The organism is Tsuneonella sp. HG249, assembly GCF_053819205.1.
Window position 1 is genome coordinate 1,165,869 of the sequence record NZ_JBSOQY010000001.1, and the last position, 55,016, is coordinate 1,220,884.

The following is a 55,016-nucleotide window of genomic DNA, read 5'->3' on the forward strand; positions in this document are numbered from 1 at the left end:
GACTTGAAGACCGGCCAGGTCGTTCGCCTCGCCGAAGGCGATATGGCGCGCGCCACGGTCTACGGCGACGATCCAGCCGCCCAGGCGCTGCTTTTCGCCGAGGCGGGCGCGCAACATCTGCACGTGGTCGATCTCGACGGTTCATTCGCGGGGCAAGCGGAAAACCGCGCCGCGATCGAGGCGATCGTCGAGAGCTTTCCCGGCCACGTCCAACTGGGCGGCGGCATCCGCACGGCGGAGGCGGTCGTCGGCTGGTTCGAGCTTGGCATCGCCCGGATCGTGCTCGGTACCGCAGCCCTCAAGGATCCCGATCTCGTACGAGACATGGCCGCCGCGTTTCCGGGCGGCATTGTCGTCGCTGTAGATGCCAGGGAAGGCATGGTCGCAACCGAGGGCTGGGCGCAAGTGTCCGACATGCCGGCGATCGATCTCGCACGCCGCTTCGAGGATGCCGGCGTCGCCGCGCTGCTATTCACCGACATCGGCCGTGACGGCCTGCTCAAAGGCGTCAACATCGAGGCGACCGTGGACCTCGCGCGGCGCGTTGACATCCCGGTGATCGCCAGCGGCGGCGTCAAGGGTCTCGACGATATCTACGTGCTGTCGATGCATGCGAGCGAGGGGATCGAGGGGGTGATCACAGGGCGCGCACTCTACGACGGGCGGCTGGACCTTTCGGCTGCCATTGCCATGGCGAATCGGACGTGACCGTCCGCATCCGGGTCATCCCCTGCCTCGACGTGCGCGACGGCCGGGTAGTGAAAGGGGTCAACTTCGTCGACCTCCGGGACGCAGGCGACCCGGTCGAGCAGGCAAAGGCCTACGACGATGCGGGAGCCGATGAACTCTGCTTCCTCGACATTTCCGCCAGCCACGAGGGGCGGGGCACGCTGCTTGAAGTGGTCCGGCGCACCGCCGAAGTATGCTTCATGCCGCTAACCGTCGGCGGCGGAGTCCGCTCGGTGGAGGATGCTCGCGCCCTTCTATTGGCTGGCGCGGACAAAGTGGCGGTGAACAGCGCGGCGGTCGAGCGGCCCGAACTTGTAGCCGAGATTGCTGCCCGCTTCGGCAGCCAGTGCGTGGTCGCCAGCGTCGACGCGCGGCGCAGCGGCGCGGGTTGGCAGATCTTCACCCACGGTGGGCGCCGCCCGACGCATATCGATGCGGTCGAGCACGCTTCGAAGCTCGCCGAATTGGGTGCCGGGGAACTGCTGGTCACCTCGATGGACGGCGACGGCACCCAGACGGGCTACGATCTCGCCCTGACGCGCGAGATCGCCGATGCCGTGTCGGTCCCTGTGGTTGCCAGCGGCGGCGTCGGCACGTTGCAGCACCTCGTCGAGGGCGTGACGATAGGGCATGCCAGTGCGGTCCTGGCCGCCTCGATCTTTCATTTCGGAACCCACACGGTTGCCGAAGCGCACGAGGCGCTACGCGCCGCCGGGCTACCGGCGCGATCCTGACCGTCCCGCTCAGGGACGGGCAATTATCCCCTATTGGCAAATACTTGCATGGGGCCAAAGGCTTGCCGCGTGAACATTCCGGTCGCCCTTATGCTGCTCGCCAGCGCCGATCCCGCTTTGGCTGCGGCAAACACGGTGGCGGAGCCTTCCGGCATGGCGCTGTTCGCGCTGGGGGTGGTCGGCGTGATCGTCGGCCGCCAGGCCTCGCGGCGGAAGCGCGACTGACCGCTTGACCGAACCCGCCCGCGCCCGCCATGCGCGTGCGTAATGGATACGCTCACTCGCCTCGAACAGACGATCGCGGAGCGGCTCGCCGCCGGGGCCCCCCAGTCGAGCTACGTTGCGCAGCTCCGTTCGCGCGGGCTGCCCGTGATCGCGCGCAAGCTCGGGGAGGAGGCGGTCGAGACCATCACCGCCGCGCTCGCCGGCACGCGCGAGGAACTGACGGCAGAAGCGGCCGACGTGCTGTTCCACCTCCTCGTACTGCTCGGTGCAAAGGGTGTTCCGCTTGCCGATGTTCTGGCCGAACTCGACCGGCGTGAAGGCAGGTCGGGCCTCGACGAGAAGGCCGGCCGGACCAATACCGAGGACACCTGATGCCGATCGATCCGACCCTGCCCTACGACGACGCGAACATCTTCGCGAAGATCCTGCGCGGCGAAATCCCTTCGCAGAAGGTCTACGAGGACGAGTGGGCGCTCGCCTTCCACGACATCGCGCCGCAAGCTCCGGTCCACATCCTGGTCATCCCGAAGAGCGCCTACGTGAGCTGGGACGACTTTTCCGCCAAGGCCTCCGACGCCGAAATCGCTGGGTTCAGCCGGGCAGTCGGTCGTGTCGCGCGCGAGGCGGGCCTCGTCGAGCACGGCTACCGTGTGCTGTACAACATCGGGAGGAACGGCGGCCAGGAAATCGCCCATCTCCACGCACATATCTTCGGCGGGCGTCCGCTCGGGCGGATGGTCGGCTGAAGCGAACCGCGCCGGGTTGCCACCGGAGTCGCCGCGCGGCTAAGGCCGCCCCGATGACCGTGCAGTCCCCATTGCAACCTCCCTTGCCCGGCGGCCTGATCGACGGGCCTCGGCACCTGTTCGCGGTGCGCGCTTATTACGAGGATACCGACCTCTCGGGCATCGTCTATCACGCCAACTACCTGCGTTGGTTCGAACGTGCGCGCAGCGACCTGCTGCGGTTGCTCGAGATCGACCAGCGGGCGGCGGTCGAGGCGGGCGAGGGGGCCTATGCCGTGGCCGATCTGCACATCCGCTATGCCCGCCCAGCGCGCCTCGACGACACGGTGGTGATCGAGACACGCTGCGTCGAACTGGGTGCCGCAAGCGTGCGTATCGTCCAGCGCGCCACGCGCGAGGGCGAGCTTGTCGCCGAGCAGAACGTGCGCGTCGGATTTGTCGACCCACAGGGCCGTCCGCGCCGCCAGCCGGCCGAGTGGCGGGCCGCGTTCGGCCAGTTTTCCGAAGGAAGCGAATGACCGACCTATCGATACTCGCCGCAGCCACCGCTGAGTTGCCTGGCAGGCTGAATCCCGTGAAGCTGTTCCTCGATGCCGATATCGTCGTCCAGGCGGTCATGCTCGGGCTGCTGCTCGCCAGCGTGTGGACCTGGATGATCATCGTCGGCTTCTCGATGCGGATGAGCGCGGTCAAGCGCCGCTGCGCGGATTACGAAGGGCAGTTCTGGGAGGCGGACAGCTTCGAAGCGCTGATGAATCAGAAGGGCAAGAAGGACATCGCCAGCGCGCGGGTCGCGGCGGCGGCGATGCGCGAATGGAAGCATTCGGTGAAGGGCGGGCGGGTGCTCGACCGCGACGGCCTGCGCCAGCGGCTTGCGGCTTCGATGGAGAGCCAGGTGGCGACTGAGGCTGACGATCTTTCCGGCCGTCTCAACTTCCTGGCGACAGTCGGCTCGGTTGCCCCGTTCGTCGGTCTTTTCGGGACGGTCTGGGGCATCATGAACAGCTTCTTCCAGATCGGGCAGCAGCAGAATTCGTCGCTCGCAGTAGTCGCGCCCGGCATTTCCGAGGCGCTGTTTGCGACAGCGATCGGACTGTTCGCGGCGATCCCCGCAGTGATCGCCTACAACCGCTTCAGCCACGCAGTGAACGCGCTCGAGGCGCGGCTGCAGCGGTTCGCCGACCGCTTTCACGCCAGCCTCAGCCGCGAGATCGAGACGCTCTGATGGTCATGGGCCTCCAGCCTTCCGGTCGGCGCCGCCGGCACGGCCGTGCGCCGATGGCGGAGATCAACGTCACGCCCCTGGTCGACGTGATGCTGGTCCTGCTGATCATCTTCATGGTCACGGCCCCGCTGCTGACCGCGGGCGTGCCCGTCGAGCTTCCCGACAGCCGCGCCAACCCGCTCGACCAGACGCCCGAGCAGGTGACGATCTCGATCGACCGTGAAGGGGTCATCTTCATCGACAAGGACCCGGTTGCGCAAGGCGGACTGGCCGATGCGCTGGCGGCTATCGCCGGCGGCGGGGAACGACCCCAGGTCACCCTGCGGGCCGACCGCTCGCTCGACTATGGGCGGGTGATGGCGGTGATGGGCGAGTTGAACCGCGGAGGATTCAACTCGATCTCGCTGGTCACAAACGGTTCAGTTAGCGCCCCATAGCCAAGCCCCAAGCATGGTATTCGCCACCCTCCGCCGCGAAGAGCGCATCGGCCTCGGCATCGCCGTGGTGCTGCATCTGGCGCTGGCGGCCGCGTTTCTCGGGCAAAGCTCGAAGCGCGCCGTGGTGCCGCCGGTCGAGAAGATGACGGTCAACCTGGCGAGCGAGGTGGGACTCGAGGCCGAGGCGCCCGAGCCGGTGCCCGAGAGCCGAGCCGCGATTGCGGCGGTGCTGGCGCCCGAGCCCGCGCCGGTCTCCGAGCCACAGCCCGTCGTCGAGCCGCGGCCCGCGCCGCCGCGCCCGCAGCCCGTGCCGCGCGCTACGGCTGCGCCCAAGCCCAAGCCCACCAGCTCATCGACCGCGCCCCGCCGCCGCCCCGATGCCCCGAGCAAGCCCGCCGGGGGCAATCGCGTCGGCAGCGACTTCCTGGCCGGGTCGGGGGAAAGCACGAAGACCAGCGAAACCCGCGTCCCGGCGAGCAAGATCGGCGCGAGCGCGAAGGCCAGCCTGTTTCAGCAGATCGCCAAGGAAGTGCGCCCTCGTTGGCAGCCGCCAAGCGGACCGGAGGTCGAGAAATTGGTCACCAAGCTCCGCTTCCGCCTCAATGCCGACGGCAGCCTGGCGGGTCGACCCGAAGTTGTTCGCCAGACCGGAGAAACCGATACCAACCGCCCGCAGGCCGGTCGTCATGCCGAACAGGCCATCCGCGCGGTACAACTCGCCGCGCCGTTCGATTTGCCCGAAGAATATTACGAGGCATGGAAGGTCGTGACCGTCGATTTCGATTGGAAGCTCGCACAATGACCAAGACACTTGCTGCTCTTTTGATGCTTACGGTCGCAATTCCGCTCGCCGCGCAGGACCTAGGCCAGAAGCCGCCGACCGAAACTCCGGTCGAGACGACGGAAGAGGAAGGTCTGTCGGGCTCGGTGAGTTTCGAGGGTAATCTCGAGGACCTCGGCATCGCGATCCCCACGTTCGCGACCGATCGCAACGTGCCCACCGCCGCGAACAGCGGCGGCACCGGCGCGCTGGGCCGCGAGCTTGCGCAAGTGGTTTTCAACGACCTCAGGAGCAACGGGCTGTTCAAGCCGACGGGACCGGGCTCGCTGCCGCAACCAAGCTATGGCGAGATCACCTCGCCCGCGTGGGGGACGTGGTCGAGCCGCGGTACCGAGATGCTCGTAGGCGGATACGTCCGCGGCGGTGCCGATGGCCGACTGACGGTCGGCTGCTATCTCTACGACGTCGCCCTGCAGAAGGAACTCGCGCGCGCCGGCTGGGTGGTGCCGCCGGTCGACTGGCGCAGGGCCGCGCACAAGTGCGCCGACCTCGTTTATTCCCGCCTCTCGGGCGAGAGCCCGTTCTTCGACAGCAAGATCGCTTACATCGCCGAGACCGGCCCGAAGAACGCTCGCGTCAAGCGACTGGCCATCATGGACTCCGACGGGGCGAACCACCGCTTCATCACCACGGGCCGTGCGACTGCGCTGACCCCGCGCTATTCGCCCGACTACCGCAAGCTGCTTTATCTCAGCTACGTCGACGGCAATCCGCGTATCTACAGTTACGACATCGGCACGGGCCGGCAGACGCTGATCACCCAGAGCAGGAACCCGACCTTCGCCCCGCGCTGGTCGCCCGACGGCCAGTCGGTGCTTTATTCGATGGCGGTCGCCGGCAACACAGACATCTACCGCGTCAGCGCGCAGGGCGGGGCCAGCACGCGCCTGACCGACACCCCCGGCATCGATATCGGCGGGTCCTATTCGCCCGACGGCCGCCAGATCGTGTTCGAAAGCGACCGTTCCGGCAGCCAGCAGTGCTACATCATGGACGCCGACGGTTCGGGCCAGCGGCGGATCAGCTTCGGCGGCGCGCGCTGCGCTACCCCCGAGTGGAGCCCGCGCGGCGACCAGATCGCTTTCACCAACGCGTCGAGCTTCAACATCGCCGTCATGTCGCCTTCGGGCGGGGGCGTGCGGACCTTGACCAGCGGCTGGCAGGACGAGGCGCCGACCTGGGCCCCGAATGGGCGCGTGATCCAGTTCTTCCGCACCGAGCGGAATTCAGGCCGCACCGGCCTCTACCAGGTCGATCTCACGGGCAAGAACGAGCGGCGGCTGGCCACACCGGTCGACGGCTCGGACCCGGCGTGGGGACCTATCCTTCCCTGAGATCATTCGTTTTCTGTAAGCACGGGTCGCACCGTAGCCGAATACCAAGGAGACACCTATGAACCGCCGTATCGTTTTCGCCGCGTTGCTCGCGGGAACCGCCGCGTTGGCCGGGTGCAAGAAGGAACCGCCCGCTTCGCTACCGCCCGAACCGGGCCCGAGCGCCACCAGCACGCCCGGCACGGACGTCGGAACCGGCGCCGCCGCGCTGGGCAGCCAGGCGCACTTCGAGCAGGCGGTGAACGGCCAGAACGTCATCTACTTCGAAACCGACCGGTTCAACATCGACAGCGCCGATGCCGCTGCGTTGCAGACGCAGGCGCAGTATCTCGGCCAATATCCGCAGATCACCATCACGATCGAGGGCCATGCCGACGAGCGCGGCACGCGCGAATATAACCTCGCGCTCGGCGAGCGGCGTGCGAATGCCGCCAAGAACTACCTCGTCAGCCTGGGTGTCCCGGCGAACCGGATCAGCACGCTAAGCTACGGCAAGGAGCGCCCAGTGGCGCTGGGTTCGAACGAAGCGGCCTGGGCGCAGAACCGCCGCGCCGTGTCGGTGGTGGTGAACTAGCGCGGAAGGAGCGCAGCGAAGCCCGCGAACGTCGAGGGCGCCTCGATCCCGGCAGAGGGTGAGATAGTCGCCGTCGCCGACTTCGAGCCGTGGCTGATCGCCGGCGCGTTAAGCGCGAACACTGCCATCGCCAGCGCACAGGCGGCGGCGGAAAGCTTCAACTGGGGGCTGGACTTCAACATGATGGGTTTCATTTAGAGACTTTGATTTTGCATTGCAACAAAAACCTCGCGGGATGGTTGGTCCCGCTTCCCAACGCCCCTGCCACCACCTAGTTACCATCCGATGACTGGGGCACGCCGTTCGACAGACTGGGGATTTCCGCGTTGGCGCGGGTACGGTAGCGCGCGCGAAGCGGTGACCGTCCGCTTGTGCGATCGCCACGGCTGCGACGAGCGTGGCGACTGCCCGGCGCCCAAAAGCCCCAATAGCCCCGAGCGTTGGTATTTCTGCCAGCGCCACGCGGCCGAATACAACGGGAAATGGGACTACTTCGAAGGCCTGTCCAAGGAAGAGGCCGCGGCCCGCGCCGCCGACGAGAAGCGCGACAACGACGGTTTTGCCCAGGCCTCGCATTACGGTTGGGGCGGTAGCGGCGACGGTAGCCGCTCGGTCGACGAGATGCGCGCGCTGGACGTGCTCGAGCTCGAGGCCGACGCCGATTTCGGGGCGGTCAAGAAGGCATTCCGCGAACGGGCCAAGCAGGTCCACCCCGACGTTAAGCCCGGCGACAAGGACGCCGCCGCCGAATTCCAAAAGATCCAACTCGCTTACGAAATCCTCAGCCAGGCCGAGGAACGGCGCGAGTGGAAGGGCTGAGCTAGACCGCGTCGAGCGCCTGCGCGAAGTCGGCGATCAGGTCGTCGGCATCCTCGATCCCGATGCTGATCCGCACCAAATTGTCGCGGATGCCGAGCGCCTGCTTGCGCTCGTCGGGCACCGACAGGTGGGTCATCGAGGCCGGATGGCTCGCCAGCGTCTCGGTGCCCCCCAGGCTCACGGCAAGCTTGGCGATCGTCAGCGAATCGAGGAAACGGAAGCACTCGGCTTCGCCGCCCTTGATGAACACCGAGAAGGTGCTCCCCGCGCCTTTGCAGTGGCGGTTGTAGATGTCTTTCTGGCGCGGGTCGTCGATCATCCCGAGGTAGCCGAGCCCTTCGACTTTCGGGTGCTTGACGAGATATTCGCAGACCTTGGCGGCGTTCTCGCCGGCGCGGCTCATGCGAAGCTCCACCGTCTCGAGGCTGCGCATGAGCATCCATGCGGTGTTCGGATCGGCGATCCCGCCCATCGTGTTGCGCAGCATGCGAAGTGGGACCATCCACTTGCTGGCGCCCGATACGCTGCCGGCAACCAGGTCCGAATGGCCGCCGACATACTTGGTCAGCGAATAGACCACGAGGTCCGCGCCTTGGTCGATCGGGCGGGCCCACAGCGGGCCCAGGAACGTGTTGTCGATCGCGATAGGGCAGTCCGATCCCAGCGCGGCATCGCGCGCGTCGCCAACCGCTTCGACGTCGACCAACGCGTTGGTGGGATTGGCGGGGCTCTCGAGATAGACCATCGCGACTTTGCCGCCGTTCGCCTCGGCCTGCGCCTTGGCACGGGCCATCACCGCGGCGAGCTCCGGCCGGTCCGCGCCGGCGGGAAAGTCGATATAGGTCACGCCGAAGCGGCTCATGTGCTTGGCGACGAAACCCTCGCTCGCCGCGTAGAGCGGGCCGGAGTGCACGATCACGTCGCCGCTTGAGCACAAGGCGAGCATCAGCACGCAGATTGCGGTCATCCCGCTCGAGAAACACAGCGCCTCTTCCGCGCCATCCCAGATAGCGAGCCGTTCCTCGAGGATTTCCTGGTTCGGTCCGTTGAAGCGCGAATAGACCAGCCCGTCAGCCCCGCCCGGCCGTTTGCCGGTGATGCCTTCGAAATGATGCTTGCCCGCCGCGGCGCTTTCGAACGCGAACGTGCTGGTAAGGAACATCGGTGGCTTGAGGCTACCTTCGGAAAGCTGCGGATCGTAGCCGGCGCCCATCATCAGGGTGGCAGGCGACAGTTCGCGGTTGCCGATGCGCCGTAGCGTCGGCTTGGGCTTGCGGGAGGGGGTATCGGTCATGGCTCGCATCCTCGATGCCAAACGCTCCCAGGGAGGCGGGAGCCAATGGTGAGGGGCCGGGGCGCTCGCGTCCTAACCTCCGCAGGACGCATCTCCGCCGGCACGCCGGGCATCGCGCCGTTACTTTGCCGAAGATGTGATTTCAACCGTAACCAATGAGCGCGTGCACCGTCCAGATCACGGTCACGATCGTCACTGCGCCGATCACATCGAGCAGGAAGCCGGCAGTGATCATTCGCCGCAAGGTCAGGTGGCCGGTCGCCCAGGCGATCGCGTTCGGCCCTGTGCCGGCAGGGAGCATGAAGCCCCAGCTCGCCGCGATTGCGGCGGGGAGGGCGATGAGCAACGGATCGGCGTCCATCGACGGGGCCAGCGCGACGACTATCGGCATGACCCCGCTGGCGGTGGCGATGTTGCTAGCGAACTCGGTGACCACGATCACGAACGCGACGACCAGCAATACCATCACGAAAGGCGGCACGCTGGCAAGCGGTAGCAGCGCCTCTCCGAGCCAGGCTGCGAGGCCGCTTTCGGTCATTCCCATTGCCATGGCGAGCCCGCCGCCAAACATCAGCACCACGTCCCACGGGGCGCGGTTGGCTTCGGGCCAGCGAAGCATCGGGCGGCCGGTGCCGTCGGGTAGCAGGAACATCGTGAGGCCGGCGATCGCGGCGATGGTGCCGTCGGTCAGCGCGCCCTTCGGGAACAGCGCCTGCGTCCACGGCTGGCTGATCCATGCCGCGAGCGCGAGGCCGACGACTGCCATGAGACGCTTCTCCGGCACCGACCATTCGCCGCCCTGATGGATGGCGGCCTTCGCGGCCGTGGGATCGAACGTTCCGACACCGATGCGCTGGACCCGCGCGATGAGCAGGGCGGCAAGCGGGATCGCGATGAGCACCAGCGGCAGCGTGTACATGCTCCATTCGACGAAGCTGATCTTCACTCCGATGGTCGTCTGGAGCAGGCCCACGGCGAGCACGTTGGTGGGCGTGCCGATGATGGTGCCGAAGCCGCCGATGGTGGCGGCGAAGGCGATCCCCATCGGCAAGGCGCCGGCGAAGCCGTCGGTCTCCCCCTCGGCGATGCCGCCCGCTGCGAGCATGGCCACCGCCATCGGCATCATGATCAGCGCGGTGGACGTGTTGGAGATTACCATCGAAAGGATGGCGGTCGCCGCCATCACCGCCAGCAGCAGTTGCCACGAAGTGGCTCCGGCAAGGCCCATTATCCACAGCGCGAGACGGCGGTGCAGCCCCGTTCGCTCGATCGCCAGCGCGAGAAAGGCGCCGCCGATGAAGACGAAGATGATGGGTGAATAATAGGCCGAGGCGGTCTGGTTCGCATCCGCGACGCCGGCCAGCGGGAGCACGATGAACGGAAGCAGGGCCGTCGCGTAAAGCGGGATCGCTTCGGTCATCCACCAGGCGGCCATCCATAGGACTAGTCCGGCGGCCGTCCACGCGGCAGCGGACATCCCGGCGGGTGGCGGCAGAACCGCCGTCACCGCAAAGGCAACGAAGCCTCCGATCAATCCGATACGGCGTGCCGACATCCCGTCCCCCCAGGAGCCAGCCGTAGCGCAACGGAGCTAGCAGGCAACCGTCAGCGAACGGGGTGCCCGGTAGATCGCATGCCCGTCGTAGGGGTTACTGGACGGTCTCAATGGGTTTGTCGGCCTGGCCAACGTCTTGGAAGATTACCCGGCCCTGACGCCCGTTCTCCTTCCAGATCTTCTCGAGCTTCTGCGAACGCTCGGACATCAGGCGGGCGATCGTGCCGTCGATTTTGACGCTCGGGTAATCGTCGTTCACCACGAGGTTCGAGTATTGCGGATCGCGCTCGCCCTTCGACAGGTCGGCGATATCGGTCACCGCGATGCTGGCGGCCACGTTCGTCGTGCCCGCAAACGACGCGGCGACCTCCGGCTTGGCGAACTTGGTCAGGTGCTCGCGCAGATCGGTCTCCCAGTTGGCGAAGTAGAACGGCCGGGCTTCCTGGTAGTAGCGGGACACATGCAGCGTGCCGCCACGAGCCTCGGTGCCGCGCAGCGAGTTGACGAACTCGCGGGCCGACAGATCGAGCAGTTCTCCGAGATTGGCGGCGCTATACGCGCTGCGGTTGATCGAGGGGCTGCCGATATCGCCCCGCCAAAAGCCGTAGATGACCTTCGGATCGCGCCAGTGAGGATAAACGATCCGCGTCCTGATATCCTTCGGGCTCATCCGGACCCCGGCGACGGTGATGAACCGTGCTTCGTCGAGAACGGCATTGTCGCTTCCGAGGGTGAGTTTGTCGGGCGACGAGAGCGGATAGTTCAATGCGAGCTGCTCGATCATCGCGACGTTGTGCAAGTTGATCCAGTATGCCAGCTGCTCGTTCCGCGAGAGCTTCGTCAGCGGCACCTGCTGGGGCAGTTGTTCGAGTTCACTGCGATAGTCCGTGAGCCATTGCTTCACGTCGGCGGGCATCAGAGAAAAGGCGACGCGACTACCCTCGAGTCGATACGGGGAATCGTGGCCATGGACCAATCGGCTGCCGCTGGTCGCCTGTGGGCGCGACGAAAACTCGCGGAGCGACTTGCCCATAGTCAAGACGAACCAGTCGAGCGCGGTGTCCCAGGCTCCGTAGTCCAGCTTGTAGTCGGCGGTGCCTGCGAGCGTGGGCGCGAACTGCGCGAACTCGTCGGCGCGCGGTGCCTGGACGGCCCCAAGCCGTGCTTGCGCCTGCGCGGCGATGGGGGTTCCGGCGGCGGTCAGTGCGGCGACCCCGAGAATGATTGTCCGCATTTTCAAATCCCTGCTCTCAGTTCCATGGCGGATTAACTAGCCCAACGCGGGCCGGCGAGCGAGTGCGTCCGTCGAGCGCTCACGCTGTTCGTCGACGCACTGGATAGGGGACCGAACATGAACACCCCGGGTCTGAAGACCGCGGCATATCCGCGTCGTCCGCCGCACTCGTGCCTGTGGAACTGTTCAATAATTGCCGGCTGCGAGCCTGACTGTCATGAGCGGCGGATGAGGGATTGGTGAAATCGACAGGGGGCCGGGCGATCTCACCCCCTGTCGGGTTCAGGCCACTTATTTCGGCGCGAGCACCATGACCATCTGGCGGCCTTCCAAGCGCGGGAACGCCTCGACCTTGGCGATTTCGGTCACGTCGTCCTGGACCCGGCGGAGCAGTTCGATGCCGAGTTCCTGGTGCGCCATCTCGCGGCCCCGGAAACGCAGCGTCATCTTCACCTTGTCGCCTTCGCCGATGAACTTGGTCACGCTACGCATCTTCACGTCATAGTCGTGATCGTCGATGTTCGGACGCATCTTGATCTCTTTGATGTCCTGCGTCTTTTGCGTCTTGCGCGCCTGGTTGGCCTTCTTCTGCGCCTCGTAGCGGTGCTTGCCGACGTCGAGGAACTTGGCGACCGGCGGGTCGGCGTTGGGAGAAATCTCCACCAGGTTCAGGCCGATCTCGTTCGCCTGTTCCATCGCCTCGCGGGTGTACATCACGCCGAGGTTCTCGCCATTCTCGTCGATGACGCGGACTTTTTCCGACTGGATCAGATTATCAAAGCGCGGGCCGCTCTTGACGGGCGGGGCCAGCATGCGCCGGGGGGGACGGGCTATAGTCAAGTCTCCTGAGAGTTGCCGTTTGTTTCGGGGCGGTCCTTAGGGAGAAATCGCCCGATGCGCTAGGGGCCGCGCCTAGGCCGCGGCCCGCCACAGCGGAAATGTGGCCAACTTGCCACCGGCGGGGACCAGCGCATCGATCGACCGCGCCGGCTGCAGGGCTTCGAGGATGGCCGGATCGGCGGCATTCATGCCCCCGGTCAACGCTCCGAAGGCGGGCAGGATCATGCGACCCGAGCCGCGGCCATCGGCGCTGACAACCGCGCAAGGACGTCGGATGCTGCGCTCGCGGACGGTGACGTGGAGGCGCGGGTGATAGTGGCCCGACAGTTCGGGGCGCGTCTCGCCGCGCCGGGCCCGATGGCGAAGCACGAGGCCGGCGATCTCCAGTTCGTCGGCCAGGGTTCCGCCGCACGAAGCCTCCATCGAAGCGTCGTGATTGCCGGTGATCCACACCCAGTCGGTTGCGCGAGTGAGCGCGGCAAGCATGCCCTGCGCGTGCGGCTCAAGACGCTCGGTTCCGCACGAATCGTGGAAGTTGTCGCCCAGCGTGTACACCCGGCGCGCTCCGGTCTCGCGGATCGCCAGCGCCAGCCGCTCGAGCGTCTCTCGGCTGTCGTAGGGTGGCAGCATCTGCCCATGGCGCGCGAAGAAGCTCGCCTTTTCGAGATGGAGATCGGCCACCAGCAGGGCCTGTTCGCGCGGCCAGTAAAGCGCGCGGCCCTGGGTTAGCGCGAATTCCTCGCCTGCGAACGAAAAGGGAACCATGGCGCGCTCTTGCCCTAGCGGATTCGGCTTGGCAAGGGGAGGGCGCCATGACCGACTGGACCCCCCACACCGCCCGCGCGAAGGACTGGTTCGAGAGCTTGCGGGACCAGATCTGCGCCGAATTCGAAGCCATCGAGCGCGAGGCTGGCTCGGACGTGAAGTTCGAATACCTCGCCTGGAACCGCGAGGAGGAGGGTAACGACGCGCCGGGCGGCGGCGTTCGCGGGGTGATGAAGGGCAAGGTGTTCGAAAAGGTCGGGGTCAACGTCTCGACCGTGCACGGCGCGTTCGCACCCGGCTTCGCGGCGACGATCCACGGGGCTGACGACGACAACCCGGGTTTTACCGCGACCGGCATCAGCCTTGTGGCGCATATGGCCAACCCGCACGTGCCGGCGGTGCACATGAACACCCGGTTTCTGACCACCGGCAAGGCGTGGTTCGGGGGCGGGGCCGATCTCAATCCGCCGGTCCCCTACGACCAGGATACCGCCGAATTCCACGCCGCCTTCCGCGCGGCGTGCATGGGGCACAATCCGACGTACTACGACAAATTCAAGAAGTGGGCCGACGATTACTTCTTCATCCCCCACCGCGGGGTGCATCGCGGCGTCGGGGGCGTGTTCTACGACCACCTCGAATGCGCGGACGATGCGGCTTGGGAGCGCAATTTCGCGTTCACACAGGACATCGGGCGCGCGTTCCTGGACGTCTTCCCCAAGCTCGTCCGACGGCGGATGGGCGCGGAATTCTCCGCCGACGACAAGCAACGCCAGCTCGAGTGGCGCGGGCGATACGCCGAGTTCAACCTGGTCTACGACCGCGGCACGTTGTTCGGGCTCAAGACCGGGGGCAACATCGATGCGATCCTGATGAGCCTGCCGCCGGAAGCGGTGTGGACCTGATCACTCGGGCGCGTAGACGCGCACCCAGTCGACCTCCATCGCCAGCTCGCCGCGCTTGATCCGCTCCACGGTTTCGGCCGGCATGCCGAAATAGGGCTGCTTGATACCGTTGACCTTGCCCGGATAGGCGCCGCCGAGCGCGAAGTTGACGATCACGTGCTCGGGCCGATCGAACACCCATTTGCCGTACTTCTCCACCATCGGCCGGGTGACGCGGTAGGTCAGCCGGCCGTTGATGTAGAATTCGACCGAGTCGGGTTTCCACTCGGCCGCGTAGACGTGCCAGCCGGTCGCATCCTCGCCGCCAGCGAAATAGAACCGGTCCACGAACGGGGTCTCGCCGGAATAGCCGGGCCCGTGGACGGCGACGCCCGTCCAGTCCTTCTCGCCCACGTATTCCATGACGTCGATCTCGCCGGTGGTCGGCCAAGGGCCGTTGCCGAGCAGCCAGAACGCCGGCCACACCCCGATCGCATCGGGCATGCGGATGCGCGCCTCGGCGCGGCCGTATGTGAAGTCGAACTTGTCCTTGGTGGTCAGTCGCCCGGCGACGAAATCGGCCTTGCGCTTGGGGTGGGTGTCGGTGCCCGGCTCGAACTTGGGCCGCAGGATCAAGGCGCCGCCGCGCACCTCGAGCAGGTCGGGCCGGTCGATGTAGGCCTGCTGCTCGTCGTTGACCCAGAAGTCGGGTCCGACCGGGGTCCACTTGCTGCGGTCGACCATCGTCCCCTCGAACTCGTCGGCAAACAGGAGTGTCCGCGGTGTGGGCGCGGCTTCCTGCGCGGCGACGGTGGTGCAGCCGGCCACGAGCGCGGCCAGCAAGGGAACAAAAACTTTCACGAGCAGGCTCTCCAGTTATGTTGTGAACGTTCTCATACCGTCCATTCAGGTTGCTGCCAAGCGCCGGGTGGCTATCGGGAGCGTTCGCAAGGCCTCGTTCGTTGGCCTGCTGCCAGTTTCTTTCGAAAGAGTTCCATGCGCCGCACCGTCACCTTGCTCTCCGTTCTCCTCGCCACCGCAGCCTGCACTACCGCCGAGAGGCCCGGCCTCGATCGTCCCGCGATGATCGCTCCTGTCCTGACGACCGCCGACGCGCGCGACAGCGCGACTTACGCCCGCCCCGAGATCGCGCGGGTGACGCACCTCGACCTCGACATCGCGCTCGACTTCGCCGCGAAGGCGGTGGGCGGCACGGCGACGCTCGATGTCATGGCCGCGGCAGGCGCGACCGAGCTCGTGCTCGACAGCAACGGCCTCGGTATTTCCCGTGTCACCGATGCAGGCGGGGGCGAGCTGCCGTTCGCGATCGGCAAGGGCGTGGAAGGCAAGGGCGGGCCGCTGATCGTCAAGATAGGCCCGGGTTCGGAGCGCCGAAGGATCACGATCCAGTACACGGCCGCGCCGGGAGCCGAAGCGCTCCAATGGCTCGCGCCGGAACAGACCGCGGGCAAGACGCATCCGTTCCTGTTCAGCCAAGGCCAACCGATCCTCAACCGCAGCTGGATTCCGACGCAGGACAGCCCCGGCATCCGCCAAACCTGGCGCGCGCGGGTGACCGCGCCCAAGCCGCTGACGGTGGTGATGTCCGGACTCAAGGTGGGCGATACCGAGGACCTCGGCGACCGCCGTGCCTTTACCTACGCGATGGACAAGCCAGTGGCGCCCTACCTGATCGCGATCGCCGCGGGCGACATCGCCTTCCAGTCCCTCGGCCCGCGCTCCGGGGCCTGGGCAGAGCCGGCCACGCTGGCGGCGGCTGCCAATGAAACGGCGGACACCGAGCGGATGATCGACGCCGCCGAGGCGCTCTACGGTCCCTATCGCTGGGGCCGGTACGACATGATCGTGCTGCCGCCCGCGTTCCCCTACGGCGGGATGGAAAACCCCACGCTTACCTTCCTCACCCCGACGTTCATTGCCGGCGACCGCAGCCTCAACGGCCTCGTCGCGCATGAGCTGGCGCATTCGTGGTCGGGCAACCTCGTCACCAATGCCAATTGGGCCGATAGCTGGCTCAACGAAGGCACCACGAGCTACTTCGAGAACCGCATCATCGAGGCGCTATACGGGACCAAGCGGGCGCGGCAGGAAGCGGCGCTGAGCTATGCCGACATGGAAGCCGTGTTCGCCGAAGAGGGGACGGCCGACCTCGAGACGGCGTTGCACTTGCCCGACAGCGTCGCCGGGCCGGATGCGGGCCATTCGGGGATCATCTACGACAAGGGCGCGGTATTCTTCCGCACGGTGGAGACGATCGCCGGGCGCGAGCGCTTCGACGCGTGGCTGCGCCAGTGGTTCGACAATCACGCGTTCGAGCCGGCGACCAGCGCGATGCTCCTCGCGGATCTCAACACCAACCTGGTAAAGGGCGATGCGGCGCTGGCCCAGCGGCTACAGCTCGATCGCTGGATCTATCAGCCGGGCGTGCCGGACAATGCCGTGCGGCCGGACCCGGCGGCGTTTGCCGAGATCGACGCCGCCGCGGCGGCGTATGCCGCCGGCGGGCCGCTGCCATCGAACTGGAGCCGGTGGACTTCGGCCGAGCGGCAGCGCTTCCTTGCCAAAGTGCCCGGCGACCGCAGCTCCGCGCAGCTCGCCGAGCTTGATCAGGCACTCGGCCTATCGACCACCGGCAACAACGAAGTGCTGTTCCTGTGGCTCAAGCTTGCGCTCGCCAACCGCTACGAACCAGCGGTGCCGCTGGCGGAGGAATTCCTCACCCGCGTGGGCCGCAACAAGTTCGTTGCGCCGCTGTTCGAGACTTTGATGGGCGAAGGGGCATGGGGGCAGGCGCTTGCCACACGCATCTACGCCAGCACGCGACCGGGGTACCATTCCATGACCCGCGGCAATGTCGACAAGATCGTGCTCAAGAAGGATTGAGCCACCAGCGGATCGTCAGCGCCACGAGGCCCAGCACGGTGACGCTGGCGAGCCAAATCCCCACCATCCACGCGAGCCGCTTCCAAAGAGGCTGGGCAGTGTCGCTCAATGATACCCCTCGGCCCCTACCTTGCCGCGGAACACCCAATAGGCCCAGCCGGTGTAAGCGAGGATCAGCGGCAGCGTGATCGCCACCCCGACCAGCATGAACGCCTGGCTGCGATGGGGTGCGGCAGCGTCCCAGATGGTGATGTCGGCCGGCACGACGTAGGGCCACATCGTCACCCCGAGACCCGCCATCCCGAGCAGGAACAGCCCGAGCGACAGGAGGAAGGGCGCGAGCTCCCACTTTTTGCGCAACGCATGGAACAGCGCGAACGCGACGATCGCGGTGAGCAGCGGCACCTGGCTGGCGAACAACAGGTTGGGCATCGACAGCCAACGCTCGCGGTACTGGTCGAGCAGCACGAGGTTGTAGGCGCTGACCGCCGCCATGAGCAGCAACGTCGCTGCTCCGGCCCACGCCGCCAGCCGCCGCGCGTGCGCCTGCACTCCGCCCTCGAGCTTCCAGATCATCCAGCAGGCGCCGAGCAGTGCATAGCCGGCCACTGTGCCGAGGCCGGTGAGCAGGGTGTAGGGTGTCAGCCAGTCCCACCAGCTCCCGGCATAGGCGCGGTTCTCGACTTCGATCCCCTGGAGCAGCGCGCCGAGGATCATCCCTTGCGACATCGCCGCGACTACCGAGCCGCCGAAGAACGCCAGGTCCCACAGCGGCTGGTGGCGAGCGTCGCGCCAGCGGAACTCGAATGCCACCCCGCGGAACACGAGGCCCAGCAGCATGGCGATGATCAGCGGATAGGTCGCCGGCAGGATCACCGCATAGGCGAGCGGGAACGCGGCGAGCAGCCCCCCGCCGCCGAGCACCAGCCAGGTTTCGTTGCCGTCCCACACCGGCGCGATCGAGTTCATCGCGCGGTTGCGGCCGTGGCCGACGCGGACGGTGGGAAACAGGATGCCGATACCCAGATCGAATCCGTCCATCACCACGTAGGCGAACACCGCGAAGGCGATGATGAAGGCCCAGACGACGGTGAGGTCCATCAGCTTTCAGCCTCCGCCTTGCCGTCGGGCAGCTCTTCCTCGCCGACCGGATTCTGCGTTGGGCCCGGCGTAATGCCGGCAGTCCGGATCGGCGCTTTCTCGCCGCGGTCCGGCCCATGCTCGCCGGTATGTACACCAGCCGCCATCAGCCGCAGGATGTACCACACGCCGACCCCGAACACCGCGGTATAGACCACCACGAACGCGGTCAGCGAAGCGGCGACCACCGGCGCGTCGAGCGGGCTGGCGCTGTCGGCGGTGCGCATGAGGCCGTATATGGTCCACGGCTGGCGGCCGACTTCGGTGACGATCCAGCCGGCGATCACCGCGACGAATCCAGAGGGCCCCATCACCAGCGCGGCGCGGTGCAGCCAGCGCCAATCGTACAACCTGCCGCGCCAGCGGGCGATGAGGCTCCACAGGCCGATCGCCAGCATCGCGAGGCCGATCCCGACCATCACCCGGAACGCCCAGAACACGGGGCCGACCGGCGGCCGGTCCTCGCGGGCAATGGTGTCGAGCCCCGCCAGCGGCGCGTCGAGGTCATGCTTGAGGATCAAGCTCGAGGCCTTGGGAATTTCGATAGCGTAGCGCAGTTCCTCCGCCTCGCTATCGGGGATGCCGAACAGCGCCAACGGCGCGCCCTCCGGGTGGCTTTGGAAGTGTCCTTCCATCGCCATGACCTTGGCCGGCTGGTGCTCGAGCGTGTTGAGCCCGTGGAGATCGCCGAGCACGATCTGGGCCGGAGCGACCAGCGCGGCCATCCACATGGCCATCGAGAACATCGTCCGCGCGTGGGGCTCGGTACGATTTTTGAGCAGGTGCCAGGCGCCGACCCCGCCCACCACGAACGCCGTCGTCAGGTAGGCGGCAGTGACGGTGTGGGCCAGCCGATAGGGGAAACTCGGATTGAACACGATCGCCCACCAGCTCGGCCCCGGGAGGAACTGGCCGTTGGCCGCGATCTCGTATCCGGTCGGCGTGTGCATCCAGGAATTGACGCTGAGGATCCAGAATGCGCTGACGAATGTGCCGAGCGCGACCATGCAGGTGGCGGCGAAGTGCAGCCGCTTGCCGACCTTCTCCATCCCGAACAGCATGACTCCGAGGAATCCCGCTTCGAGGAAGAACGCGGTCAGCACCTCGTATGCCATCAGCGGGCCGATCACCGGCCCGGCCCGGTCGCTGAATACCGACCAGTTGGTACCGAACTGGTATGACATCACGATTCCGCTGACGACGCCCATGGCGAAAGCGACCGCAAAGATCTTCAGCCAAAACTTGAACAGGTCGAGAAACCGCTGTTCGCCGGTCTTCAGCCACAGGCCCTCGAGCACCATCAGGTAGCTTGCGAGCCCGATCGAGAAAGCCGGAAAAATGAAGTGGAAGCTCACCGTGAAGGCGAACTGGATCCTGGCGAGAAGCAGGGCATCGAGGTCCGGCATCGCCGAGGGTATGCGCTGCGGCCCAAGTCAGTTCAATCGGGCTTTGGGCAACATGAGTTGCGTTTCTCACACCGCACCAAGCTGAAAAAGCTTGCGGGTTCGCGGGCCTTCCCCACTATCGACGTCAAGATGCTGCGCCAGTACGAGCTTGTAGAGCGGGTCAAGGAGTACGACCCGGACGCCGACGAGGCGCTGCTCAACCGCGCCTATGTTTACACCGTGCAGAAGCACGGCACGCAGAAGCGTGCGAGCGGCGACCCTTATTTCAGCCACCCGGTCGAGGTCGCGGGCCTGATGACCGACCTCAAGCTCGACCAGGAAACGATCATCACCGCGCTGCTCCACGACACGGTGGAGGACACCCTCGCCACGATCGAGGAAGTCGAGGAGCTGTTCGGCGAGGATGTCGCCCGGCTCGTCGACGGGGTGACCAAGCTCAGCAAGATCGAGGCGATGCCCGAGAACGAGCGGGCGGCGGAGAACCTGCGCAAATTCCTCCTCGCGATGAGCGAGGACATCCGCGTGCTTCTCGTCAAGCTCGGCGACCGACTGCACAACATGCGCACGCTGCACTTCATCAAGAGCCCGGAGAAGCGCCAGCGCATCGCCCGCGAGACGATGGATATCTACGCCCCGCTCGCCGAGCGGGTGGGTATGTACGAGTACATGCGCGAGATGCAGATGCTCGCGTTCGAGCAAATCGAGCCCGAAGCATACGCCACCATCACCGGCCGTCTCGCGCAGATCCGCAGCGCCGACGGGGGACAGGTCGATGCCATCGCGCTGGCGGTCAAGCAGGCGCTCGCCGAAGCCGGGCTCAAGGTCGAAGTCTCGGGGCGCGAGAAGCACCCGTTCTCGATCTGGCGCAAGATGGCCGAGCGGCACGTCAGCTTCGAGCAGGTGACCGACATTATGGCGTTCCGGGTGATCGCCGAGAGCGACGCCGACTGTTACCGCGCGCTCGGCGTCCTCCACACCACGTGGCAGTCCATCCCGGGCCGGTTCAAGGACTACATCTCGACGCCGAAGACCAACGGCTACCGCAGCTTGCACACTGCGCTGATCTACGAGAACTCGATGCGGGTCGAGGTGCAGATACGCACCCGCAACATGCACCGGACCAACGAGTTCGGGCTCGCCGCGCACTGGGCCTACAAGCAGGGCGATCGGCCCGATGGCCAGGTCGGCTGGCTGCGCGACCTGATCGAGATCGTCGACGCCAGCCACGATGCCGAGGAGTTGCTCGAGCATACGCGAATGGCGATCTACCAGGATCGCATCTTCGCCTTCACCCCGAAGGGTTCGCTGTTCCAGCTACCGAAAGGCGCGACCCCGGTCGATTTCGCCTTCGCGGTGCACACCGATCTCGGCGCGCAGACCGTCGGCGCGAAAATCAACGGGCGGCACATGCCGCTGCGCACCACGCTCAACAACGGCGACGTGGTCGAGATCATCAAGGGCAAGAACGCCGCCCCGCAGATGAGCTGGCTCGGCTTCGTCAACACCGGCAAGGCGCGGGCCTCGATCCGCCGCTCGGTGCGGCTGAAAGAGCGCGAGGAGATCGCCGCGCTCGGCCGCAAGCTGTTCGACGAGATCGCGCTGCGCGTGCCCGCCAAGATCGGCAAGAAGGCTATCCGCGAAGCGGTGAAGCGGCTCGAGCTGGATGACGAGGACGAGCTGATGTACTCGATCGGCGCTAACAAGCTCGGCGACAGCGCGGTGATGGAGGCGCTGGTTCCGGGTAGTACGGCGGAGCTCGACAATGTCGAGGACCCGCCCCGGCAGGACAAGTCGATCTCGATCCGCGGTCTCACCCCTGGCGTGGGGTTCGACCTTGCCGACTGCTGCCACCCGGTTCCCGGCGACCGCATCGTCGGCCTGCGCAAGCCCGATGCGCCGGTCGAGGTGCACACGATCGACTGCCTCGAGCTCGCCAGCGGAATCGATGCCGACTGGATCGACCTCAACTGGGGCAAGCGCAGCCACGGCGCGGTCGGGCTGCTGCGGGTGATCCTCTACGACCGGCCAGGCACGCTGGCCGAGATGGCCGGCATCTTCGCGCAGAACCACGCCAATGTGGTGGGATTGTCGCAGGTGCAGAAGGACCATCCGTTCTCGACCTACGAGGCCGAACTGGAAGTTGCCGACGTGGCGCATCTTACCCGCATTCTGAGCGCCCTTCGTGCCAGCGACGCGGTGGCGCAGGCCGAGCGCCTGTGACTCGGCAATGATCGTCGGGCTGGACCACGTCCAACTGGCGATGCCGACCGGCGGGGAGGGCGCGGCGCGCGCGTTCTACCGCGGCGTGCTGGGGCTCGCCGAGCGGGAGAAGCCAGCCCATCTCGCCGCGCGAGGCGGCTGCTGGTTCTACGGTCCGGGGGTCGAGCTGCACCTCGGCGTCGAGGAGCCGTTCCATCCGGCCGCAAAGGCCCATCCGGCGCTGCTGGTGGGTGACCTCGGCAGGGTGCGGGCGAAGCTGGCGGAGCACGGCGTCTCGTTCGCGGCAGGCAAGCCGCTCGAGGGATACGATCGCGGCGATATCCGCGACCCGTTCGGCAACCGCATCGAGCTGATGCAGCGGCTCTAGCGGACGCATCGCTCCCGCCGGCGGCGAGCCCGGCGTAACGCCTGGAAAAATCAAGGATCGCGCGGCCGGAGCCGTCCCCGCGCGAGGCGCGCGGCGTAGCTCCCGGGGGCAGTGCCGAGCGTTCCGTCGAACGCTCGGCGGGGGTGCCTGGATCGGCGCGGATCGAGCGGCGGGCGCCCCGCGTGTCCGCGGTGAAGCGGGCGCGTGAGGCGTCTTCTCCGATCCTGAACCCAGCTCAAGCTCATGGCGGCGATGGCGGCCGGTGCGACGGGGAGGGTTCGCCTGAAGCGTCGAGCCCCCGCCGCGGTCCGCGCGGGCCTGTCGAACCCCGCGAGCTAACTCAAGTGCCTGCCTGCCGCTTCCGGGCGGGATGGGGGATGTCCTGCGGCCCGAAGGGGTTTCAATGCCCCCGACCTGGACGCCCGCGCCTCTCGCTCCGGCCGCGCCGCCGGGTGGGACCGTGCCCCAACCGGCGAAAGAGGGATGCGCCAGCTGCGCGCCTCCCGATCCTCAGTGGCTGCGCACCGGTGAGGGCCGGAGCGAACGGCGGGGCATATAACCGATATGGTTCGTGAAGTCAAGTGATTTCGCCAAAATGCGGCTCATTTCGCCGAGCCCCTCAACCCGGCGCGCGCCGCACCGGCACGGTGATGTTGCACACGTCCGCGCCACCGGCGGGGACGATGAAGAACGCATCGCGCCGGTTGGCGCGCGCCTCGGCATAGCGGGCAAACGTCTCGCTCTCGGTCGAAAGGTACTGGAACGGGGGCACGTCCTGCACCTCGCTGCCCAGCCTGATCACGGCGATCGGGGTGCGCTCCTCAGGTGTCTTGTAGAACCCCAGTTCCCCGGTCCCGCGGGGGAGGGTGGAGAGATGCTCGATCCCCTCGATCACCCGGCCGACCACCGCGATATTGCGGTCGAGATGCCGCGGCGCGTGGCCGATCACGGTGTAGAGCTCGGCGCCCGAGCCGGCGTCGGGCGAAAGGTTGCGGCCGACTCCAACGGTGCCGTAGCAATGGACGGGCCAGATTTGTTGGATGTATTCGTGAACTGAGGCTATCCCCTGCATGGCCGACGGCGGAGCGGTGGCTGCTACTTTCATTTCTGCGGCAACCGGGAAGCCGCGGACGAAAGCGACTGCTTCCGCGTAAGGGTCGCGCCATTTTTGCGCGTCCAGCATCTTGAGCCGGGTCAGCGCGATCAAGCGCTCCCTATTCGCCTTCGAAAGCTTGGTCAGCGGCTCACCGGAAGCTTGACCCCGTACCGCGTATTCCGCTTCGCCGGTTGGGCGCAGGGTGGCCGGAAGGGCGCGGGCCTTCGCCGCATCCTCACCATCCGGATCCCCCCACTGGACGACGTAGTTGTCCTGCGCACGAACGATCGCCAGCCCGTCCCACCAATGCGCCTCGGCCAGCGTGCGGATGTTGGCGACCCACGGCTCGCTGAAGGGCGCGGGGACGAGTTGGATCACCACCCGGCGCGGCCGCGCCGCCGCGCCGGGGGCGAGGTCCATCACCAGCAGATCGTCGGGCGCGATCGTCACCCACTCGCTCGCGGAAGCGGCGGCGACGATCTCGCCGGGGGAGAGTGCGGCGGCCTCGGCGGCCGGAGTATCGCTTTGGGCGAGGGCGGGCGCCGCCATCAGCGCGGCGGCGAGCAAGAGCTTGATTTTCATGCGCCGGTTTGTGCCACGTGGCGCGGCCAGCGCAAGCCTCAGTCGGCGGCATCCTCCAGCGCGTGCATGTCGGCGTCGCTCAGCCCGAAGTGATGGCCGATCTCGTGGATCACCACGTGCGCGATGAGGTGTTCCAGCTCTTCGCCCTCGGCCACCCACTCGTCGAGCAGCGGCTGGCGGAACAGGCGGACCCGGTTGGGCATTTGCCCGCTCTGCTCGATCGATTGCTCGGTGAGCGCGATCCCTTCGAACAGTCCGCTCAATTCGAACGGGTCCTCGATGCCCATCTCGGCGAGCGTCTCGTCGTCGGCGAACTCCTCGATGCTGAGGACGACGTCCCCGATCCGCCCCGCGAACGCCTCCGGCAGCGTCTCCAGCGCGCGCAGCGCGATGGCTTCGAATTCGGCGGCGGAGGGCGGCGGCCCGAAAGTTCTCGTCATCCGGCGCGATGTAGGAAGCGGCGGGGCGCTTGTCAGCGTGTGGCAGGGCAGCTAGGGCGCGGCCCCTGTCCAGTGCATGCGGAGCGGTGGCCGAGTGGTCGAAGGCGCTCGCCTGGAAAGTGAGTATACGTCACAAGCGTATCGAGGGTTCGAATCCCTCCCGCTCCGCCACCTTTCGATCATCCCCGCTGCGTGACCGGCATCGCGCGTACGGCAGACTATGCCGAGGCCGTCTGCTTTTCGCCGTGAAGGATCCAGTCGAGCGCTTCCTGACGCTGGTTGGGCTCGAACACGCGATAGGAGATGAATGGTAACAGGGCGCTCTCGATCCGGGTGCCGGCTCTGATCCAGGCTTGGTTGGCAACGACGGCGACGCGGCGGAAGGCCTTGAGCTTGCCGAACAACGGGAACGCGCCGGCGGAGTAGGACGGCACCGCCGATAGCTGCAGGCCCGAAATCTGCCGCGTTTCCACGAACACGTCCACGGTGACCGAATGCGCCATCACGCTTTCGAGCCGGTCCAATATCTGGTCGAGATCGCGGTCGCTGATCGTGCCGGAAACCGTCAGTGCGATGGCGTTGTCGGGAGCCTCGATGAACTCGATCATGGTATCATCCTTCCTCTTGCCGGCTTAGAATGACGCTCTGCGCCGGGGGCCGCGCGACAGCGGGAGTGCTGCAGGCGAGGCCTTGCGCAGGTGGCACCAGACGCCTAGCCTCGCTCTACGCAAATGTCCGGAGTGCGCTTCTATCGGTCCAACTCGCGTTCGAGCCCGCGCTCGAGCAGTTTGAGGCGGTCCACGATCAAGAAGAAGAATGCGGTGGACCAGCCAATGAGGATGATCCCGCTGGCGCCCTCGATCGACCCCAGGATGCGGCTGCCTTCGGGAAGGACCACATCACCGTAGCCGATGGTCACATAGGTCGAGGTGGAGAAGTACAGCGATGGCTCGAACTGGGCGAACAGGTCGAGCCAGTAATAGATTCCCGCCCATAGCCAGATCTCGAGCGAGTGGAGCGCGAACAGCCCGAACGCCGCGAACAGGATCGCCGCGCCGTCGAGGACGATCGCCAGGACCTTGGTGGACGCCGGGCGATGCCGGCGAAGGATCGCGAGCAGGATCGCCAGCCCGATGAGGTCCAGCACGACTATTGCCGCCACAATCGAGGCGGCCAGGAGGATCTGGTGCAGGAGGGTCATGGTCGAGAACGTCCGCGATGCCGGGTCGCGTCGGCGCCTCGGCCCACGTTCGATACGCCCGTGACACCCGAGAGCTCGGCGAGCGCATCGTCATGCAATTGCTTGTCCGTCTTCATGACAACCTCCCGGCGAAATGTTCGGAGCAGGCGAACCGTTTGGGGGCGGGTTGGGTCGCGAGTCGCCGGCGCCAATGTGAGTGCGGCGCGATTGGGGCCACCGACATGCGCAAATACCCGTAGAACCTAGTGGAGAAGCCGCTCCACGGTCTGCACCATCACCGTCTGGCTGACGGGTTTGGCGAGCACGACGTCGAAGCCGGCTGCCGCGGCGCGCTTGCGCCAGTAATCGTCGAGGAAACCGCTGACGAGGACCGCTTGTCCGCCCCAGCCGATGCTGCGCAGGTCGCCCAGCAGGGCGATGGTATTGGTCGGCGGTACGATCAGGTCCGCGATCAGCAGATCGCATCGCAGCGCGGCCGGATCCTGAGCAAGTCCCTCGGGAGAAGAATAGGCTCGGACCTCGTGCCCCCTCGCTGTGAGCAGTAGCTGAAGGCTGCGACGCACCGCATCGTCATCCTCGACCACAAGTATCCAGCGCTTCTTCGTCGGCGGCCGAGGGGTGGCCAATATGGATGCCGTCATTCGGGCGCTGCTAAGTCATGCGGCGCGCGATTCCTCTACGCAATTGTCCTAAAGTATCGCCGCGCGTCGGGCCAGGAAAGCCACTCGGAGCGCATCGACCAGCGAGGTCGCGCCAAGCTGCGCGAAAATCCGCGAGCGAGCGATTTCCACGGCGGCATGCGGCAGGCGGGTATGCTCGGCGATCATATGCAGATCATTGCCGCGCACGATCAGATCGAGCACCTCGCGGTCGGCTTCGGCAAGCGCTGCGACCGCCGAGGCGGCCGATTGCAAGTGACTTCGGTACGCGCCGGGATCCTCCAGGCGCAGGAACCCGATCTGCAGCAATTGTTCGAGCGCGGTGCGCGAGAACGGCTTTTCGAGGAAGGCGATCGCTCCCTGCTCCATCGCGGTCAGCACCGCATCGATGTCGCCGTGCCCGCTCATCACGATCAGCGAGTGGGGCGAGGCCGCTCCAGTGAGATGCCGCTGGACCTCGAGCCCGTCCATGTCCGGCATCCGCAGATCGAGCAGCACGCAGCCGGGGGCAAGCGAGCTTGCGCACTCGAGGAATGCCTCCCCGCCGGAGAACAGGTCCGGTGCGAGCTTCATGGTTCTGAGCAGCATGTCCATCGATCGGCGGATCGGCTCCTCGTCATCGACCACATAGACGGGGCGTGGGATCATCGCGCGGCGCCTTCGGCATGCATCAACGTGAAGCGGAACTCGGTGCCGCCATCCGCCCGGTCGACAGCCTTGATACGTCCGCCATGCGCCTCGACGATCGTGCGGCAGATAGACAGGCCGAGGCCCATCCCGTCGTCCTTCGTGGAGTTGAACGCTTCGAACAGCTTCTCGCGGACATGCGGCTCTATTCCGGGGCCCGTATCGGCGACGATGACTTCCACCGTGTTGCGGTCGAGCAGCGTAGTGGAGACGCTCAACTGCTTGCGAGGCGTGTCGTTCATCGCTTCCAGCGCGTTGCGTATCAGGTTGAGCATGACCTGTTGGATCTGAACCCGGTCGATGAGGACGGGCGAGGCATCCGGAGCATAGTTGAAGTAGGTTTCCACGCCCCGTTCGCGCACGCCGACCAGCGCCAGCGCGCTTGCCTCTTCGATGATCTTCGGCAAATCCTCGACCGACTTCGGCAAGTCGCCCTTGGCGACGAACTGGCGCAGGCGGCGGACGATGCCGCCGGCGCGAAGCGACTGGCCGGCGATCTCGCCTACGACCTCGCGCAGCATGTCCTTGTCGGGCGGGTCCTCCCCCTCGAGCATTGCCGAGGCCGCTTCGCCGTAGTTGGCAATGGCGGTGAGCGGCTGGTTGAGCTCATGCGCCAGGGTGGATGCCAGGGTCCCCATGGCGCTCAGGCGAGCCACGTGGATCAGCTCGGACTGGAGCTGTTCCAAGCGGGCCTCGAAATCGCGGCGTTCGGTCAGGTCCTGGATGAATCCGGTGAAGAGACGCTCCTCACTGGACTTGGCCTCCCCCACTGACAACGCCATCGGGAACGTCGTGCCGTCGGCTCTGCGTCCGGTGACGATGCGGCCGATGCCGATGATCCGCGGAACGCCGCTTTCGAGATAGCGGGCAAGGTAATTGTCGTGCATCTCGCGGTCCGGTGAAGGCATGAGCATGCTGACGTTTTGTCCCGTCACCTCGGCCTCGCTGCAGCCGAACAAACGCTCCGCCGCGTTGCTGAACGAAAGAATCGCGCCGCGGTGATCGATCACGACCATCGCGTCGGGGACGGTCGCGAGGATCGACCGCAAGAGCTCTTCACGCCGCTGGAGGGCACGCTGCTCGGCGCGATGCCCGGTCACGTCGTGGATGATCTTCGCGAATCCTCCGCCGCCGCGCGCATGGTCGGGTAATGGCGCCACTGTCACTTCGGCCAGGAATTCCGAGCCGTCGGCACGGACCTGCCAAGTCTCGCCTGAGAACCTACCGGCGGTTCGCGCTTCTTCGAGCCGGGCCATGGCTTCCCGGTGGGTCTCTGGTCCCGAGAGGAACATCGCGCAGTGCTGCCCGATCACCTCATCGCCCGACCATCCGAGGAGGTCTTTGGCGCCGCCGCTCCAGGTGGTGATGTAACCACCGTTGTCGACCGTAAGGACGGCATATCCGATCGCGCTTTCGAGCAGGAGGTCAAGCTGGCTGGTTGCTGTCCCCGCCATCGCGCGCTGCGTTCGCATGGCGGATTCGAGCCAGCCAAGACCGGCGCAAACCAGCAGGAAGATGCTTCCTTGAGCAAAGGTGGGCAGTGCTGGTTCGCCGGCCTTGAAGGCGATATTCAGGGCTGCGATCAGCGAAAGACCGCCTGCGGCTAAGCCGGGCCCGCGCCCGAGCACCAGCACGACGAAGAAAACGGGCAGCACGAAGATGAGAAAGGATCCGCGTCCCCCAAGAACTGGTTCGAGCGCAATTCCAAGCAGATAGAATGCGCCGACCACACCAACCGCGAAGAAATACTTCGCGACAGGAGTGGACCAGGTCGGTTTGGCTAACGGTCGGGCCATCCGGATAGGGCTTTAACGGAGCGTCGCGAAAGCGCGAGCGATAACAAGTGGACCGCATGTCCACCCTAGGGGCAGCCAGGGCGGTTTACGACTGCCACAGGACTACGGCTTGGCCCGCTCGATCGACGGGCCGAGGTCGGCTAGGACCTCGCGAGCCTCGAAGCCGTTTTCCTGTCGGTCCGATGCCTTGGGCCAGAGCCGGCCGGCCGCCCTATTGTGGAAAATCCGTATTCGATCGCCGCGCGCGTGCGTCCATGATCGCATCATGGCCTGGATGAGGATACGACTGGAGCTGGCTCGCACCCCCGACTTTCCGGACGGCTCGGCGGATCATGGGTATCAGCTCCATGCGCCGGTCCGGCGGGACGGCCTGATCGACGAGACTGCGTTCATGGCGGAGCGCGGCCGCGCGACCGCTTTCCGGTTCTGGCCCGACGAGCGCGACCTGCAGGGATACTTGATCCGAACGGCGAACGGTTGGGCAATATCCTACGCGCTGGGCGAGGATGACGATGAAGGGGTGTTTCACCTCGAGACCCACCCGCTGCACGCCGGCGGTTACGTAACCATTACCGCGGCGGACGGAACCAGCCTGCCTTTCCGGGTCGCCTCGGCCGAGCCGCTTACCTAGCCCTCCGCCGCTGCGGCCCCGAGGCGCGCCGCAAAGGCGATTCGCAGCGCTTCCGACAGGCTGGGGACCCCGAGCTTGGTCATGACGTTGGCGCGGTGAACTTCGACGGTTCGCGCGCTGATGCCGAGGTCGTAGGCGATGGTCTTGTTGGGGAAGCCGCGCGCCAGGCCTTCCAGCACCTCGCGCTCCCGGGGAGTGAGGACCTGGAGCTTCGCTTCGGCCGCATCGGTCCGGGCCTGCGCGGTCGCCGCGCGTTCCAGCCGGGCGAAGCCTTCGTCGAGCGCTTCGACCAGCTGCGCCTTTTCGAACGGTTTCTCGATGAAGTCGACGGCGCCGGCTTTCATCGCCTGCACTGCCAGGCCCACCTCGCCATGGCCGGTCATGATGACCACCGGCAAGAGGCTACCGCGACGCTTCAGCTCCGCCTGAACTTCCAGTCCGTCCATGTCGGGCATCCGGATGTCGAGCAGGATGCAACCGACTGCCAGATCCCCGGTCGCCAGCAGGTTCACCCCAGACGAGTATGTGGTCACTGTAAAGCTCGAGGTGCGGAGCATGAAGCTCACGGAGTGCCGGACACCCTCGTCGTCATCCACCAGATGCACCAGCCGCTGCGCGCCGGCCATGTCCTGCTCCCCTGCAGACGGCAATCACAGCAACAGAATGGCGATGGATGACATTAACACAAGTGAGATTATCGCCAACGCGGTGGCTCCGGCTCGTGCGTTGCGCCAGCCGCCAACGGTTACGAGGACGGCCAGCTTGAAAAGCGTGTTGAACAAGGTGGGCGCGGCGAGGGCAAGCGCCGCGATCCTCGGCGTCAGGGTTCCTGGTGGCAGCGCGCCAACTGCGGCGATGGCCGCATCGATGTCGACGGTCCCGCCGGTCGCGATGACGAGCGCGGCGTTCCGGTCGCCATAGCGGTGCCCCACCCAGGCCGTCGCCATCGCCAGCCCGGCGACGCTGAGCGCGAACAGGAAGGCGAGTCCCAAACCCGGCGGACTCGGATGTTCCGCGTCTCGGCCCGCGTTGTCCTTTGCACGGGTTCGCAGCAGGAAGCCCGCGCAGAGGATTGAGACGACGAGGGCAGGCGCGATTGCGCCGCTGACCGCGCCCAGCGCCGTCGGCGCGAGCAGCCCGACGAGAACGAGCGAGCGCGCGAGCATCACCGCCGACGCCAGCGGAACGGCCGCGTGGAGCGCGCGGTCTGTTTCGCCTGCGCGAAGCCGCCGTCCGCAGTCGGCTGTGACCGCGGTGGAAGAGACCAGCGCGCCGGCGCCGGCCACCGCCAGGATGCTTCGCCGGTTGCCCAGCGCCCGGGCCAATGCGTAGCCCAGGAACGAGATCGCCCCCGTAATCACTACCACCATCCAAAGTCGCCGCGGATTGAGCGCGCCCATTGGTCCGAAGTTGGCGTCCGGCAGAAGCGGAAGGACGACCAGCACTACGAGCACCAGTCGGAGCAGGGCCTTCACGTCGTCCTCGCTGGTTCGGCCGATCGTGCCGTGAAGAATGTTGCGCGAGCCAAGGAGCAACATCGTCGCGCCAGCGCCGACCGATGCCAGGGCCATCTGGCCCGAGCCCGCCGCCGCCCCCCAGCCGAGCGTCAACACCGCCGCAATGGCGGATGTGGCGCTGACATTGTTGTCGCGCCGGATGTCGGCCGCGTAGCCCACCACGAGTGCCAGGACTGCCCCGGCGCACAGCAGGGCGAACAATGAGAAAGTGGCAGAGCTGGCCTGCAACCCCGTCGAACCCCCCAATAGGCCGACCAGCGCAAAGGTGCGAATACCGGCGACCCGCCCGCCGGGCTCCTCGTCGCGCATGCGCCATCCGCGCTCGGCACCGATGAGCAGGCCGATTGCCAACGCCAGGGCCAGCCCGGCCAGGCGGTCAAGCGTCATGGATGGCGGTTACCTTCCAAGCAGGCCCGGCGCCCGGATGCGTGTGGGCGCCGGACGCTGCCTCTCACGAAGCGATGAGGAGGGGGAGCGGCGAATGCTCGAGCATGTCGCGGGTAACCCCTCCGAAGACCGCCTCGCGGAGCGGGGAATGTCCGTAAGCGCCCATCACTATGTAGCTTGCCCCGAGGACCGCGGCCCGATCGAGCAACATCTCGCTGGGTGATCCGATGCCGGGGGTCGCGAGGATCTCGGCGGGAATATCGTTACGCGCGCAGTATTCGGCGGCCTCAGTGGGATCGCAGCGCGTGGGTCCTACAGTCGCGATGAATACTTCCTTGGCCATCCGGAGTAGCGGGACCGCTGCTCGGAGCGCGGCGGCCGCGGGGTCCGAACCGTCCCATGCCACGAGCGCCGTCCCGTTGAGGTCGAGCCTCCTGATTTCGTGGGGTACCGCAAGGATGGGTCGCCCGACCTGCCGCACGATCCGTCCGGCAAGGTCGCCCCTCCCGGCGCCTCCCTTGTTCGCGTGCGAGCCGACGACGATGAGGTCATTAAGGCCTGCCTGCTCGACGATACAGTCGGGAATGTAGCCCATGGCGCCGATCCATGTGTAGGGTACCCCTTCGACCTTGAGACGCGGCTCGAGACTGGAGCGGTTGGCCTGCTCGGCATCGACAGCGTCCTCGATGAGGACTGTCTGCGCGTAGGCATCGACGAAGTCGCTCACGATGACGGGCGGCACCACGACATCGAGGCAAGTGAGGTGGCCGTCGACGCCCCGCGCCACGTCGAGCGCGCATTGCAGCCGGGCTTCTTGTCCCTCGTCAGCGTGGACCAGCACAAGGATGTTCTTCATCGTGGCTCCTCCGATGTACTCTGCAGGCGACATTGAGCCGGCGCGGCAATCGGGGGCATCCGCAAATGTACGGATAGGGCGTGGGTGTGCCTTTGACACGCCAGAACAGGCGCGCCCCGTGATGGAACGCGCCTGTAAAATCGGGCTTCAGTTAAACGGCTAGGCGGCCGTGGCGACGAGTTCCGGTTGGGCCGCGGCTTCGGCTTCCTGCCAGCGCCGGAATGTCGCGAGCGCCTGGCCGACGATCTGGTCCATGTTGTAGTAACGGTAGGTGGCGAGCCGGCCGACGAACGTCACGTCGTTCTGCGCGCGTGCCAATGCCTCGTAGCGCTTGAACAGCGCCTGGTTCTCGGGCCGCGGGACCGGGTAGTAGGGGTCGCCTTCGGCACTGGGGTATTCACGCGTGATGCTGGTGCGCGGGTGGCTCTGCCCGGTGAGGTGCTTGTACTCGCTGATGCGAGTGTAGGGGACGGCCTCGTCGGGGTAGTTGACGGTCGCCACCTGCTGGAACCATTCCTGGTCGAGCGTTTCGTGCTCGAAGCGCAGCGAACGGTAGGGCAGCTTGCCGAAGCGGTAATCGAAGAACTCGTCGACCGGCCCGGTGAACACCAGATGGTCGTGCGAATAAGTATCGCGAATGTCGCGGTAATCGCTGCCCAGCAAGACGTCGATGTTGGGATGATCGAGCATGCGCTCGAACATGGCGGTGTACCCGTCGGCCGGCATCATCTGGAAACGGTCGCCGAAATAGCGGTCGTCGTCGGAGGTGCGGGTCGGCACCCGCGCGGTGACGCTCTTGTCGAGCTCGGAGGGATCGAGCCCCCACTGCTTGCGGGTATAGCCGCGGAAAAATGTTTCGTAGAGTTCGCGACCCACCGCGGCGACCACGACGTCTTCGGAGGTCGCGATGGTCTCCACTGGCTCGGCGCGGCTGGCTAGAAACTCGGCCACTTCCGCCTCCGAACGCAAGTCGAGGCCGTAGAGCAAGTTGACCGTGGTGCGGTTAATCGGAATCGGGACGAGTTGGCCGCGCACGTCGGCAAGTACCCGATGCTCGTAGGGCCGCCATTCGGTGAAGCGCGAAAGATAGTCGACGATCTCGGCGCTGTTAGTGTGGAAGATATGCGGGCCGTACTGATGCATCAGGATGCCCGCGTCATCGAGCCGGTCGTAGGCATTGCCGCCGACATGCGGGCGGCGATCGACCACCAGCACGCGCTTGCCCGCCTGCGAGGCGAGGCGCTCCGCCATGACGGAGCCCGCGAATCCGGCGCCGACCACCATAACATCGTAGTCGCTGCCGGCGCGCTTGGCGCCATCGGGGGAAACCGCGGATACGGCGGGACGGCCGCGCTCGATGCGCTCCCGGACGAGCGACCACATCGATGAGAAAGTGGTGTCCCAGTTCATCGTCGCGAGCACGCGGTCGGCCTCGGCGAGCCAGTCGCCGTCGGTGGCATCCAGAACTAGGGCCCGTTCGCATCCCTCGATGAAGCTGGCCGCATCGTCGGCGATCGCAACGCCCTTGAGCTCTCCGTAGTGACGAACCACGTCGGTGATCGGGGTCGACACCACCGGCTTGCCGGCGGCGAGATATTCGGGGGTCTTGGTCGGACTGATGAATCGGGTGGCTTCGTTCACCGCGAAGGGCATGAGTGCGACGTCCCATCCGTGCAGATAGGCAGGAAGCTCGCGGTAGTCCTTGTTGCCGAGGTAGTGGATGTTGGGCCGACGTGGCAGGTCGGCCTCCTCCACTTTCACCACGGGACCGACCATGATCAGCGACCATTCCGGATGCGCATCGGCGGCAGCGGCCAATAGGTCGAAGTCCATGCGCTCGTCGATCACGCCATAGAACCCTAGGCGAGGCCGGGGCAGATCGGCCTGGTCGGCAGGAGCGGGGAGAGTTTCGCGCGCCGCCGCGAAATGATCGCGCTCGACGCTCGAGGGGAAGGGAAACACCCGGGGGTGACGATCGCGTTTCGCCTCGTAGAGGCTGTAACCACCGGTGAACACGAGGTCCGCGCGCTGAAGCAGGGCAGCCTCGAGCGGCAGAAGCTCCGGCGGCGCGAAGCGGAAGTTCGCGAGCTCGTCCATGCAGTCGTAGACCACGCAGTTCGCGGCAAGGTGACGGGAGAACGGCAGCATCATCGGCGTGTAGTACCAAGCCACCAGCGACCCGCTACGATCTGCGATAAGGGCGTCCAGTAATGCCTTTAATGCCTTCTCCCGCTCTTCGCCCGACAGTGCGTCGGGCAGGGCGGGCTTGGCCACGATCACCCCGTTTTCCGGATCGACCGTAGTGTCCAGGCGGGGCTGGTCACTACCGCTGGAGACGGGTTCCTCCCAGTAGATGACCTTGTTGCTGCGCGCGAGCCGGCTCATCAGGTGCTGCGGGCGCTGGAAGACGAAGTCCCAACGCAGATGGCTGAAACAGACGACGGTACAGGCTTCCGTGCGCTCGGTAGTCGAACTGCTTTCCATTGGCCGAACGCCGGTGATCGTTGTCATTGGGGTTCCCTTGCTGTGGCTTTCTGGGAACTTGACGCCAGATGAATTGTTCCCGCCGAGTGAGCAATCGCTAGCCAATTTATGGTAGAATATCAGATATTTAATCTATGTTAGCGGCCCGGCCTCTCTCATTGCTGGGGGAGCAGTCCGTGCAGACGTTCCCTATTCAGGCATGGGGAGGCGCCGAGTGCACCGTTTGCCGCATCGGCGACGGATTCCGCGACCAGCTGATCGAAACCGGGCACGACGGCCGCGCCAGTGACTTCGACCTCATCGCCTCGCTAGGCCTGCAGGCGGTGCGCTTTCCCATCCTCTGGGAAAGAGTGTCGCCCGACCGCGCAAGCCTACCGGACTGGCGCTGGAGCGACCATGGCCTGTCGGCGCTGCACCGGCATGGAGTGGGCGTCATCGCCGGCCTCGTCCACCATGGCAGCGGGCCGCATTACACCTCGCTGATCGATCCCGACTTTGCATCGGGACTTGCTGAGCACGCCAAGCGGGTAGTTGGTCGCTACCCATGGATCCGCGATTGGACCCCGGTCAACGAACCGCTGACGACGGCGCGCTTTTCGGCGCTTTACGGCCACTGGTACCCTCACTTGCGCAACGAGGGCATGTTCTGGACCGCTCTGCTGAACCAGATCGATGCTACCCGCCTGTCGATGAAAGCGGTCCGGCGAATCCAGCCGTCGGCGCGGCTGATCCAGACCGATGACCTCGGCCGGACGTACGCAACCGGACCGCTGGCGTCCCAGGCTGAGTTCGAGAACACGCGCCGCTGGATGACTTGGGACCTGCTTTGCGGCGAAGTCCAACCCGGGCATGCCTTGTGGAGCCGGCTCCGCCGCCATGGCCTCGAGGAGAGACTGCGCGCGATCGCCGACGATCCTTGTCCGCCCGACATCATTGGCATCAACCACTACCTCACCAGCGACCGCTTCCTCGACCATCGCGTCGAACTTTACGACCCGGCGCATCACGGAGGGAACGGCGAGGTCTGCTATAGCGACGTGGAGGCGGTGCGCGTGCTCGAACCCCCGCCCAACGGACTGCGCCGCGCGATCGACGACGCCTGGGCCCGATACCGGCGTCCCATTGCCCTGACCGAAGTGCATAACGGCTGCACCCGTGAGGAGCAGGTCCGCTGGCTCGACCAGGCTTGGTCGGCCGCGCGGGAAGCGGTTTCGCGCGGCGTCGATATGCGGGCGGTCACCGCCTGGTCGCTGTTCGGCAGCCAGGGTTGGGATACTCTGCTGACGCGAACCGGCACATACGAGCCTGGTGCGTTCGATGTGTCATCGGGTGTCGCGCGGGAAACCGCGCTGGCACAAGCGGTGCGCGCCAAATCGGCCATCTCCGTTCCGGGGGCCGGTTGGTGGCAAAGGCCCTTGCGGCTGACGTATCCCGCGGTCTGCCGACCCGCCGCGCGCAGCGAAATCGGCGGAGCGCCTGTGGGGCAACCGGGCCCGGTCCTGATCATCGGCTCGACAGGCACGCTGGGCCAGGCACTCGCGCGCGAATGCCTCCAGCGCGATCTCGACCACCTGCTTGTCGGCCGCGACCGGCTGAACCTGCTCGATACCGGCTCGATCGCACGTTCGATCGACGATCTTGCGCCGCGCGCGGTCGTCAACGCCGCTGGTTGGGTGCGGGTGGACGATGCAGAAGCAGAGCCGGCCGCGTGCTTCGCGGTTAACACCGACGGTGCCGTCCGGCTCGCCCGCCTTTGCTCCGAACGAGGCATCCCAACGGTGAATTTTTCCAGCGACCTCGTCTTCTGTGGGTCCGCTTCGAGACCCTATGTCGAAGACGATACGCCGAAGCCGCTCGGCGCATACGGTGCCAGCAAGGCAGCGATGGAAGAAGGCATCGCTGCCTTGCCGGGTGCCAACCTCGTGATCCGCACCGCGGCCTTTTTCCAGCCGCACGATCAATACAATTTTGCGGTGGCCTGCGCGAACGCGCTTCTGGCGGGTCGGCCGTTCGAAGCGGTGGAGGACGCCATCGTCTCGCCCACATACGTACCCGACTTGTGCCGGGCGGTGCTCGACCTGTTGATCGACGGCGAGACGGGGCTGTGGCACCTCGCCAACGGCGGAGAGGTGAGCTGGTGCGAGTTCGCCCGGTCGCTTGCCGAGGCGACCGGGCTGCCGGCGGACCTTGTTCGCCCGGTCTCCGTCACATCTTGCGGATGGGCTGCCCCGCGCCCCCGGTTTTCGGCCCTCGCCAGCAATCGTGGACGGCTGCTGCCGCCGATCGAATCCGCGATCGATCGTTTCGCGACCGGCATGGCGGCCATCCAGCCCGCTGACCACGAACAGGAGATATTGACCGTATGCTAGTCGTGCCGACGTACGTAGGACCCAGTGCGATCGAGGGTGTCGGGATCTTCGCCGCCGAACCGATACCTGCGGGCACGCTCATCTGGGTGCTCGAGGAATCGCTTGATCGCCTGATTACCGACGAGGAGTTGGAGGCGCTCGATCCGCTCCAGCGGACGTTCGCCGACCGCTATGGCTACCCGCACATGACGCGCCCGGGCATTACGGTCATCGAATTCGACAACGGGCGTTTCATGAACCACAGCCCCGAGCCGAACACGGACTTTACCGACACCGAAAAGGGCTGGGCGATCCACGACATCGCCCCCGGCGAGGAAATCACCTGCGACTATGCGGAATTTGATCCCGGTTTCTCGCTCCAGACAATGCGCCACTTCGCGGGCGCACCGACAGCGCATGCCGGCCAGGCTGCCGCGGTGTAGACCGGAGGCGTCCGATCCCCGAACGCGGTCCGCTGAATCAATAGGTTCCTCGAAGCGTAATGCCGTAAGTCCGCGGTTCGCCCGGGAAGCCGACGAACAGCTGGTTAGCCGTGGCCGGGAAGCCCAGCGCGGCGGGTGAAGCCACCGCGCGGAAAGTGCCGCTCCCCTGCAGCGGCATGTCCGCGCCGATCTGGTAGTATTTCTTGTTGAAGAGGTTCTGGCCCCACAGCTCCACGCCCCATGCCCGATCCGCGCCGTAAAGGCCAAGGCGGCCGTTGAAGACCGCGAAGCCATCCTGCTGCTTTTCGATGTCGAGGTCGGATCCCGTGTCGGTGTCGCTTTGCATGCGGCCGTCAAAGTAGACCAGCGCGCTCATGCCGTTGTCGCCAATCGGCGGGGTCCAGCTCAAACCGGCGGTGGCGACAATCGCGGAACTGTTTGAAACGTTACGCCCCGGGAGCTGGAACAGCACTGGAGACAGCGGGCGCCCGTTCGTTCCGACGAGGTTCTCGTCATATTTTGTATCCGTCAGCGACAGAGCCATGTTGACGCTGAGGAAGCGACCCGGGCGCATGAACGTTTCGAGCTCGACGCCCTTCGATACCACCCCTGGCTTGAGCTGGTCGGCCGCGCATCCGCCGGTTGCCGCGTTGTTGTCGATCGGTCCGGTCCCGAGGTCGTCCTTGCACGCCTGAATGTTGGTGACCTCGAAGTTCACTCCGTTGAAGGTGTTGAGCTGGTAGTTGGAATAGCGTTGGTAGAACGCGGCGACGTTGACGTCGATCGCGCGCCCGTCCCACTTCATGCCGACTTCGAACGCGTCAACCTTTTCGCTGGCGAACTGCAGGTCGCTCGCTTCGCCGCGACCGTTGCCGGGCGTGTTCGCGGGCAGGGCGAGGCGCGCGGCGCAGGCGGCATCGAATGCGGTAAAGCAGGGCTTATCGAGTGCTGAGAAGTCTAGATTGAACCCGCCCGCTTTGTAGCCCTTCGAGGCGGATGCGTAGAGCAACAGATCCTCGACCGGTTTGAAGCTCAGCACTGCGGTACCGGTCCATTCGCCGTCCGAGAAACGCGTTCCCGGCGCGCCGCCCACAAAGTCGGGCGCGGTCGAGTTGATCACGCAAGGTAGTGCCGACAGCGACTGGAGCGGTGACGCGATCAGCGCCGAACACAACGTGTTGGTGAAGCTCGCGTTCGCGGCGAGATCCTTACGCTCCTTGGTGTAGCGGGCGCCGAGCGTCACGCTCAGCCGGTCTTTGATAACGTCGAAGGTGTTGTGGGTGAACAGCGCATAATTGGTGCTGTCCTGGCGGAAGGTCGAGCCGTTGTTGCCGGTGCCGTTGAGGCCCAGTGCCGGCTGACCCACTGCGGCGGCGAGCGAGCGGACGCCTGGCTGCGCCGGGTTCGCGATGAAAGCACCTAGGACGGGGATCAGCGCGCGACGCGGGTCTGCGGCGGGCAGCGCCGAAAGGGTTGTGATCGTGCTCTGGACGACCGGGACGTTGATGCAAGTGCCGGTCGGCGCCGGGATGAGCGCGGCGGGGACCAGACTGGCGGCGAGCAGGCAGTTGGCGAACCGCTCGTAGTCGGCGCCGTAAACGATGTCGTCGTCGATATCGAGGCGCTCATTGGCGTAGTAGCCGCCTACCAGCCAGTCGAGCCGTCCGCCGAACCCCTCGCCCTGAAGGCGCAGTTCCTGGGTGAAGGTGCGGAACCGCCGGTCGAGGTCGAACCGTTGCAGGATCGCGAGGCGGCTAAAGTCGCCATCCTGCCCCTGCGCGTTCTTGTAGTCCCGATAGGCGGTGATCGAGGTCAAAGTGGCGCCGGCGAAATCGTAGTTGACCTCTCCCGACAGGCCCCAGTCCTTGGTGTCCGAACGATATGGAACGCCAGGGGTAGTTGATTGGGTGCGGACGAAGCTCTCCCCGGCAGGCGGGACTTGGTGCCCCGCGCCCAGCGCCTGCAGGATTGGTAGCAACGTGTTGGGGCCGATGACTGGAAAGCCATCAGCGCCGCGGGAAAGGTTGCGCACCGGATTGAGCAGGACCCCGCCGCAGCAATTCTCGTCGCGCGTGGAGTAGTCGCCGATGATGCGAACTGTCAGCGCCTCGTTCGGCTCGAACGCCAGTTGACCGCGCGCTAGCCAGCGATCTCGATCGTTGATCAGGGGCTCGCTGGGGGTCGCATTCGCGATGAAGCCGTCCCGTTTCTGCCAGACCCCGTCGAAGCGAGCCGCCACGGTGTCGCCGAGCGGGACGTTTACCGCCCCATCGATGCGACCGTAATCGTAGTTGCCGTAGCTGACCGAGGCCTTTGCGTGGATGCGGTCGAACTCAGGGCCCTTGGTGATGATGTTGATCAGGCCGGCCGTGGAGTTGCGGCCGAACAGGGTGCCCTGCGGGCCGCGCAGGACCTCCACCCGCTCGATGTCGCCGAGCTCCGAAAGACCGACGCCCGTCCGGCTGCGATAGACGCCATCGATGAAAAGACCGACGGAGCTTTCGAGGCCCGGGTTCTCGCCGACGGTGCCGATACCGCGGATGCGCGCGGTAAAGTTCACTTCGCTCGTCGCGCCGGACACGAGTAGGGAGGGGGCGACCTGGCCCAACTGGCGGATGTCGGTGGCGCCACTTTTCTCCAAGGTCTCGCCGGTGACTGCTGAAACGGCGATGGGAACGTCGGACAGGGCCTCGCTACGGCGCGTGGCGGTGACGAGAATCTCGCCTTGATCCACCATCGTTTCCACCGGAGCGGTCTCCTGCGCCCACGCAGGACTCGTGGCGAGCGCCGAGACGACGGACAAGAGAGCGACCGACGACTTGTTTCTCATTTTTCCTCCGCGGTCACGCGCCGAGCGGACGCATGCTGTGCCAATATTTGCCGGTGTTAGCGTCGAAGTGGCGATAGTATACCGTCTTGGTGTAGATTATCGACACGTCGGTGGTTTCCCCTCTGATGCGCTGACGAGCAACGCCGGTTTCCGGGGGCCAACCGCAACTGTCTTGCTCGGCCGGGTAAGCTGGGGAAAGAGCGCGGCGATGACCGGGACCCTGACTCACTTGCAGCGCCTCGAAGCCGAGGCGATCCACATCATGCGCGAGGTGATCGCCGAGGCGGAGCGGCCAGTGATGCTGTACTCGGTCGGCAAGGACAGCGCGGTGATGCTGCACCTCGCGCGCAAGGCGTTCTACCCCGCGCCGCCGCCGTTCCCGCTGCTCCACGTCGATACGACGTGGAAGTTCAAGGCGATGTACGAACTGCGCGACCAGATGGCGCGCGACAGCGGGATGGAGCTGCTGGTCTACCAGAACCCGGAAGCCAAGGAGCGCAGCATCAACCCTTTCGATCACGGGGCGTTGCACACCGACATGTGGAAGACCGAGGGTCTCAAGCAGGCGCTCGACAAGTGGGGCTTCGACGCGGCGTTCGGCGGCGCGCGGCGCGACGAGGAAAAGAGCCGGGCGAAGGAGCGGGTGTTCAGTTTCCGTACTGCCAACCACGGGTGGGACCCCAAGAACCAGCGGCCCGAATTATGGAACCTTTACAACGCCAAGAAGCGCGCCGGCGAGAGCATCCGGGTGTTCCCGATCTCGAACTGGACTGAGCTCGACGTGTGGCAGTACATCGCGCTCGAAGACATTCCGATCGTTCCGCTGTACTTCGCCGCGCCGCGCCCGACGGTCGAGCGCGACGGACTGCTGCTGATGGTCGATGACGAACGGTTTCCCCTGCGCGACGGGGAAGTGCCGATGAAGCGCTCGATTCGCTTTAGAACACTCGGTTGTTACCCGCTAACGGGTGCTGTTGAGAGTGAAGCAGCGACATTGAGCGAGGTGATCCAGGAGACCCTTCTTACTACCACCTCCGAACGACAGGGGCGCGCGATCGACAAGGACTCCGGCGGCGCGGGCATGGAAGTGAAGAAGCAGCAAGGATACTTCTGACGTGGATGCCCCCCGCTACGAGACCGAGGCGCTGATCGCCGAGGACATCGAGGCCTACCTCGACAGCCACCAGCACAAGACGATGCTGCGCTTCATCACTTGCGGCAGCGTCGACGACGGCAAGTCCACGCTGATCGGGCGGCTGCTTTACGACAGCAAGATGATCTTCGAGGACCAGCTTGCCGCGCTGGAGAGCGACAGCAAGCGGGTGGGGACGCAAGGGCAGGAGATCGACTTCGCGCTGCTGGTCGATGGCCTCGCGGCCGAGCGCGAGCAAGGTATTACCATCGACGTCGCTTACCGCTTCTTCTCGACCGAGAAACGCAAGTTCATCGTCGCCGACTGTCCGGGGCACGAGCAGTACACGCGCAACATGGTCACCGGTGCGAGCACCGCCGATCTCGCGGTGATACTGGTAGATGCGAGGAAGGGCGTGCTCGTGCAGACCCGGCGGCACAGCTACCTTTGCCACCTGCTCGGCATCCGCAACGTGGTGCTGGCGGTGAACAAGATGGACCTCGTCGGCTATGACCGGGCGACGTTCGATGCGATCGTCGACGACTACCGCGCCTTCGCGACCAGCATTGGCATCGAGGTGTTCACCGCGATACCCATCTCGGGGTTCAAGGGCGACAACATCACCGCCGCGCCGAGTGAAAACACCCCGTGGTACGAGGGGCCGAGCCTGATCGATCATCTCGAAACCGTCGAGGTGCTCAGCGCGGGCGAGGCGGCGCAACCGTTCCGGCTGCCGGTGCAGTGGGTCAACCGCCCGAACCTCGACTTCCGCGGCTTTGCTGGGCTGATCGCGGCGGGCACGGTGAAGCCGGGCGATCCGGTGCGGGTGCTGCCATCGGGAAAGACCAGCACCGTCGAGCGGATCGTGGCCTTCGGGGGTGATCTCGAGGAAGCGCAGGCCGGCCAGTCAGTCACCCTGACGCTGACCGACGAGATCGACTGCAGCCGCGGCAACGTGATCGCCGCCGCCGACGCGCCGCCCGAGGCGGCCGACCAGTTCGAGGCGACGCTCGTCTGGCTCGACGAGGACGCGCTGCTGCCGGGCCGCGGCTACTGGCTGAAGCTCGCGACCCAGACCGTCACCGCGACCGTCGCGGAACCGAAGTACGAGATCAACGTCAACACGCTGGAGCACCTCGCCGCCAAGACGCTCGAGCTGAACGCCATCGGCGTGGCCGAGGTGACCACCGATCGGCCGATCGTTTTCGAGCCGTTCGCGCAAAATCGCACGCTCGGCGGCTTCATCCTGATCGATAAGCTGACTAACCGCACTGTCGGCGCGGGTATGCTGCACTTCAGCCTCCGCCGCGCGCAGAACGTCCACTGGCAGCCGATGGACGTCACGCGCGAGGCGCACGCCGCGCTCAAGAACCAAACGCCCAAGGTGCTGTGGTTCACCGGCCTGTCGGGCTCGGGCAAGTCGACCATCGCCAATGCGGTGGAGAAGCGGCTCGCGCTGATGAACCGCCACACTTTCCTGCTCGACGGCGATAACGTGCGCCATGGGCTCAACAAGGACCTCGGCTTCACCGAGGCCGACCGGATCGAGAACATCCGCCGGGTCGGCGAGGTCGCCAAGCTGATGGCCGACGCGGGCCTGATCGTGCTCACCGCCTTCATCAGCCCCTTCCGTGCCGAACGCCAGATGGTGCGGGCGATGCTGCCCGAGGGCGAGTTCGTGGAGATCTTCGTCGACACCCCACTGGAGGTCGCCGAGGCGCGCGATGTGAAGGGGCTCTACAAGAAGGCGCGGGCAGGAGAGCTCAAGAATTTCACCGGGATCGACAGCCCGTACGAGGCCCCCGAGAAGCCGGACGTGACGGTAAACACCGTAGCGATGACGGTGGACGAGGCCGCCGAATACATCATCCGCACGCTGCTGCCGCTCAAATGAACGACGCCGAGCTCGCCGCGCACCTTGCCGAACACGCCGGGCGTATCCTGCTCGAAGTGCGGGATAGCGGGCGGCACCACGGCAAGGACCTTGGCCGCGCTGGCGACGCTGAGGCCAACGCGGTGCTCGTTGCGGCGCTACGCGAGCTGCGGCCCGACGACGGGCTGCTGTCGGAGGAGGAGAAGGACAACGCGCTGCGGCTGACGAGAGAGCGGGTGTGGATCGTCGATCCGGTCGACGGCACGCGCGAGTACGGCGAGCGGCGGAATGACTGGGCAGTGCATGTCGCGCTGGCGATAAACGGCGTGGCGAGGGTGGGTGCGGTGGCTTTGCCGGGGCTGGAATTGGTCCTGCGCAGCGACATGCCGCAACCGCTCCTTCCGGCGGTCGAGCGACCGCGCATGGTTGTGAGCCGGACACGCCCCGCTCCCGAAGCACTGACCGTTAGTGAGGCGATCGGCGCCGAGCTTATCCCGATGGGCAGCGCCGGGGCCAAAGCGATGGCCGTGGTGCGCGGCGAGGCCGAGATTTATCTCCATACCGGCGGCCAGTACGAATGGGACAGCGCCGCGCCAGTCGCCGTCGCGGCGGCGCATGGCCTCCACTGTTCGCGCGCCGACGGCAGTCCGCTCGTGTATAACCAAGCCGACACCTTGATGCCGGACCTGCTGATCTGTCGCCCGGAATGGGCCGAGCGGGTGCTGAGGCTTGTCGCAAAGTAATCCTTGCGTGCGCCACTTGCTCCATGCAGGTTGACGCAAACGTAAAGGGAGAACGGGTGATGGCCTTCAAGACGCGGATCACCGAGATGTTCGGGGTCGAGACCCCCATCATCATGGGCGGCATGACCGGGGTGGGCTACGGCGAACTCGTCGCCGCGGTCGCCGAGGCGGGTGCGCTCGGCTTCATCACGGCGCACATGTTTCCCTCTGGCGCGGCGCTGAAGGAGGAGATCGACAAGGTCCGCGGCCTCACCAGCAAGCCGTTCGGAGTCAACCTCACGCTGTTGCCCTCGATCAACCCGATCCCGTACGATGAGTACCGCGAGGCGATCATCGAAAGCGGCCTGAAGATCGTCGAGACCGCCGGCCGCGCCCCGACCGATCACCTGCCGCGGTTCAAGGAAGCCGGGGTCAAGGTGATCCACAAGTGTACCAGTGTGCGGCACTCGGTGAGCGCGGTGCGCAAGGGGGTCGACATCATCTCGATCGACGGTTTCGAGTGTGCCGGTCATCCGGGCGAGGATGACGTCGGCCTGGTCGTGTTGCTGCCCGCCACGGTCGACGCGCTGCCCGATGTACCAATCGTCGCTAGCGGCGGGATGGCGGACGGACGCAGCCTTGTCGCGGCGCTTGCGCTCGGTGCCGACGCGGTCAACATGGGTACCCGCTTCTGCGCCACGCAAGAGGCGAGGCTGCACCCCAACGTGAAAGCCAAGATCGTCGAGAACACGGAACTCGATACGGTGCTGGTGGGCCGCAACCTGCGCAACACCGCGCGGGTGGCTCGCAACGCGGTGTCGGAGAAAGTCGCCGAGATCCAGCGCGACCCCTCCACCACATTCGACGACGTGCGAGATCTCATGTCCGGAGCCCGCGCACGAGTGGCGGTCGATCAGCAGGGCGACGTCGATGGCGGCATCTGGTCGAGCGGCCAGAGCCAGGCGCTGGTCCACGACATTCCTACCTGCAAGCAACTCGTCGCCAACATCATGGCGCAGGCCGAGGCGGTCAGGGCCCGGATCGACCGAATGGCGAGCTAGCAGGTCTTTCCAACCGCTTCCGGGCCGCTATAGGGGCGCGGCGCTGCTGGGGCGTCGCCAAGTGGTAAGGCACCGGTTTTTGGTACCGGCATTCGCAGGTTCGAATCCTGCCGCCCCAGCCAGTTTGCCCACAAGGGCTTTTCCTCGCGCCGTCAAAGCCCTAGCCTCGCAACATGAAGTTCGCGATTACATTGAGCGCCGCGGCGCTCCTGGCGGGATGCCAGGCGGCCCCGGCAATCGATCCGGTCAGTGGGCTGGAGAAGAATTCGCAGGCGTGGCGCGGGCAGAAGTTTGCGCAGAACCGCTGCGCCGACTGCCATTCGATCGACTTTGCCGAGACCTCGCCGGTCCCCGAGGCCCCCAGCTTTGCGGCGATCGCGAACACTCCGGACCTCGATTCGGCCAAGCTCGCCCAGTGGCTGCGGGACCACCGCAATTACCCGAACGAGATGTACTTCGAGATTCCGGCCGAGCACATCGATGACCTCGGCGCCTATATCCTGACGCTTCGCCGTGCGGAGAAGCCGGGCAGGAGCTAGCCGCCGGGGAAGGGTTCTCAACCGGCGGCGTCGCTCTTCCACTTCACTTCGCTCAGCAGGCTCTGATCTTCGACCGCGTCGAAGTCAGCCGCCTCGTGGCGCTCGCGCATTTTCGACGTGTTGACGATCTTGCCCCGCCGCACGGCCGGGCGCTGCTCGAGCGCGCGAATCCAGCGGGCGACATTGGCGTATTCGTCGAGTGAGAGGAACACGGCCGCATCGTCATAGGCGTCGCCGCGGATCAGCGCTCCCATCCAGCCGTAGCTCGCCACGTCGGCGATCGAAAAGTTGTCGCCGGCCAGGTACTCCGTCTCTCCCAGGCGCCGATCGGCGACGGAAAATATGCGCTTGGTTTCCATCGCGTAGCGGTTGATCGGGTATTCGAGTTTTTCCGGCGCATAGGCGTAGAAGTGACCGAACCCGCCGCCGATGAATGGCGCGGTGCCCATTTGCCACATCAGCCAGCTGAGAACCTCCGCCCGGGCCGGATTTTTCCGCGGCAGCAGGAAGTCGAACTTCTCGGCGAGGTGAAGCAGGATCGCGCCGCTCTCGAAGACGCGAAACGGCTCCGCGCCGCTGCGGTCTTCGAGCGCGGGGATTTTCCCGTTGGGGTTGAGCGCGGTGAACCCGCTGGAGAACTGGTCGCCGTCGCCGATGTTGACCATCCACGCATCGTATTCGGCCGCATGGCCGGCCTCGAGCAGTTCTTCGAACATGATCGTGACCTTCTGCCCGTTCGGTGTGCCGAGCGAGTAGAGCTGGAAAGGATGCGCGCCGACCGGCAACTGCTTATCGTGGCGCGGGCCGGCGGTGGGCCGGTTGATGCCCGCGAACTTCCCGCCGTTCTCCTTGTCGTGGGTCCAGACTTTGGGCGGGGCGTAGCTGATATCGGGCATCGCGCGTCTTTCTCCGTGAGCCAAAGCAGATGCGCACTCGCGGCAGGAACCGCAAGACGCGCATGCTCGTTGGCGGCTTCGATGGCGTCTGCTCTGCAATATGTCGACGACGCCGGACCGGGCATTACCCGCAAGAAGCTCGCCCATGGCTGGGCCTATTACGCGCCGAGCGGGGAGCGGATCACCGACCGGGACGAGATCGACCGCCTCAACCGGATTGCGTTGCCGCCGGCCTATACCAACGCATGGTACTGCCCGAACGACTTTGGCCATCTGCTCGCCACCGGCATCGATGCCCGCGGGCGAAAGCAGTATCGATACAATCCCGAGTTTCGCACCCGGCAGGAGGCGGAGAAATTCGACGGGACCTGCCAGTTCGGCAAGCTGCTGCCGAAGGTCCGCAAGCGGGTCGCCAAGGACCTTGCGAGCAGCAAGCTCAGCCGGGAGCGCGCGATCGCCAGCGTCGTGCGGCTGCTCGATCTCGGCGCGATCAGGGTCGGCAACGCGAGTTATGCCAAGGAGAACAAGAGCTTCGGGGCGACCACGTTGCTGCGCCGGCACGCGAAGCTGTCGGGCGCAAAGCTGAAGCTGCGGTTCAAGGCCAAGAGCGGCGTGCTGCGCGAGACCACGGTGACCGACCGCAGCCTCGCCCGCTTCGTGCGGGCGATGCAGGATCTGCCGGGCCAGCACCTCTTCCAGTGGATCGACGAGGCGGGAGAACCGCACGGCGTGGGCTCAGCCGACGTCAACGCCTACCTCTGCGAGGCGATGGGCGAGCACTTCACGGCCAAGAACTTCCGCACCTGGCACGCCAGCGCGCTTGCGTTTCGCCTGCTCGCGCAGGCCGACCGACCGCTGACGATCAAGGAACTGACAGGCGCGGTCGCGGACCATCTCGGCAACACACCGGCGATTGCGCGCAAGAGCTACATTCATCCGGCAGTGATCGGGTTGATCGAGCGCCAACTGAAGTGGCGGGCAAAGCTTCGGCTACCGCGTGCCACGAAATGGCTGACCGGTGAGGAGCGCGGCCTGATCATGCTGCTCGAGAACGGGCCCAAGGCGGCCAAATTGCTGGCCGCTTGATGGAACGCGCGGCCCCGTTTGCAGTAGAGGGCGCATGACCCAACGCGCCCACGCCGCCGAAACGCTCGAGCCCGCGCTGCCGAACGAGCTCGACCAATACGCCTGCCGCGTCCTCGACAAGGCCCATGACCGCGAGCTGTGCATCGCCACGGCGGAAAGCTGCACCGGCGGGCTGCTCGCCGCGTTGCTGACTGACGTGCGCGGGCGCGGTCATGTGTTCGACCGGGGCTTCGTGACATACACCGACGAGGCGAAGTCCGACCTGCTCGGAATCCCGCTCGACCTGATAAAGGAGCACAACGCGGTCAGCAGGGTGGTGGCGCTGGCGATGGCCAAGGGCGCGCTGGAGCGCTCCAACGCCGATGTCGCGGTGTCAATCACCGGGTTCGCCGGGCCGGGCGGGGAGCGCGACGAGGAAGGCCTCGTCCACTTTGGCTGCGCCCGCCGCAACGGCACCACTTGCCACCGCGAGGAGCATTTCGGCGCGATCGGGCGCGCGGGCGTCCGCATCGCCGCGCTTGAAGTGGCGCTGGCGATGGTCGATGAAGCGCTCGATAATGACGAATAGCACTGTTCATCCGTTCCATTCGCTGCACAATCACGGCCTCGTGCGTGTAGCAGCGAGCACGCCTCGCGTGCGGACCGCCGATGTCGCCTACAACTGCGCGGCGATCATCGAGGAAGCCAAACGGGCGCACGAAGCCGGCGTCGACCTGCTGATCTACCCCGAACTGTGCCTTTCGTCCTACGCGCTCGACGACCTGCATATGCAACTCGCCCTGCTCGAGGCGTGCGAGGTGCGGGTGGCGGAGATCGTCGCGGCGAGCGCCGACCTCGTGCCCCTCCTGGTGATCGGGGCGCCGCTGCGGCACAACGGCAAGATCTACAACTGCGCGCTAGCGATCCATCGCGGCGAGCTGCTGGGTGTGGTCCCCAAGAGCTACCTACCCAACTACCGCGAATTCTACGAGAAGCGCTGGTTCGCGAACGGGCGCCAGATCGAGGACATGTGGATCGACGTCGCGGGCGAGGAAGTGCCTTTCGGCGTCGACCTGATATTCGCCGCCGACAACCTGCCGGGCTTCCGCGTCGGCATCGAAATCTGCGAAGACTATTGGGCGCCGATCCCGCCCTCAACCTACCAGGCGCTCGCTGGCGCGACGATCCTCGCCAACCTGTCAGCGTCCAACATCGTCATCGGCAAGTCCGACGAGCGCCACATGCTGTGCCGTTCGCAGAGCGCGCGGGCCGCAGCCGCCTACGTCTATTCGGCCGCCGGGCACGGCGAGAGCACGACCGACGTCGCGTGGGACGGGCAAGGGATGATCTACGAGCTCGGCGACCTGATGGCCGAGAGCGAGCGCTTCGCGCTGCATCCCGAGCTGTGCATCGCGGACATCGACTGCGAGCGGATCCTGTCCGACCGCATGCGGATGGGCACCTTCAACGACGCCGCCGAAGAAGTCGGGCGTCCGGAGGACGATTTCCGCGTCGTCACCTTCGAGCACCAGCCGAAGCAAAGCGACATCGGCCTTGTCCGGCCGGTCCGCCGTTTCCCGTTCGTGCCCAACCGACCCGAGCATCTCGACGCCGACTGCTACGAGGCGTTCAACATCCAGGTCGAAGGCCTGATGCGGCGGTTCGAGGCAACGCGCGGAGACTCGATGATCATCGGCGTTTCCGGCGGGCTCGATTCGACGCACGCACTGATTGTCGCCGCCAAGGCCTGCGACCGGCTCGACCTGCCGCGCACCGCGATCCGCGGCTACACCATGCCGGGTTTCGGCACCTCGGAGGGTACCAAGTCCAACGCCTGGAAGCTGATGAACGCGCTCGGCATTACGGCCGAGGAGATCGACATTCGCCCGACCGCGAAGACGATGCTGGAGAACATCGGCCACCCGTTCGGGCGCGGAGAAGCGGTCTACGACGTGACGTTCGAAAACGTGCAGGCAGGGCTGAGGACAGACTACCTGTTCCGCCTCGCCGGCCAGCACCGGGGCTTCGTCATCGGCACCGGCGACTTGAGCGAACTGGCGCTCGGCTGGTGCACGTACGGCGTCGGCGATCAGATGAGCCACTATGGGGTCAACAGCGGAATCCCCAAGACGCTGATGCAGTACCTTATCCGGTGGGCTACCCAGACCAACCAGTTCGATCCTGCTACCGATGCCGTGCTCGAGGCGATCCTCGACCAGGAAATCAGCCCGGAGCTGGTTCCGGCGGGCGAGGATGGCGCGGTCCAAAGCACCGAGTCCGCGGTAGGGCCCTACGAGCTCAACGACTTCTTCATCCACCACACCATCCGCTGGGGCCAGAAGCCGTCAAAGATCGCCTTCCTCGCCTGGCACGCCTGGCGCGATGCCGGCACTGGCCGCTGGCCTGAGGGTTTCCCCCATGCGAAGCGCAATTCCTACGACCTGCCGACGATCGTCCGCTGGCTCGAGGCATTCTACCGGCGCTTCTTCGCCGCCCAGTTCAAGCGCAGCGCGCTCCCGAACGGGCCAAAGGTGACGCCGGGCGGCGCGGTAAGCCCGCGCGGCGACTTGCGCATGCCGAGCGACGCCGTGCCAGACGTGTGGCTGGAGGAATTGCGCGAGAACGTGCCGAATAGCTGACGCGGGGAGCGAAGGCGGCTATGGTGCGTTTCGAGATGAAACTGTAATCGGACCGCCCGCCCATATGCCGCGTATTGCTGCGATCGCCACCGCGGTCCCGCCTCTCGATTTCGAAAAGGACTATCGGCGTTGGGCGCTCGGCCGTTTGGGCGACGAGCGCGAGGCGAAGTTGTACGAGCGCATGGCAGCCCGTTCCGGGATCGAGCATCGCTGGTCGGTCCTCGCCGAGGATGACGCGCGGCTCGACGAAGGCGTCGGCTTCTACGGCGGCGCGCCGCCGAGCACCGCGGCGCGCATGGAAATCTACGCACGCGAGGCGCCCGAGCTGGCGCTGCAGGCGATCGCCGGGCTTCCCGAACTTGGCAACCCCACCCACCTCGTCGTCGCCAGCTGCACCGGTTTTGTCGCGCCGGGAATCGACCAGGTGATAGCGCGCCGGCTTGGCCTCGGCGGCGACGTCGAACGGATTCTCGTCGGTTTCATGGGCTGCTATGCCGCGGTCACTGCGCTGCGCACCGCACGGCACATCGTCCGCTCGCAACCCGATGCCCGGGTACTGGTCGTCACCGTCGAGCTGTCGAGCCTACACCACCAGGAAGAGATGGACCTCGAACCCTTGCTGATGGGCGCCCAATTCGGCGACGGGGCCGCAGCCGCAATCGTCACCGCGAATGATCCCGGCCTTGAGATGACCGACGGCATCTCTGCCGCGCTCGAAGACAGCGAGGATCTCATCACCTGGCGCATCGGCGATACCGGCTTTCACATGCGTCTCTCGGGCGAGGTCCCCGGCCGTATCGCTGGGGCCTTGGCCGATCCGGCCGTGCGGCAGCGGATCACCGGCGGCATCCCGCCCGAGGAGATCGATGCCTGGGCAGTGCACGCCGGCGGGCGCTCGATCCTCGACGCGGTAGAGAAGGGCCTCCACCTCGCGCCAACGGCGCTCGACGACTCGCGCGAGGTGCTGCGCATGTGCGGCAACATGAGTTCCTCGACCCTCATGTTCGCGCTCAAGCGCCTGATGCGCAAGGAACCCGCTAGCGGGGTGGCGCTCGCGTTCGGTCCGGGACTGGCGATGGAGGGCTTCCGGTTCGGCTGGCGACATGCTCGCTGAGCGCGCCGTCGCCGAAGAGCTGATGGACGATCCGGCGCTCGATGCCGGCACCTACACCCAAGTCCTCCACGATCTCGCCCGTGCCAATACGCTGACTTTGGCCCGGCGCCCGACGATAGGCTTCCTGCGCCGCGCGATCGGGGGACGGCGGTCCTTCCGCCTGCTCGACGTCGGCTTCGGCGACGGGGACATGCTGCGCGTGATCGCTCGATGGGCGCGCGCGAAGGGACTGTCCGCCGAGCTCGTCGGCATTGATCTCAACGATCGCAGCGTCGCGGCCGCCCGCGAGGCGACCCCTGCCGACTTTGAGATCGATTTCCGTGCGGGCGACTATGCCGATCTTATGGGCCAGGGCTGGGATTGCGTCGTCTCCAGCCTGGTCGCGCACCACATGACGCGGGCGCAGTTGGTCGCGTTTCTGCGCTTCATGGAAGCCGAGGCCCGGCTGGGCTGGTTCGTCAACGACCTGCACCGGCACGGCTTCGCCTACACCGGCTGGCCGCTTTTGAGCGGTTTGATGCGCTGGCACCCGATCGTTCGCCACGACGGCCACCTTTCGATCGCACGATCCTACCGTCCAGCGGAATGGCCGCCCCTTCTCTCCGAAGCCGGAGTAGATGGGGCTCGCGTGTTCCGCCAATTTCCGTTTCGGTTGTGCGTCGAGAAAATCCGCTAATCCTCGGCGCCGGGCCCGCCGGCAGCATGGCCGCCATCAAGCTGGCGAAGGCCGGTGCGGTGCCCGTGCTGCTCGACCGCGACCAGACGGTGGGCGATGCGCTGTGTGGCGGTTTCCTGAGCTGGCGTACGGCCGCGCGCCTGCGCGCTGTCGGAATCGGCCCCGTCGAGCTGGGAGCGCATCCCATCGAAGAGCTGGCGCTCGTGACGGGAACGAGCGAGGCGACCGCGCCGCTGCCGGCCGCCGGCTTCGGCCTCTCGCGCCGGACGCTCGACGGCGCCCTTCGCCGGCGCGCCGTCGCGGAAGGGGCGCGGCTGGTGATCGACCGGGCGCGGGCCGTCCGGCCTGGCGTGGTGGAAGGCGAAGCGGGAGAATATGCGGCGCAGTCGATCTTTCTCGCTAGTGGCAAGCACGATGTGCGGGGCCTCTCCCGTCCGCGCGTGTCGGACGATCCTGCGCTGGGGCTTCGAGTGCGCTTGCCGGCGAGCGACAGGCTGAGGGCCATGCTCAAGGGACGCATCGAATTGCATCTCTTCCGCGGCGGCTATGCCGGGATCGTTTTGCAGGAAGACGGCACCGCCAACGTCTGCATGGCGCTTCGCAAGTCGATGCTCGCCCAAGCGGGCGGGGACCCGCGCCTGCTGTTCGACCGGCTGGCGGCGGATCATCCGCGCTTTGGGGAACGGATGTCGTTCGCTGAGGTCGACGTGCCGGTCGATACGGTGGGATCGGTGCCCTACGGGTGGATCGCCCGCGAATCCGCGCCGGGCCTATATCGCATCGGCGATCAGGCGGCGGTGATCCCGTCGCTTGCGGGCGAAGGCATGGCGATCGCCATGGCAAGCGGCGAGGCGGCGGCCAAGGCGTGGCTCGCCGGCGAGGATTCCGCGACCTTCCAGACGGCGTTCGCCGCGCGCGCGGAGCGGCCCGTGCGGATCGCCGGCCTGATCTGGCGGATCGCCGAGAAGGATCCCGGAGCGCGCCTGCTGGCGAGCGTTACGCGGGGCGCGCCCTGGCTCGCTCGCGCTGCCATGGCGCTTACGCGCTTCTAGAGCTTGAGCACCCAGCCGTGCGGATCGGGCGCGGTGCCGCGCTGGATGGCGACCAGTTTCTCGCGCAGCTTGCCGGTCAACTGCCCTGGGCCGCCCGAGCCGATGGTGAACTCGAAGTCCGGGCTGGCCACGTGGCCCACGGGGGTGACGACGGCGGCGGTGCCGCAGGCCATTGTCTCGATCAGGCGGCCGCTCTCCGCGTCGGCCCGCCATTGGTCAATCGCATAAGGCTCCTCCCGGATCGTCAGGCCTTCGTCCTTGAGCAGGCGAATGAGGCTGTCGCGCGTGACGCCGGGGAGGATGGTCCCGCCGAGCGGAGGGGTAATCACGCTCCCGTCCTCGAACACGAAGAACAGGTTCATGCCCCCCAGTTCCTCGACCCAGCGGCGCTCCACCGCGTCGAGGAAGACAACCTGGTCGTGACCCTTGGCGATCGCCTCGGCCTGGGGGACCAGACTGGCAGCGTAGTTGCCTCCGGTCTTGGCGGCGCCGGTGCCGCCGGGGGCGGCGCGGACATAGTCCTGGCTGACCCAGATCGACACCGCTGGCGCGCCAGACTTGAAGTAATTGCCCACCGGGCTGGCGATGACGAGGAACTTGTACTCGCGCGCCGGGCGCACGCCGAGAAACGCTTCAGAGGCGAACATGAAGGGCCGCAGGTACATCGACCCGCCTTCGACGGTCGGGAACCAGTCGGCGTCCTTGCGGACGATCTGGCGGCAGGATTCGATGAATAGCTCTTCGGGAATGTTCGGCATTGCCAGGCGGTCGGCCGAGGCGTTCATCCGCCGCGCGTTAACGTCTGGACGGAACATCGCGAAGCTGCCGTCGGGGTGGCGATAAGCCTTGAGCCCTTCGAAAATCTCCTGCGCGTAGTGCAGCACGGCGCACGCCGGATCGAGCATCAGCGCCTCGCGCGGACCGACGCGCGGTGAATGCCAGCCGCGATCGGCATGATAGTCGATCGTGACCATGTGATCGGTGAAGACGTTGCCGAAGCCGGGGTCGGCGATCGCCTGGGCCCGGGTGGCACCGGGAACGGGCGCGGGGTGGGGCAGGTGCGCGAAGTCCATGGCCCGCGCGGTTAAGGCGCGCCGCGCGCTTGCGCAAGTGAGGGGACGTTGACGCGCCGAAAGCGGACAAATGAGAAGGGCGGCTCCTTTATAGAGGAACCGCCCTTCGCATGGTCAGCGGCCGGTGTGGCCGCCCACGAAGCCTTTATCGGCGTATCAGGAGACTACCGATAATGCTCCGCGAGGGTCGACACCGACCTCCCTGCTGAACCATGAGACATCGGTCACCTCCTTTCGAGCTTGAACGCCAGACCCCTCGCTTCACCGGGGGCCGAGAGCCGCGTGGGTCGCTGGCCTCGATCGGGAATGTGAGTCTTTTATGCCCGCAACACAAGACTTGCATTTAACTTTTTCACCGTCAGAATCCGTCGCTTCCGGCTTTCCCAGGGGCAGGCCGTTTTTGCGTTAGCGACGGCAGTCTTCGACCACTCGCGTGACCTCCGGCCAGCTCGGTAGGTATAGCGGATCGAGGCCGGGCACCTCCACCGCGAAGCGCCCCTTCGAGAAGGCCATCGCGTCGAGGATCGGATCGCGTGGCGCGAGTCGCGCATCCACTGATGGAATCGCGTTGGTCGAGGGCGCCGCCCCAAGCGCGCGGTCGCCGAACTCGGTGCGGATGTTCATCTGCGTAGCGCCCGCTGCGGTTCCGGCGCGTGCGAGGGTGATAGAGCGCTGGGCGGGATCGCAGGTGATCGCGAAGCGGGCATCGGCGCCCGCCTCTCCGAACAGCGCGCGGGTGGTGCCCCCGCCCGTGCGGTAGTACCAGTCGCCGGAAGTCTGCGCGGCGTCCATCCAGTTCGCGCTCGGCGGGGGTAGCGAGGGCGTCGGCGTGGGAGCGGGCGTGGGCCGCCCAACTGGAGGCTTGGGGGTCGGCTTGGGCGCCTGCGCCGTGCAGGCCGCCACCGCCAGCATGGTGAATGCAACGATCGTTCCGCGAAAACGCA

Annotated in this window: 55 protein-coding genes and 2 tRNA genes (2 of these 57 cut by a window edge); 32 read left to right on the plus strand and 25 right to left on the minus strand. The window is 66.2% G+C overall.

Features of this window, described 5'->3' with window-relative positions:
• The 11 genes from hisA to pal form a co-directional block, all read left to right on the plus strand.
• Nucleotides 1–708 carry the 3' portion of a 1-(5-phosphoribosyl)-5-[(5-phosphoribosylamino)methylideneamino]imidazole-4-carboxamide isomerase gene (hisA, locus tag ACWPM1_RS05820; RefSeq protein ID WP_455693891.1) on the plus strand. It extends 21 nt beyond the left edge of the window, so the window shows 708 of its 729 coding nt (coding positions 22–729); its start codon lies beyond the left edge, outside the window; its stop codon occupies nt 706–708.
• Nucleotides 705–1,463: an imidazole glycerol phosphate synthase subunit HisF gene (gene hisF, locus ACWPM1_RS05825; RefSeq protein WP_455693892.1), complete on the plus strand. Its 759-nt coding sequence runs from the start codon at nt 705–707 to the stop codon at nt 1,461–1,463. The genes hisA and hisF overlap by 4 nt, the downstream gene beginning before the upstream one ends.
• A gap of 69 nt (nt 1,464–1,532) precedes the next feature.
• The gene (locus ACWPM1_RS05830) at nt 1,533–1,688 is read left to right on the plus strand and encodes a PEP-CTERM sorting domain-containing protein (protein ID WP_455693893.1); all 156 of its coding nucleotides are present in this window, start codon (nt 1,533–1,535) and stop codon (nt 1,686–1,688) included.
• Between the two features lie 42 nt (nt 1,689–1,730).
• A complete protein-coding gene (locus ACWPM1_RS05835) occupies nt 1,731–2,060 on the plus strand; it encodes a phosphoribosyl-ATP diphosphatase (protein ID WP_455693894.1) in 330 nt (109 codons plus the stop codon).
• Nucleotides 2,060–2,434, plus strand: coding sequence for a histidine triad nucleotide-binding protein (locus tag ACWPM1_RS05840; RefSeq protein WP_455693895.1), 375 nt, complete (start codon nt 2,060–2,062; stop codon nt 2,432–2,434). The genes ACWPM1_RS05835 and ACWPM1_RS05840 overlap by 1 nt, the downstream gene beginning before the upstream one ends.
• Nucleotides 2,435–2,487: 53 nt before the next feature.
• Nucleotides 2,488–2,952 (plus strand): YbgC/FadM family acyl-CoA thioesterase, encoded by a 465-nt coding sequence (locus ACWPM1_RS05845; protein ID WP_455693896.1) that lies wholly within the window; start codon nt 2,488–2,490, stop codon nt 2,950–2,952.
• A complete protein-coding gene (gene tolQ, locus ACWPM1_RS05850; RefSeq protein ID WP_455693897.1) occupies nt 2,949–3,659 on the plus strand; it encodes a protein TolQ in 711 nt (236 codons plus the stop codon). Before ACWPM1_RS05845 ends, tolQ begins: the two co-directional genes overlap by 4 nt.
• Nucleotides 3,659–4,096 carry an ExbD/TolR family protein gene (locus tag ACWPM1_RS05855; RefSeq protein WP_455693898.1) on the plus strand — a complete coding sequence of 146 codons (438 nt, stop codon included), beginning with the start codon at nt 3,659–3,661 and terminating at the stop codon, nt 4,094–4,096. The genes tolQ and ACWPM1_RS05855 overlap by 1 nt, the downstream gene beginning before the upstream one ends.
• A 13-nt stretch (nt 4,097–4,109) precedes the next feature.
• On the plus strand, nt 4,110–4,898 hold the full coding sequence (locus ACWPM1_RS05860) for an energy transducer TonB (RefSeq protein ID WP_455693899.1): 789 nt from the start codon (nt 4,110–4,112) through the stop codon (nt 4,896–4,898).
• Entirely contained in the window at nt 4,895–6,271 is a 1,377-nt protein-coding gene (gene tolB, locus ACWPM1_RS05865; RefSeq protein WP_455693900.1) for a Tol-Pal system beta propeller repeat protein TolB, read from the plus strand. Before ACWPM1_RS05860 ends, tolB begins: the two co-directional genes overlap by 4 nt.
• Nucleotides 6,272–6,329: 58 nt before the next feature.
• Nucleotides 6,330–6,845, plus strand: coding sequence for a peptidoglycan-associated lipoprotein Pal (gene pal / locus ACWPM1_RS05870; protein WP_455693901.1), 516 nt, complete (start codon nt 6,330–6,332; stop codon nt 6,843–6,845).
• Here pal and ACWPM1_RS05875 read toward each other — a convergent pair.
• The gene (locus ACWPM1_RS05875; protein WP_455693902.1) at nt 6,842–7,027 is read right to left on the minus strand and encodes a hypothetical protein; all 186 of its coding nucleotides are present in this window, start codon (nt 7,025–7,027) and stop codon (nt 6,842–6,844) included. The two genes, pal and ACWPM1_RS05875, sit on opposite strands and share 4 nt — an antisense overlap.
• A 103-nt stretch (nt 7,028–7,130) precedes the next feature.
• Between ACWPM1_RS05875 and ACWPM1_RS05880 the strand changes: the two genes are divergently transcribed.
• Complete coding sequence (locus ACWPM1_RS05880) at nt 7,131–7,664, plus strand: J domain-containing protein (RefSeq protein ID WP_455693903.1); 534 nt, start codon at nt 7,131–7,133, stop codon at nt 7,662–7,664.
• A 1-nt stretch (nt 7,665) separates the two neighbouring features.
• On the opposite strand, the gene ACWPM1_RS05885 is transcribed toward ACWPM1_RS05880, so the two are convergent.
• The 5 genes from ACWPM1_RS05885 to pdeM form a co-directional block, all read right to left on the minus strand.
• Nucleotides 7,666–8,958, minus strand: coding sequence for a cystathionine gamma-synthase family protein (locus ACWPM1_RS05885; RefSeq protein WP_455693904.1), 1,293 nt, complete (start codon nt 8,956–8,958; stop codon nt 7,666–7,668).
• Between the two features lie 142 nt (nt 8,959–9,100).
• The gene (locus ACWPM1_RS05890; RefSeq protein WP_455693905.1) at nt 9,101–10,513 is read right to left on the minus strand and encodes an SLC13 family permease; all 1,413 of its coding nucleotides are present in this window, start codon (nt 10,511–10,513) and stop codon (nt 9,101–9,103) included.
• A 94-nt stretch (nt 10,514–10,607) separates the two neighbouring features.
• Nucleotides 10,608–11,747 (minus strand): DUF547 domain-containing protein, encoded by a 1,140-nt coding sequence (locus ACWPM1_RS05895; RefSeq protein WP_455693906.1) that lies wholly within the window; start codon nt 11,745–11,747, stop codon nt 10,608–10,610.
• 291 nt (nt 11,748–12,038) lie between these two features.
• Nucleotides 12,039–12,560 carry a translation initiation factor IF-3 gene (gene infC, locus ACWPM1_RS05900; protein ID WP_455693907.1) on the minus strand — a complete coding sequence of 174 codons (522 nt, stop codon included), beginning with the start codon at nt 12,558–12,560 and terminating at the stop codon, nt 12,039–12,041.
• A 99-nt stretch (nt 12,561–12,659) separates the two neighbouring features.
• Nucleotides 12,660–13,352: a ligase-associated DNA damage response endonuclease PdeM gene (gene pdeM, locus ACWPM1_RS05905; protein WP_455693908.1), complete on the minus strand. Its 693-nt coding sequence runs from the start codon at nt 13,350–13,352 to the stop codon at nt 12,660–12,662.
• 47 nt (nt 13,353–13,399) lie between these two features.
• On the opposite strand from pdeM, the gene hemF reads away from it, so the two are divergent.
• Nucleotides 13,400–14,257 (plus strand): oxygen-dependent coproporphyrinogen oxidase, encoded by an 858-nt coding sequence (gene hemF, locus ACWPM1_RS05910; RefSeq protein ID WP_455693909.1) that lies wholly within the window; start codon nt 13,400–13,402, stop codon nt 14,255–14,257.
• On the opposite strand, the gene ACWPM1_RS05915 is transcribed toward hemF, so the two are convergent.
• Nucleotides 14,258–15,097, minus strand: a complete 840-nt coding sequence (locus ACWPM1_RS05915) for a glycoside hydrolase family 16 protein (protein ID WP_455693910.1) — start codon at nt 15,095–15,097, stop codon at nt 14,258–14,260.
• A 135-nt stretch (nt 15,098–15,232) separates the two neighbouring features.
• On the opposite strand from ACWPM1_RS05915, the gene ACWPM1_RS05920 reads away from it, so the two are divergent.
• On the plus strand, nt 15,233–17,140 hold the full coding sequence (locus tag ACWPM1_RS05920; protein ID WP_455693911.1) for a M1 family metallopeptidase: 1,908 nt from the start codon (nt 15,233–15,235) through the stop codon (nt 17,138–17,140).
• On the opposite strand, the gene ACWPM1_RS05925 is transcribed toward ACWPM1_RS05920, so the two are convergent.
• Genes ACWPM1_RS05925 through ACWPM1_RS05935 form a run of 3 tightly spaced genes read right to left on the minus strand, consistent with a single transcriptional unit; the run spans nt 17,127 to nt 19,686 of the window.
• A complete protein-coding gene (locus ACWPM1_RS05925; protein ID WP_455693912.1) occupies nt 17,127–17,249 on the minus strand; it encodes a DUF2474 family protein in 123 nt (40 codons plus the stop codon). The genes ACWPM1_RS05920 and ACWPM1_RS05925 overlap by 14 nt on opposite strands.
• Entirely contained in the window at nt 17,246–18,241 is a 996-nt protein-coding gene (cydB, locus tag ACWPM1_RS05930; protein ID WP_455693913.1) for a cytochrome d ubiquinol oxidase subunit II, read from the minus strand. Before cydB ends, ACWPM1_RS05925 begins: the two co-directional genes overlap by 4 nt.
• Complete coding sequence (locus ACWPM1_RS05935) at nt 18,241–19,686, minus strand: cytochrome ubiquinol oxidase subunit I (protein ID WP_455693914.1); 1,446 nt, start codon at nt 19,684–19,686, stop codon at nt 18,241–18,243. Before ACWPM1_RS05935 ends, cydB begins: the two co-directional genes overlap by 1 nt.
• Before the next feature lie 129 nt (nt 19,687–19,815).
• On the opposite strand from ACWPM1_RS05935, the gene ACWPM1_RS05940 reads away from it, so the two are divergent.
• Together ACWPM1_RS05940 and ACWPM1_RS05945 are read left to right on the plus strand one after the other, a co-directional pair.
• On the plus strand, nt 19,816–21,906 hold the full coding sequence (locus tag ACWPM1_RS05940; protein ID WP_455693915.1) for a RelA/SpoT family protein: 2,091 nt from the start codon (nt 19,816–19,818) through the stop codon (nt 21,904–21,906).
• Nucleotides 21,907–21,913: 7 nt separating this feature from the next.
• Nucleotides 21,914–22,273, plus strand: coding sequence for a VOC family protein (locus ACWPM1_RS05945; RefSeq protein ID WP_455693916.1), 360 nt, complete (start codon nt 21,914–21,916; stop codon nt 22,271–22,273).
• A gap of 619 nt (nt 22,274–22,892) precedes the next feature.
• On the opposite strand, the gene ACWPM1_RS05950 is transcribed toward ACWPM1_RS05945, so the two are convergent.
• The gene (locus ACWPM1_RS05950) at nt 22,893–23,951 is read right to left on the minus strand and encodes a peptidylprolyl isomerase (RefSeq protein ID WP_455693917.1); all 1,059 of its coding nucleotides are present in this window, start codon (nt 23,949–23,951) and stop codon (nt 22,893–22,895) included.
• A 38-nt stretch (nt 23,952–23,989) separates the two neighbouring features.
• Nucleotides 23,990–24,391, minus strand: coding sequence for a metallopeptidase family protein (locus tag ACWPM1_RS05955; RefSeq protein ID WP_455693918.1), 402 nt, complete (start codon nt 24,389–24,391; stop codon nt 23,990–23,992).
• 80 nt (nt 24,392–24,471) lie between these two features.
• Between ACWPM1_RS05955 and ACWPM1_RS05960 the strand changes: the two genes are divergently transcribed.
• Nucleotides 24,472–24,562 (plus strand) — tRNA-Ser (locus ACWPM1_RS05960).
• A 47-nt stretch (nt 24,563–24,609) separates the two neighbouring features.
• Here ACWPM1_RS05960 and ACWPM1_RS05965 read toward each other — a convergent pair.
• The 5 genes from ACWPM1_RS05965 to ACWPM1_RS05985 all read right to left on the minus strand — a co-directional run bounded on the left by ACWPM1_RS05965 (nt 24,610) and on the right by ACWPM1_RS05985 (nt 28,734).
• Nucleotides 24,610–24,999 (minus strand): STAS/SEC14 domain-containing protein, encoded by a 390-nt coding sequence (locus ACWPM1_RS05965; protein WP_455693919.1) that lies wholly within the window; start codon nt 24,997–24,999, stop codon nt 24,610–24,612.
• Nucleotides 25,000–25,139: 140 nt separating this feature from the next.
• On the minus strand, nt 25,140–25,592 hold the full coding sequence (locus ACWPM1_RS05970; protein ID WP_455693920.1) for an ion channel: 453 nt from the start codon (nt 25,590–25,592) through the stop codon (nt 25,140–25,142).
• Between the two features lie 242 nt (nt 25,593–25,834).
• Nucleotides 25,835–26,233, minus strand: a complete 399-nt coding sequence (locus ACWPM1_RS05975; protein WP_455693921.1) for a response regulator — start codon at nt 26,231–26,233, stop codon at nt 25,835–25,837.
• 48 nt (nt 26,234–26,281) lie between these two features.
• The gene (locus tag ACWPM1_RS05980) at nt 26,282–26,899 is read right to left on the minus strand and encodes a response regulator transcription factor (RefSeq protein ID WP_455693922.1); all 618 of its coding nucleotides are present in this window, start codon (nt 26,897–26,899) and stop codon (nt 26,282–26,284) included.
• Nucleotides 26,896–28,734: a PAS domain-containing sensor histidine kinase gene (locus ACWPM1_RS05985; protein WP_455693923.1), complete on the minus strand. Its 1,839-nt coding sequence runs from the start codon at nt 28,732–28,734 to the stop codon at nt 26,896–26,898. Before ACWPM1_RS05985 ends, ACWPM1_RS05980 begins: the two co-directional genes overlap by 4 nt.
• A gap of 274 nt (nt 28,735–29,008) precedes the next feature.
• On the opposite strand from ACWPM1_RS05985, the gene ACWPM1_RS05990 reads away from it, so the two are divergent.
• The gene (locus tag ACWPM1_RS05990) at nt 29,009–29,365 is read left to right on the plus strand and encodes a hypothetical protein (protein ID WP_455693924.1); all 357 of its coding nucleotides are present in this window, start codon (nt 29,009–29,011) and stop codon (nt 29,363–29,365) included.
• On the opposite strand, the gene ACWPM1_RS05995 is transcribed toward ACWPM1_RS05990, so the two are convergent.
• From ACWPM1_RS05995 to glf, 4 genes are all read right to left on the minus strand, one after another.
• Entirely contained in the window at nt 29,362–29,991 is a 630-nt protein-coding gene (locus ACWPM1_RS05995) for a response regulator transcription factor (RefSeq protein WP_455693925.1), read from the minus strand. The genes ACWPM1_RS05990 and ACWPM1_RS05995 overlap by 4 nt on opposite strands.
• Nucleotides 29,992–30,015: 24 nt before the next feature.
• Entirely contained in the window at nt 30,016–31,269 is a 1,254-nt protein-coding gene (locus ACWPM1_RS06000) for an MgtC/SapB family protein (RefSeq protein ID WP_455693926.1), read from the minus strand.
• Nucleotides 31,270–31,333: 64 nt separating this feature from the next.
• Nucleotides 31,334–32,125 carry a universal stress protein gene (locus ACWPM1_RS06005; protein WP_455693927.1) on the minus strand — a complete coding sequence of 264 codons (792 nt, stop codon included), beginning with the start codon at nt 32,123–32,125 and terminating at the stop codon, nt 31,334–31,336.
• Nucleotides 32,126–32,284: 159 nt separating this feature from the next.
• A complete protein-coding gene (gene glf / locus ACWPM1_RS06010; RefSeq protein WP_455693928.1) occupies nt 32,285–34,636 on the minus strand; it encodes a UDP-galactopyranose mutase in 2,352 nt (783 codons plus the stop codon).
• Nucleotides 34,637–34,785: 149 nt separating this feature from the next.
• On the opposite strand from glf, the gene ACWPM1_RS06015 reads away from it, so the two are divergent.
• Both ACWPM1_RS06015 and ACWPM1_RS06020 read left to right on the plus strand, forming a co-directional pair.
• Nucleotides 34,786–36,978 carry a family 1 glycosylhydrolase gene (locus ACWPM1_RS06015; protein WP_455693929.1) on the plus strand — a complete coding sequence of 731 codons (2,193 nt, stop codon included), beginning with the start codon at nt 34,786–34,788 and terminating at the stop codon, nt 36,976–36,978.
• On the plus strand, nt 36,972–37,400 hold the full coding sequence (locus ACWPM1_RS06020; protein ID WP_455693930.1) for an SET domain-containing protein: 429 nt from the start codon (nt 36,972–36,974) through the stop codon (nt 37,398–37,400). The genes ACWPM1_RS06015 and ACWPM1_RS06020 overlap by 7 nt, the downstream gene beginning before the upstream one ends.
• Nucleotides 37,401–37,437: 37 nt before the next feature.
• Here ACWPM1_RS06020 and ACWPM1_RS06025 read toward each other — a convergent pair whose 3' ends face one another.
• Nucleotides 37,438–40,230: a TonB-dependent receptor gene (locus tag ACWPM1_RS06025; RefSeq protein ID WP_455693931.1), complete on the minus strand. Its 2,793-nt coding sequence runs from the start codon at nt 40,228–40,230 to the stop codon at nt 37,438–37,440.
• Nucleotides 40,231–40,438: 208 nt separating this feature from the next.
• Here ACWPM1_RS06025 and cysD point away from each other — a divergent pair, with 208 nt between their 5' ends.
• The 6 genes from cysD (at nt 40,439) to ACWPM1_RS06055 (ending at nt 45,557) form a co-directional block, all read left to right on the plus strand.
• A complete protein-coding gene (cysD, locus tag ACWPM1_RS06030; RefSeq protein WP_455693932.1) occupies nt 40,439–41,344 on the plus strand; it encodes a sulfate adenylyltransferase subunit CysD in 906 nt (301 codons plus the stop codon).
• A gap of 1 nt (nt 41,345) precedes the next feature.
• Nucleotides 41,346–43,256, plus strand: a complete 1,911-nt coding sequence (gene cysN / locus ACWPM1_RS06035; RefSeq protein WP_455693933.1) for a sulfate adenylyltransferase subunit CysN — start codon at nt 41,346–41,348, stop codon at nt 43,254–43,256.
• Nucleotides 43,253–43,978, plus strand: coding sequence for a 3'(2'),5'-bisphosphate nucleotidase CysQ (locus ACWPM1_RS06040; RefSeq protein ID WP_455693934.1), 726 nt, complete (start codon nt 43,253–43,255; stop codon nt 43,976–43,978). The genes cysN and ACWPM1_RS06040 overlap by 4 nt, the downstream gene beginning before the upstream one ends.
• Before the next feature lie 59 nt (nt 43,979–44,037).
• On the plus strand, nt 44,038–45,018 hold the full coding sequence (locus tag ACWPM1_RS06045) for an NAD(P)H-dependent flavin oxidoreductase (RefSeq protein WP_455693935.1): 981 nt from the start codon (nt 44,038–44,040) through the stop codon (nt 45,016–45,018).
• A gap of 47 nt (nt 45,019–45,065) precedes the next feature.
• Nucleotides 45,066–45,140, plus strand: a tRNA-Gln gene (locus ACWPM1_RS06050).
• Between the two features lie 51 nt (nt 45,141–45,191).
• The gene (locus ACWPM1_RS06055; protein WP_455693936.1) at nt 45,192–45,557 is read left to right on the plus strand and encodes a c-type cytochrome; all 366 of its coding nucleotides are present in this window, start codon (nt 45,192–45,194) and stop codon (nt 45,555–45,557) included.
• Between the two features lie 17 nt (nt 45,558–45,574).
• On the opposite strand, the gene yghU is transcribed toward ACWPM1_RS06055, so the two are convergent.
• Complete coding sequence (yghU, locus tag ACWPM1_RS06060) at nt 45,575–46,453, minus strand: glutathione-dependent disulfide-bond oxidoreductase (protein ID WP_455693937.1); 879 nt, start codon at nt 46,451–46,453, stop codon at nt 45,575–45,577.
• Nucleotides 46,454–46,534: 81 nt separating this feature from the next.
• Here yghU and ACWPM1_RS06065 point away from each other — a divergent pair, with 81 nt between their 5' ends.
• The 6 genes from ACWPM1_RS06065 to ACWPM1_RS06090 all read left to right on the plus strand — a co-directional run bounded on the left by ACWPM1_RS06065 (nt 46,535) and on the right by ACWPM1_RS06090 (nt 52,999).
• Entirely contained in the window at nt 46,535–47,539 is a 1,005-nt protein-coding gene (locus ACWPM1_RS06065; RefSeq protein ID WP_455693938.1) for a DNA topoisomerase IB, read from the plus strand.
• Nucleotides 47,540–47,573: 34 nt separating this feature from the next.
• Nucleotides 47,574–48,107 (plus strand): CinA family protein, encoded by a 534-nt coding sequence (locus ACWPM1_RS06070; protein ID WP_455693939.1) that lies wholly within the window; start codon nt 47,574–47,576, stop codon nt 48,105–48,107.
• Nucleotides 48,097–50,157, plus strand: a complete 2,061-nt coding sequence (locus ACWPM1_RS06075) for an NAD(+) synthase (RefSeq protein WP_455693940.1) — start codon at nt 48,097–48,099, stop codon at nt 50,155–50,157. The genes ACWPM1_RS06070 and ACWPM1_RS06075 overlap by 11 nt, the downstream gene beginning before the upstream one ends.
• 64 nt (nt 50,158–50,221) lie before the next feature.
• Nucleotides 50,222–51,271: a type III polyketide synthase gene (locus ACWPM1_RS06080; RefSeq protein WP_455693941.1), complete on the plus strand. Its 1,050-nt coding sequence runs from the start codon at nt 50,222–50,224 to the stop codon at nt 51,269–51,271.
• Nucleotides 51,261–51,947, plus strand: coding sequence for a methyltransferase domain-containing protein (locus tag ACWPM1_RS06085; RefSeq protein WP_455693942.1), 687 nt, complete (start codon nt 51,261–51,263; stop codon nt 51,945–51,947). The genes ACWPM1_RS06080 and ACWPM1_RS06085 overlap by 11 nt, the downstream gene beginning before the upstream one ends.
• Before the next feature lie 26 nt (nt 51,948–51,973).
• The gene (locus ACWPM1_RS06090; protein WP_455693943.1) at nt 51,974–52,999 is read left to right on the plus strand and encodes an NAD(P)/FAD-dependent oxidoreductase; all 1,026 of its coding nucleotides are present in this window, start codon (nt 51,974–51,976) and stop codon (nt 52,997–52,999) included.
• Here the strand turns inward: ACWPM1_RS06090 and ACWPM1_RS06095 are convergent.
• Nucleotides 52,996–54,072 carry a branched-chain amino acid aminotransferase gene (locus ACWPM1_RS06095; RefSeq protein ID WP_455693944.1) on the minus strand — a complete coding sequence of 359 codons (1,077 nt, stop codon included), beginning with the start codon at nt 54,070–54,072 and terminating at the stop codon, nt 52,996–52,998. The genes ACWPM1_RS06090 and ACWPM1_RS06095 overlap by 4 nt on opposite strands.
• A 405-nt stretch (nt 54,073–54,477) precedes the next feature.
• A protein-coding gene (locus ACWPM1_RS06100; protein WP_455693945.1) for a hypothetical protein crosses the window boundary here: on the minus strand, nt 54,478–55,016 show its 3' portion. 1 nt of this gene lie beyond the right edge of the window; only the last 539 of its 540 coding nucleotides appear in the window; only part of the start codon is in view: it crosses the right edge, with 2 bases visible at nt 55,015–55,016; it ends in the stop codon at nt 54,478–54,480.

Coding starts and splice junctions, on each gene's coding strand:
- ACWPM1_RS05835 (WP_455693894.1), top strand. CDS start 1,731: ATGGATACGCTCACTCGCCTCGAACAGACGATCGCGGAGCGGCTCGCC.
- ACWPM1_RS05840 (WP_455693895.1), top strand. CDS start 2,060: ATGCCGATCGATCCGACCCTGCCCTACGACGACGCGAACATCTTCGCG.
- ACWPM1_RS05845 (WP_455693896.1), top strand. CDS start 2,488: ATGACCGTGCAGTCCCCATTGCAACCTCCCTTGCCCGGCGGCCTGATC.
- tolQ (WP_455693897.1), top strand. CDS start 2,949: ATGACCGACCTATCGATACTCGCCGCAGCCACCGCTGAGTTGCCTGGC.
- ACWPM1_RS05855 (WP_455693898.1), top strand. CDS start 3,659: ATGGTCATGGGCCTCCAGCCTTCCGGTCGGCGCCGCCGGCACGGCCGT.
- ACWPM1_RS05860 (WP_455693899.1), top strand. CDS start 4,110: ATGGTATTCGCCACCCTCCGCCGCGAAGAGCGCATCGGCCTCGGCATC.
- tolB (WP_455693900.1), top strand. CDS start 4,895: ATGACCAAGACACTTGCTGCTCTTTTGATGCTTACGGTCGCAATTCCG.
- pal (WP_455693901.1), top strand. CDS start 6,330: ATGAACCGCCGTATCGTTTTCGCCGCGTTGCTCGCGGGAACCGCCGCG.
- ACWPM1_RS05875 (WP_455693902.1), bottom strand. CDS start 7,027: ATGTTGAAGTCCAGCCCCCAGTTGAAGCTTTCCGCCGCCGCCTGTGCG.
- ACWPM1_RS05880 (WP_455693903.1), top strand. CDS start 7,131: ATGACTGGGGCACGCCGTTCGACAGACTGGGGATTTCCGCGTTGGCGC.
- ACWPM1_RS05885 (WP_455693904.1), bottom strand. CDS start 8,958: ATGACCGATACCCCCTCCCGCAAGCCCAAGCCGACGCTACGGCGCATC.
- ACWPM1_RS05890 (WP_455693905.1), bottom strand. CDS start 10,513: ATGTCGGCACGCCGTATCGGATTGATCGGAGGCTTCGTTGCCTTTGCG.
- ACWPM1_RS05895 (WP_455693906.1), bottom strand. CDS start 11,747: ATGCGGACAATCATTCTCGGGGTCGCCGCACTGACCGCCGCCGGAACC.
- infC (WP_455693907.1), bottom strand. CDS start 12,560: ATGCTGGCCCCGCCCGTCAAGAGCGGCCCGCGCTTTGATAATCTGATC.
- pdeM (WP_455693908.1), bottom strand. CDS start 13,352: ATGGTTCCCTTTTCGTTCGCAGGCGAGGAATTCGCGCTAACCCAGGGC.
- hemF (WP_455693909.1), top strand. CDS start 13,400: ATGACCGACTGGACCCCCCACACCGCCCGCGCGAAGGACTGGTTCGAG.
- ACWPM1_RS05920 (WP_455693911.1), top strand. CDS start 15,233: ATGCGCCGCACCGTCACCTTGCTCTCCGTTCTCCTCGCCACCGCAGCC.
- cydB (WP_455693913.1), bottom strand. CDS start 18,241: ATGGACCTCACCGTCGTCTGGGCCTTCATCATCGCCTTCGCGGTGTTC.
- ACWPM1_RS05935 (WP_455693914.1), bottom strand. CDS start 19,686: ATGCCGGACCTCGATGCCCTGCTTCTCGCCAGGATCCAGTTCGCCTTC.
- ACWPM1_RS05940 (WP_455693915.1), top strand. CDS start 19,816: ATGCTGCGCCAGTACGAGCTTGTAGAGCGGGTCAAGGAGTACGACCCG.
- ACWPM1_RS05945 (WP_455693916.1), top strand. CDS start 21,914: ATGATCGTCGGGCTGGACCACGTCCAACTGGCGATGCCGACCGGCGGG.
- ACWPM1_RS05950 (WP_455693917.1), bottom strand. CDS start 23,951: ATGAAAATCAAGCTCTTGCTCGCCGCCGCGCTGATGGCGGCGCCCGCC.
- ACWPM1_RS05955 (WP_455693918.1), bottom strand. CDS start 24,391: ATGACGAGAACTTTCGGGCCGCCGCCCTCCGCCGCCGAATTCGAAGCC.
- ACWPM1_RS05965 (WP_455693919.1), bottom strand. CDS start 24,999: ATGATCGAGTTCATCGAGGCTCCCGACAACGCCATCGCACTGACGGTT.
- ACWPM1_RS05970 (WP_455693920.1), bottom strand. CDS start 25,592: ATGACCCTCCTGCACCAGATCCTCCTGGCCGCCTCGATTGTGGCGGCA.
- ACWPM1_RS05975 (WP_455693921.1), bottom strand. CDS start 26,233: ATGACGGCATCCATATTGGCCACCCCTCGGCCGCCGACGAAGAAGCGC.
- ACWPM1_RS05980 (WP_455693922.1), bottom strand. CDS start 26,899: ATGATCCCACGCCCCGTCTATGTGGTCGATGACGAGGAGCCGATCCGC.
- ACWPM1_RS05985 (WP_455693923.1), bottom strand. CDS start 28,734: ATGGCCCGACCGTTAGCCAAACCGACCTGGTCCACTCCTGTCGCGAAG.
- ACWPM1_RS05990 (WP_455693924.1), top strand. CDS start 29,009: ATGAGGATACGACTGGAGCTGGCTCGCACCCCCGACTTTCCGGACGGC.
- ACWPM1_RS05995 (WP_455693925.1), bottom strand. CDS start 29,991: ATGGCCGGCGCGCAGCGGCTGGTGCATCTGGTGGATGACGACGAGGGT.
- ACWPM1_RS06000 (WP_455693926.1), bottom strand. CDS start 31,269: ATGACGCTTGACCGCCTGGCCGGGCTGGCCCTGGCGTTGGCAATCGGC.
- ACWPM1_RS06005 (WP_455693927.1), bottom strand. CDS start 32,125: ATGAAGAACATCCTTGTGCTGGTCCACGCTGACGAGGGACAAGAAGCC.
- glf (WP_455693928.1), bottom strand. CDS start 34,636: ATGACAACGATCACCGGCGTTCGGCCAATGGAAAGCAGTTCGACTACC.
- ACWPM1_RS06020 (WP_455693930.1), top strand. CDS start 36,972: ATGCTAGTCGTGCCGACGTACGTAGGACCCAGTGCGATCGAGGGTGTC.
- ACWPM1_RS06025 (WP_455693931.1), bottom strand. CDS start 40,230: ATGAGAAACAAGTCGTCGGTCGCTCTCTTGTCCGTCGTCTCGGCGCTC.
- cysD (WP_455693932.1), top strand. CDS start 40,439: ATGACCGGGACCCTGACTCACTTGCAGCGCCTCGAAGCCGAGGCGATC.
- ACWPM1_RS06040 (WP_455693934.1), top strand. CDS start 43,253: ATGAACGACGCCGAGCTCGCCGCGCACCTTGCCGAACACGCCGGGCGT.
- ACWPM1_RS06045 (WP_455693935.1), top strand. CDS start 44,038: ATGGCCTTCAAGACGCGGATCACCGAGATGTTCGGGGTCGAGACCCCC.
- ACWPM1_RS06055 (WP_455693936.1), top strand. CDS start 45,192: ATGAAGTTCGCGATTACATTGAGCGCCGCGGCGCTCCTGGCGGGATGC.
- yghU (WP_455693937.1), bottom strand. CDS start 46,453: ATGCCCGATATCAGCTACGCCCCGCCCAAAGTCTGGACCCACGACAAG.
- ACWPM1_RS06065 (WP_455693938.1), top strand. CDS start 46,535: ATGGCGTCTGCTCTGCAATATGTCGACGACGCCGGACCGGGCATTACC.
- ACWPM1_RS06070 (WP_455693939.1), top strand. CDS start 47,574: ATGACCCAACGCGCCCACGCCGCCGAAACGCTCGAGCCCGCGCTGCCG.
- ACWPM1_RS06075 (WP_455693940.1), top strand. CDS start 48,097: ATGACGAATAGCACTGTTCATCCGTTCCATTCGCTGCACAATCACGGC.
- ACWPM1_RS06080 (WP_455693941.1), top strand. CDS start 50,222: ATGCCGCGTATTGCTGCGATCGCCACCGCGGTCCCGCCTCTCGATTTC.
- ACWPM1_RS06085 (WP_455693942.1), top strand. CDS start 51,261: ATGCTCGCTGAGCGCGCCGTCGCCGAAGAGCTGATGGACGATCCGGCG.
- ACWPM1_RS06090 (WP_455693943.1), top strand. CDS start 51,974: ATGGCCGCCATCAAGCTGGCGAAGGCCGGTGCGGTGCCCGTGCTGCTC.
- ACWPM1_RS06095 (WP_455693944.1), bottom strand. CDS start 54,072: ATGGACTTCGCGCACCTGCCCCACCCCGCGCCCGTTCCCGGTGCCACC.